This window comes from Massilia sp., assembly GCF_031995545.1.
Taxonomy (GTDB): domain Bacteria; phylum Pseudomonadota; class Gammaproteobacteria; order Burkholderiales; family Burkholderiaceae_D; genus Telluria.
Map to the genome: position 1 here is coordinate 57,672 of NZ_DAMAGA010000002.1, position 54,898 is coordinate 112,569.

At 66.0% G+C, this 54,898-nt stretch carries 57 protein-coding genes and 1 tRNA gene (1 of these 58 running past the window's edge); 18 read left to right on the top strand and 40 right to left on the bottom strand.

What is annotated here, in order from left to right; all coding sequences use genetic code 11:
- Nucleotides 1-182 precede the first annotated feature (182 nt).
- The 5 genes from ribA to RTQ83_RS02115 all read left to right on the top strand — a co-directional run bounded on the left by ribA (nt 183) and on the right by RTQ83_RS02115 (nt 4,873).
- Nucleotides 183-851 carry a GTP cyclohydrolase II gene (gene ribA, locus RTQ83_RS02095; RefSeq protein ID WP_312510933.1) on the top strand — a complete coding sequence of 223 codons (669 nt, stop codon included), beginning with the start codon at nt 183-185 and terminating at the stop codon, nt 849-851.
- 102 nt (nt 852-953) lie between these two features.
- Nucleotides 954-2,405 carry a serine protease gene (locus tag RTQ83_RS02100; RefSeq protein WP_312510935.1) on the top strand — a complete coding sequence of 484 codons (1,452 nt, stop codon included), beginning with the start codon at nt 954-956 and terminating at the stop codon, nt 2,403-2,405.
- A gap of 5 nt (nt 2,406-2,410) precedes the next feature.
- Nucleotides 2,411-3,439 carry an FHA domain-containing protein gene (locus RTQ83_RS02105; RefSeq protein WP_312510937.1) on the top strand — a complete coding sequence of 343 codons (1,029 nt, stop codon included), beginning with the start codon at nt 2,411-2,413 and terminating at the stop codon, nt 3,437-3,439.
- 110 nt (nt 3,440-3,549) lie between these two features.
- Nucleotides 3,550-4,374 carry an NYN domain-containing protein gene (locus tag RTQ83_RS02110; RefSeq protein WP_312510939.1) on the top strand — a complete coding sequence of 275 codons (825 nt, stop codon included), beginning with the start codon at nt 3,550-3,552 and terminating at the stop codon, nt 4,372-4,374.
- A 103-nt stretch (nt 4,375-4,477) separates the two neighbouring features.
- Complete coding sequence (locus tag RTQ83_RS02115) at nt 4,478-4,873, top strand: DNA-binding protein (RefSeq protein ID WP_312510941.1); 396 nt, start codon at nt 4,478-4,480, stop codon at nt 4,871-4,873.
- Here RTQ83_RS02115 and RTQ83_RS02120 read toward each other — a convergent pair.
- The 5 genes from RTQ83_RS02120 to RTQ83_RS02140 all read right to left on the bottom strand — a co-directional run bounded on the left by RTQ83_RS02120 (nt 4,870) and on the right by RTQ83_RS02140 (nt 11,126).
- Entirely contained in the window at nt 4,870-5,712 is an 843-nt protein-coding gene (locus RTQ83_RS02120) for an alpha/beta hydrolase (RefSeq protein WP_312510943.1), read from the bottom strand. The two genes, RTQ83_RS02115 and RTQ83_RS02120, sit on opposite strands and share 4 nt — an antisense overlap.
- Before the next feature lie 108 nt (nt 5,713-5,820).
- On the bottom strand, nt 5,821-6,582 hold the full coding sequence (locus RTQ83_RS02125; protein ID WP_312510945.1) for a LytTR family DNA-binding domain-containing protein: 762 nt from the start codon (nt 6,580-6,582) through the stop codon (nt 5,821-5,823).
- A complete protein-coding gene (locus tag RTQ83_RS02130) occupies nt 6,579-7,745 on the bottom strand; it encodes a histidine kinase (RefSeq protein WP_312510946.1) in 1,167 nt (388 codons plus the stop codon). Before RTQ83_RS02130 ends, RTQ83_RS02125 begins: the two co-directional genes overlap by 4 nt.
- 66 nt (nt 7,746-7,811) lie before the next feature.
- Nucleotides 7,812-8,198, bottom strand: a complete 387-nt coding sequence (locus RTQ83_RS02135) for a response regulator (RefSeq protein WP_312510947.1) — start codon at nt 8,196-8,198, stop codon at nt 7,812-7,814.
- A 60-nt stretch (nt 8,199-8,258) separates the two neighbouring features.
- Nucleotides 8,259-11,126: an ATP-binding protein gene (locus RTQ83_RS02140; RefSeq protein ID WP_312510948.1), complete on the bottom strand. Its 2,868-nt coding sequence runs from the start codon at nt 11,124-11,126 to the stop codon at nt 8,259-8,261.
- 162 nt (nt 11,127-11,288) lie between these two features.
- Between RTQ83_RS02140 and RTQ83_RS02145 the strand changes: the two genes are divergently transcribed.
- The 3 genes from RTQ83_RS02145 (at nt 11,289) to RTQ83_RS02155 (ending at nt 14,380) form a co-directional block, all read left to right on the top strand.
- Nucleotides 11,289-12,359, top strand: coding sequence for a histidine kinase (locus RTQ83_RS02145; protein WP_312510949.1), 1,071 nt, complete (start codon nt 11,289-11,291; stop codon nt 12,357-12,359).
- Nucleotides 12,347-13,081, top strand: a complete 735-nt coding sequence (locus RTQ83_RS02150) for a LytTR family DNA-binding domain-containing protein (protein ID WP_312510950.1) — start codon at nt 12,347-12,349, stop codon at nt 13,079-13,081. The genes RTQ83_RS02145 and RTQ83_RS02150 overlap by 13 nt, the downstream gene beginning before the upstream one ends.
- Nucleotides 13,082-13,162: 81 nt before the next feature.
- Nucleotides 13,163-14,380 carry an acyltransferase family protein gene (locus RTQ83_RS02155; RefSeq protein WP_312510951.1) on the top strand — a complete coding sequence of 406 codons (1,218 nt, stop codon included), beginning with the start codon at nt 13,163-13,165 and terminating at the stop codon, nt 14,378-14,380.
- Nucleotides 14,381-14,398: 18 nt separating this feature from the next.
- Here RTQ83_RS02155 and RTQ83_RS02160 read toward each other — a convergent pair whose 3' ends face one another.
- Nucleotides 14,399-14,959, bottom strand: a complete 561-nt coding sequence (locus RTQ83_RS02160) for a phasin family protein (protein ID WP_312510952.1) — start codon at nt 14,957-14,959, stop codon at nt 14,399-14,401.
- Between the two features lie 349 nt (nt 14,960-15,308).
- Between RTQ83_RS02160 and RTQ83_RS02165 the strand changes: the two genes are divergently transcribed.
- A complete protein-coding gene (locus RTQ83_RS02165; RefSeq protein WP_312510953.1) occupies nt 15,309-16,112 on the top strand; it encodes a hypothetical protein in 804 nt (267 codons plus the stop codon).
- Nucleotides 16,113-16,122: 10 nt separating this feature from the next.
- On the opposite strand, the gene RTQ83_RS02170 is transcribed toward RTQ83_RS02165, so the two are convergent.
- From RTQ83_RS02170 to RTQ83_RS02190, 5 genes are all read right to left on the bottom strand, one after another.
- Nucleotides 16,123-17,034: an ion transporter gene (locus RTQ83_RS02170; RefSeq protein WP_312510954.1), complete on the bottom strand. Its 912-nt coding sequence runs from the start codon at nt 17,032-17,034 to the stop codon at nt 16,123-16,125.
- Nucleotides 17,035-17,082: 48 nt separating this feature from the next.
- Nucleotides 17,083-17,637: an NAD(P)H-dependent oxidoreductase gene (locus RTQ83_RS02175; protein WP_312510955.1), complete on the bottom strand. Its 555-nt coding sequence runs from the start codon at nt 17,635-17,637 to the stop codon at nt 17,083-17,085.
- Between the two features lie 98 nt (nt 17,638-17,735).
- Nucleotides 17,736-18,044 (bottom strand): hypothetical protein, encoded by a 309-nt coding sequence (locus tag RTQ83_RS02180; RefSeq protein ID WP_312510956.1) that lies wholly within the window; start codon nt 18,042-18,044, stop codon nt 17,736-17,738.
- A 1-nt stretch (nt 18,045) separates the two neighbouring features.
- The gene (locus RTQ83_RS02185; protein ID WP_312510957.1) at nt 18,046-19,302 is read right to left on the bottom strand and encodes an MFS transporter; all 1,257 of its coding nucleotides are present in this window, start codon (nt 19,300-19,302) and stop codon (nt 18,046-18,048) included.
- A gap of 52 nt (nt 19,303-19,354) precedes the next feature.
- Nucleotides 19,355-19,771: a helix-turn-helix domain-containing protein gene (locus RTQ83_RS02190; protein WP_312510959.1), complete on the bottom strand. Its 417-nt coding sequence runs from the start codon at nt 19,769-19,771 to the stop codon at nt 19,355-19,357.
- Between the two features lie 140 nt (nt 19,772-19,911).
- Between RTQ83_RS02190 and RTQ83_RS02195 the strand changes: the two genes are divergently transcribed.
- Nucleotides 19,912-20,673: an SDR family oxidoreductase gene (locus RTQ83_RS02195; RefSeq protein WP_312510961.1), complete on the top strand. Its 762-nt coding sequence runs from the start codon at nt 19,912-19,914 to the stop codon at nt 20,671-20,673.
- Nucleotides 20,674-20,741: 68 nt separating this feature from the next.
- Here the strand turns inward: RTQ83_RS02195 and ispF are convergent, their stop codons facing one another.
- The 25 genes from ispF to RTQ83_RS02320 all read right to left on the bottom strand — a co-directional run bounded on the left by ispF (nt 20,742) and on the right by RTQ83_RS02320 (nt 43,167).
- Entirely contained in the window at nt 20,742-21,254 is a 513-nt protein-coding gene (gene ispF / locus RTQ83_RS02200) for a 2-C-methyl-D-erythritol 2,4-cyclodiphosphate synthase (protein WP_312510962.1), read from the bottom strand.
- A gap of 26 nt (nt 21,255-21,280) precedes the next feature.
- A complete protein-coding gene (gene ispD, locus RTQ83_RS02205) occupies nt 21,281-21,997 on the bottom strand; it encodes a 2-C-methyl-D-erythritol 4-phosphate cytidylyltransferase (protein ID WP_312510963.1) in 717 nt (238 codons plus the stop codon).
- A 44-nt stretch (nt 21,998-22,041) separates the two neighbouring features.
- The gene (locus RTQ83_RS02210) at nt 22,042-22,749 is read right to left on the bottom strand and encodes a hypothetical protein (RefSeq protein ID WP_312510964.1); all 708 of its coding nucleotides are present in this window, start codon (nt 22,747-22,749) and stop codon (nt 22,042-22,044) included.
- Entirely contained in the window at nt 22,734-23,291 is a 558-nt protein-coding gene (locus RTQ83_RS02215) for an NUDIX hydrolase (protein ID WP_312511244.1), read from the bottom strand. The genes RTQ83_RS02210 and RTQ83_RS02215 overlap by 16 nt, the downstream gene beginning before the upstream one ends.
- A gap of 90 nt (nt 23,292-23,381) precedes the next feature.
- Nucleotides 23,382-23,717, bottom strand: coding sequence for a DUF2818 family protein (locus RTQ83_RS02220; protein ID WP_312510966.1), 336 nt, complete (start codon nt 23,715-23,717; stop codon nt 23,382-23,384).
- 13 nt (nt 23,718-23,730) lie between these two features.
- Nucleotides 23,731-25,236, bottom strand: a complete 1,506-nt coding sequence (gene nuoN / locus RTQ83_RS02225; RefSeq protein WP_312510967.1) for an NADH-quinone oxidoreductase subunit NuoN — start codon at nt 25,234-25,236, stop codon at nt 23,731-23,733.
- Between the two features lie 15 nt (nt 25,237-25,251).
- On the bottom strand, nt 25,252-26,748 hold the full coding sequence (locus RTQ83_RS02230; protein WP_312510969.1) for an NADH-quinone oxidoreductase subunit M: 1,497 nt from the start codon (nt 26,746-26,748) through the stop codon (nt 25,252-25,254).
- A 21-nt stretch (nt 26,749-26,769) separates the two neighbouring features.
- A complete protein-coding gene (gene nuoL, locus RTQ83_RS02235) occupies nt 26,770-28,884 on the bottom strand; it encodes an NADH-quinone oxidoreductase subunit L (RefSeq protein WP_312510971.1) in 2,115 nt (704 codons plus the stop codon).
- A 40-nt stretch (nt 28,885-28,924) separates the two neighbouring features.
- Entirely contained in the window at nt 28,925-29,233 is a 309-nt protein-coding gene (gene nuoK, locus RTQ83_RS02240; RefSeq protein WP_170203380.1) for an NADH-quinone oxidoreductase subunit NuoK, read from the bottom strand.
- Entirely contained in the window at nt 29,230-29,922 is a 693-nt protein-coding gene (locus RTQ83_RS02245; protein WP_312510974.1) for an NADH-quinone oxidoreductase subunit J, read from the bottom strand. The genes nuoK and RTQ83_RS02245 overlap by 4 nt, the downstream gene beginning before the upstream one ends.
- An 18-nt stretch (nt 29,923-29,940) precedes the next feature.
- A complete protein-coding gene (nuoI, locus tag RTQ83_RS02250; RefSeq protein ID WP_312510975.1) occupies nt 29,941-30,429 on the bottom strand; it encodes an NADH-quinone oxidoreductase subunit NuoI in 489 nt (162 codons plus the stop codon).
- Between the two features lie 9 nt (nt 30,430-30,438).
- Entirely contained in the window at nt 30,439-31,530 is a 1,092-nt protein-coding gene (gene nuoH / locus RTQ83_RS02255; protein ID WP_312510976.1) for an NADH-quinone oxidoreductase subunit NuoH, read from the bottom strand.
- Nucleotides 31,530-33,872, bottom strand: a complete 2,343-nt coding sequence (gene nuoG, locus RTQ83_RS02260) for an NADH-quinone oxidoreductase subunit NuoG (RefSeq protein WP_312510977.1) — start codon at nt 33,870-33,872, stop codon at nt 31,530-31,532. Before nuoG ends, nuoH begins: the two co-directional genes overlap by 1 nt.
- Before the next feature lie 18 nt (nt 33,873-33,890).
- Nucleotides 33,891-35,186, bottom strand: coding sequence for an NADH-quinone oxidoreductase subunit NuoF (gene nuoF / locus RTQ83_RS02265; protein WP_312510978.1), 1,296 nt, complete (start codon nt 35,184-35,186; stop codon nt 33,891-33,893).
- Nucleotides 35,183-35,659, bottom strand: coding sequence for an NADH-quinone oxidoreductase subunit NuoE (nuoE, locus tag RTQ83_RS02270; RefSeq protein WP_312510979.1), 477 nt, complete (start codon nt 35,657-35,659; stop codon nt 35,183-35,185). The genes nuoF and nuoE overlap by 4 nt, the downstream gene beginning before the upstream one ends.
- Nucleotides 35,660-35,680: 21 nt before the next feature.
- Nucleotides 35,681-36,934 (bottom strand): NADH-quinone oxidoreductase subunit D, encoded by a 1,254-nt coding sequence (locus RTQ83_RS02275; protein ID WP_312510980.1) that lies wholly within the window; start codon nt 36,932-36,934, stop codon nt 35,681-35,683.
- Nucleotides 36,934-37,527 carry an NADH-quinone oxidoreductase subunit C gene (locus RTQ83_RS02280; RefSeq protein WP_312510982.1) on the bottom strand — a complete coding sequence of 198 codons (594 nt, stop codon included), beginning with the start codon at nt 37,525-37,527 and terminating at the stop codon, nt 36,934-36,936. Before RTQ83_RS02280 ends, RTQ83_RS02275 begins: the two co-directional genes overlap by 1 nt.
- 18 nt (nt 37,528-37,545) lie before the next feature.
- Nucleotides 37,546-38,022, bottom strand: coding sequence for a NuoB/complex I 20 kDa subunit family protein (locus RTQ83_RS02285; RefSeq protein WP_005666428.1), 477 nt, complete (start codon nt 38,020-38,022; stop codon nt 37,546-37,548).
- A gap of 3 nt (nt 38,023-38,025) precedes the next feature.
- Nucleotides 38,026-38,385 carry an NADH-quinone oxidoreductase subunit A gene (locus tag RTQ83_RS02290; protein ID WP_312510983.1) on the bottom strand — a complete coding sequence of 120 codons (360 nt, stop codon included), beginning with the start codon at nt 38,383-38,385 and terminating at the stop codon, nt 38,026-38,028.
- A 174-nt stretch (nt 38,386-38,559) separates the two neighbouring features.
- Nucleotides 38,560-38,644 (bottom strand) — tRNA-Leu (locus RTQ83_RS02295).
- A gap of 299 nt (nt 38,645-38,943) precedes the next feature.
- A complete protein-coding gene (secG, locus tag RTQ83_RS02300; RefSeq protein ID WP_312510985.1) occupies nt 38,944-39,396 on the bottom strand; it encodes a preprotein translocase subunit SecG in 453 nt (150 codons plus the stop codon).
- Nucleotides 39,397-39,581: 185 nt separating this feature from the next.
- Complete coding sequence (gene tpiA, locus RTQ83_RS02305) at nt 39,582-40,331, bottom strand: triose-phosphate isomerase (RefSeq protein WP_312510986.1); 750 nt, start codon at nt 40,329-40,331, stop codon at nt 39,582-39,584.
- Between the two features lie 151 nt (nt 40,332-40,482).
- Nucleotides 40,483-41,463 (bottom strand): NAD(P)H-quinone oxidoreductase, encoded by a 981-nt coding sequence (locus RTQ83_RS02310; protein ID WP_312510987.1) that lies wholly within the window; start codon nt 41,461-41,463, stop codon nt 40,483-40,485.
- 139 nt (nt 41,464-41,602) lie between these two features.
- Complete coding sequence (locus RTQ83_RS02315) at nt 41,603-42,547, bottom strand: MYG1 family protein (RefSeq protein WP_312510989.1); 945 nt, start codon at nt 42,545-42,547, stop codon at nt 41,603-41,605.
- A 125-nt stretch (nt 42,548-42,672) separates the two neighbouring features.
- The gene (locus tag RTQ83_RS02320; RefSeq protein WP_312510990.1) at nt 42,673-43,167 is read right to left on the bottom strand and encodes a hypothetical protein; all 495 of its coding nucleotides are present in this window, start codon (nt 43,165-43,167) and stop codon (nt 42,673-42,675) included.
- A gap of 286 nt (nt 43,168-43,453) precedes the next feature.
- On the opposite strand from RTQ83_RS02320, the gene RTQ83_RS02325 reads away from it, so the two are divergent.
- Complete coding sequence (locus tag RTQ83_RS02325) at nt 43,454-44,779, top strand: SGNH/GDSL hydrolase family protein (protein WP_312510991.1); 1,326 nt, start codon at nt 43,454-43,456, stop codon at nt 44,777-44,779.
- 18 nt (nt 44,780-44,797) lie between these two features.
- On the opposite strand, the gene RTQ83_RS02330 is transcribed toward RTQ83_RS02325, so the two are convergent.
- Both RTQ83_RS02330 and RTQ83_RS02335 read right to left on the bottom strand, forming a co-directional pair.
- Complete coding sequence (locus tag RTQ83_RS02330; protein ID WP_312510992.1) at nt 44,798-45,421, bottom strand: tetratricopeptide repeat protein; 624 nt, start codon at nt 45,419-45,421, stop codon at nt 44,798-44,800.
- A 58-nt stretch (nt 45,422-45,479) separates the two neighbouring features.
- Complete coding sequence (locus RTQ83_RS02335; protein ID WP_312510993.1) at nt 45,480-46,253, bottom strand: GIN domain-containing protein; 774 nt, start codon at nt 46,251-46,253, stop codon at nt 45,480-45,482.
- 389 nt (nt 46,254-46,642) lie between these two features.
- On the opposite strand from RTQ83_RS02335, the gene RTQ83_RS02340 reads away from it, so the two are divergent.
- On the top strand, nt 46,643-48,043 hold the full coding sequence (locus tag RTQ83_RS02340; RefSeq protein WP_312510995.1) for a pitrilysin family protein: 1,401 nt from the start codon (nt 46,643-46,645) through the stop codon (nt 48,041-48,043).
- Between the two features lie 14 nt (nt 48,044-48,057).
- Nucleotides 48,058-49,473 (top strand): pitrilysin family protein, encoded by a 1,416-nt coding sequence (locus tag RTQ83_RS02345; protein WP_312510996.1) that lies wholly within the window; start codon nt 48,058-48,060, stop codon nt 49,471-49,473.
- Nucleotides 49,474-49,524: 51 nt separating this feature from the next.
- Here the strand turns inward: RTQ83_RS02345 and RTQ83_RS02350 are convergent, their stop codons facing one another.
- Nucleotides 49,525-50,127 carry a TetR/AcrR family transcriptional regulator gene (locus RTQ83_RS02350; RefSeq protein ID WP_312510997.1) on the bottom strand — a complete coding sequence of 201 codons (603 nt, stop codon included), beginning with the start codon at nt 50,125-50,127 and terminating at the stop codon, nt 49,525-49,527.
- A gap of 152 nt (nt 50,128-50,279) precedes the next feature.
- Between RTQ83_RS02350 and RTQ83_RS02355 the strand changes: the two genes are divergently transcribed.
- Together RTQ83_RS02355 and RTQ83_RS02360 are read left to right on the top strand one after the other, a co-directional pair.
- Nucleotides 50,280-51,038, top strand: a complete 759-nt coding sequence (locus RTQ83_RS02355) for an SDR family NAD(P)-dependent oxidoreductase (protein WP_312510998.1) — start codon at nt 50,280-50,282, stop codon at nt 51,036-51,038.
- Nucleotides 51,039-51,111: 73 nt separating this feature from the next.
- Nucleotides 51,112-51,474 (top strand): nuclear transport factor 2 family protein, encoded by a 363-nt coding sequence (locus RTQ83_RS02360; RefSeq protein ID WP_312510999.1) that lies wholly within the window; start codon nt 51,112-51,114, stop codon nt 51,472-51,474.
- On the opposite strand, the gene RTQ83_RS02365 is transcribed toward RTQ83_RS02360, so the two are convergent.
- Nucleotides 51,471-52,295 carry a TOBE domain-containing protein gene (locus RTQ83_RS02365; protein ID WP_312511000.1) on the bottom strand — a complete coding sequence of 275 codons (825 nt, stop codon included), beginning with the start codon at nt 52,293-52,295 and terminating at the stop codon, nt 51,471-51,473. The genes RTQ83_RS02360 and RTQ83_RS02365 overlap by 4 nt on opposite strands.
- Nucleotides 52,296-52,388: 93 nt before the next feature.
- Here RTQ83_RS02365 and modA point away from each other — a divergent pair, with 93 nt between their 5' ends.
- The 3 genes in view from modA to modC are tightly spaced (at most 16 nt apart) and all read left to right on the top strand, a layout consistent with a single transcriptional unit that may run on beyond the window.
- Nucleotides 52,389-53,132 (top strand): molybdate ABC transporter substrate-binding protein, encoded by a 744-nt coding sequence (gene modA, locus RTQ83_RS02370; protein ID WP_312511001.1) that lies wholly within the window; start codon nt 52,389-52,391, stop codon nt 53,130-53,132.
- 16 nt (nt 53,133-53,148) lie between these two features.
- Complete coding sequence (gene modB, locus RTQ83_RS02375) at nt 53,149-53,835, top strand: molybdate ABC transporter permease subunit (protein ID WP_312511002.1); 687 nt, start codon at nt 53,149-53,151, stop codon at nt 53,833-53,835.
- Nucleotides 53,832-54,898, top strand: the 5' portion of a protein-coding gene (modC, locus tag RTQ83_RS02380) for a molybdenum ABC transporter ATP-binding protein (RefSeq protein WP_312511003.1). It continues 10 nt past the right edge of the window; the window shows 1,067 of its 1,077 coding nt (coding positions 1-1,067); it begins with the start codon at nt 53,832-53,834; its stop codon lies beyond the right edge, outside the window. The genes modB and modC overlap by 4 nt, the downstream gene beginning before the upstream one ends.

The following is a 54,898-nucleotide window of genomic DNA, read 5'->3' on the forward strand; positions in this document are numbered from 1 at the left end:
CATACGTGACAGCGTGACAATGCCGCGTCATTACGCCAGATTTGCCACGGTGGCGCCAAGCGATAAGGCGTGCCGGGCGGGCCAAAACCGGGCATTTCCCACGGCAATGTCCGATTTCCGGTAAACTTGCCGGTCTGGAGAACCATCCAGCTCGTCCTTCGCACCCGATTGGAAACACCGTCATGCAAGCCACCGCCACCGTCCCCGCCAACACCGCCATCCTGGAGTACGCCACCTCGTGCGCGCTGCCCACGCCCTGGGCCCAGTTCACCCTGCACGCCTGGGTCGAGCCGGCCACCGGCAAGGAGCACCTGGCGATGGCCCTGGGCGACCTGTCGGACGGCCAGCCGGTGCTGGCGCGCATCCACTCCGAATGCCTGACCGGCGACGTCATGTTCTCGCAGCGCTGCGACTGCGGCGCCCAGCTCGAAGGCGCGCTGCAGCGCATCGCCGAGGAAGGCCGCGGCATCCTGCTGTACCTGCGCCAGGAAGGACGCGGCATCGGCCTGCTCAACAAGATCCGCGCCTACCGCCTGCAGGAAGCCGGCGCCGACACGGTCGAAGCCAACCTGCAGCTTGGCTTCCATGCCGACGCCCGCAACTATGAGCTGTGCCGTCCGATGCTGGAACAGTTCGGCATCCAGTCGGTGCGCCTGATGACCAACAATCCGCGCAAGATCGACGCCCTGACCCGCCTCGGCATCGTCGTCAGCGAGCGCGTGCCGCTGCTGGTCAACCGCAACGCTTACAACGACAAGTACCTCAATACCAAGCAGGCCAAGCTGGGCCACATGATGGCGCCGGTGCCGACCCTGGAGCAGGACGAGAAGGCTGTCGTCAAGCAGGACTGACGCAGTCCGGCTGAAAGCAGGCCGCGGCGTGCGGCGCTAACGCGCGCACCGCCCATTAAACCGGTGGCAAGATAGCATCTTCAATTCTCCTATGAAGATTGCATGAAACGGGCCGTCATCGCACTGTTGCTGTCCTGCTTTGCCGCTGCCGCCTCCCCCCAGGCGAACGCACCGGCCGCGGCCGCGCGCACGGCCGCCGGCGCTGCCAATGCGAATGCGGCCAACGCCGCGCGCCCCGCCGTTTCACCGCCGCCGCAGATGCCGGCCGACACCCCGCCTGCCGCCACGCCCAACTCGCCGATCCCCGGCGAAGTCGAAACCCAGGACGCGCTGCCGCAGCCCTCGTCCGCCGCCCAGGACGTGTACGAATCGGCGCGCGGCGACCTGCTGCAGATCCGCATGCTGCTCAAGAACGGCCGCACCCAGTCCACCGTCGGCTCGGGCTTCCTGGTCGGCACCAGCAACCTGGCCCTGACCAACTACCACGTGGTGTCGCAGATGGCGCTCGACCCGGGCATCTACACGGCCGAGTACATCGATACCGACGGCAACACCGGCCCGGTCGAACTGATGGCGGTCGACGTGCTGCACGACCTGGCGGTGGTGCGCGTCAACCGCAACGGCAGCGGCTTCTTCAAGGTGCCCGAGCAGCCGGTCAAGCTGCGCCAGGGCCAGCCGCTGTACTCGCTGGGCAACCCGCTCGACCTCGGCTTCGCCATCTCGGAGGGGCCCTATAACGGCGTGCTCACGCGCAGCTTCTACGACCGCCTCATCTTCGGCGGGCCGATCAACTCCGGCATGTCCGGCGGCCCCAGCGTGACCGCCAGCGGCACCGTGGCCGGCATCAACGTGGCGCGCCGGCGCGACGGCGAATCGGTCAGCTTCCTGGTGCCGGTGGCGTATGCCCAGGACTTGCTGCGCAAGGTCGCCGCGCAGCCGGCGCCGCCCGACGACTTCAATCCGCTGATCGGCAAGCAGCTGCTGGCGCATCAGGGCGGCATGGTCGACAAGCTGCTGGAAGAACCGCTGACGCTCAAGGGTATGGGGCCCTACCTGGTGCCGGTGCGCGAGTCGGGCCAGGTACGCTGCTGGGGGCGTTCGAGCGTGCGGCGCGGCGCCGCCTTCGCCACCGACGCCATGAGCTGCGTGATGCAGTCGGCGGTGTTCGTGTCCGACTCGCAGCAGACCGGCAACGTGGCCATGACCCACCAGTACATCCGCTCCGGCAGCATGGAGCCGCTGCGCTTCGCGGCCCTGGCCAGCGACCTGTTCAAGGCCGAAAACCTGGGCAGCACCGGCGACCCGCGCCTGACCAAGCCGTTCTGCACGGAGCGCTTCGTGCACACCCGCACCCTGCCGCTGCGCGCCGTGACCTGCGTGCGCGCCTACCGCAACTTCGAGGGACTGTACAACTTCACGCTGCTCACGGCCAGCACCGACGCCGCGCAGGCCAGCCTGCAAAGCCGGCTCGACGTGTCCGGCGTCTCCTACGAAAACGGGATGCGCGTCACGCGCGCCTTCCTCGGCGCGTTCGGGCGCAGCGGGCGCAGGTAACGGGCATGAACGAACAGCTCAGCGGACCAATGAGCGGCCAGATCAGCGCACCGGCCGCGACGCCGGCCGGCATGCCATCGAGCCTGTCCACCGGCGGTCCGTGGACCATCGAAACGCTGGCGCGCAACGGCGAAGTGCTGCACCGTCAGCGCGTGCACACGCTGCCGATCCGCATGGGCCGCGCCTACGACAACGACTTCATCGTCGACGACGACTACGCCGCCCCGCACCACGCGCTGGTCGACGCCGGCCCGGACGGCAAGCTGCTGCTGCGCGACCTGGGCACGCGCAACGGCATCGTGCACGACAAGCGCCGCATCAAGGAACTGGCGATGGGCGGCGACACCGTGGTGCGCATGGGCCATACCACGCTGCGCATCCGCCCCGCCTCGCACCCGGTGCCGCCCGAACTGCGCGACCGCACCATGCACGGCTGGGAAGGCATGGTGCCGGGCCTGGCCGGGATCCTGCTCACCGCCCTGTGCGCGCTGCTGGCGGCCTGGCTCACGGACCGCAACAACATCGAGCTGCAGCGCTACGTGCAGTGGCCGGCCGCTGCCATCGGCGTCGGGCTGGTGTGGAGCGGCCTGTGGGCCTTCAGCAACCGCCTGTTCGGCCGCCGCGCGCGCCTCGGGCGCCATTACTTCATCTTCGGCTGCGGCCTGAGCGCGCTGCTGTGCGTGCGCCTGCTGGCCAGCGTCCTCGCCTACGCCTGGTCGCTCGAATGGGTGACCGGCTACGCCTCGCACGCGGCGGTGGTGACGGTGGCCGGCATGATCTACTTCCACCTGGCCACCGTCACCCCGCAGCTGCGCCGGCGCCTGCGCGTCGTGTGCGCGGTGCTGGCCGTGATCGCGTCGATCCTGGTACTGGCCGGGAACCAGCAGGAGCACGGCCAGATGGCGGACGAACTGTACATGCCGGTGCTGCTGCCGCCTGAACTACGCGCCAGCCCGGATGCGCCGGTGGCGGAGTACATCAACCAGGTCGGGGCGATGAAGAAGGAGATCGATGCCGAGCGTGGCGGACAGTAGGCACGATCAATGTTGACTTCATTACCGAGCGACGAACTCAACTGCTGGTTGCCAAGTCGAGTATTCACCTGTAATTTGGTAAATACATCCATTCTTGCGCCAAGGTAAACATGGGGACCTCATTGCCTTCAGAAAGTCGTGTTGCTGTCCTGGTCGACTGCGAAAATACGACGCCTGCGATTCTGGACTATGCGTTGCGCATGGTAGCGCAGTTCGGTCGCGTGGTTATACGGCGCGGGTATGGAAACCATAGTACATTGGGTAACCGCTGGCAGGACACGTTAGTACGGCAGGCTTTCACCCCGCATTTGCAATATCAATACGCGGCCGGAAAGAATACTGCCGATATCGCGCTGGCTCTTGACGCACTGGAAGCGATGTTTGACCAACGCGCCGATACGTTCTGCCTCGTCACCAGTGATTCCGACTTCGCCTACCTGTGCCGAAAACTACGTGAGCGCGGTGCGGTAGTGTGTGTAGTCGGTGAAACAAAGAGCCCGGCTGCTCTTCGCAATGCAAGCGATCACTTTTTCGAATGGGCGCCAGAAGCTGATCGCCTGACCGGACGTGAGCCGAACCGGCAAGCACCATCTCCCACCCCGAAACAAGGCCCTCGTAAAGAGTCCCCTACCCTGCGTCAGCCACCACCAGATTTTATTTCTGAAGCAATTTCACTCCTGACAAATGCCGCGCCCGAAGGTAAAGTAGCGCTCGGAAGTCTCGGGCTTTATTTGAAACGAACCGATCCTGGCTTTACTCCGGCAACGCATGGTTACGCCGGGTTACTCGACATGCTGAGAAGCTATACCGGTTTGCTGCTCAAGAAAGAAGATGGTGGACATTACACCGTCCGTTTGGAAACCGCGAACACGGGTTCCGGGACCGAAACCGCGAGAGGCCGAACTCGGTTGACGGAAAGCGCCGAAAACACATGAATTCGTAACTGGCCGCCAGTTCGTCTGCAAGGCAGCCGCGAACGTGGGCCACAACCGGCATTCTGATACGAACCGAGCCATTCCCGGTTACGCTCCCTGGTTCATGCGCACACTGCCCATCCGCCTGCGTCCACGACAAGACCTGCGCCAGGCGCTCGACGCGCTGGCGGCCGAACACGGTCTGGATGCCGCCTTCGTCCTGCAAGGCATCGGCAGCCTGAGCGTGGCCTGCATCCGCTTCGCCGGCGTGAGCGAGCCCACCGAATTGCGCGGCGACCTGGAGATTCTTACTCTGGCCGGCTCGCTGTCGCCCGACGGCGCCCACCTGCACATCAGCGTGGCTGACGCGCAGGGGCGCGTCATTGGCGGCCACGTGGCGCCGGGCTGCATCGTGCGCACCACCGCCGAGATACTGGTCGCAGTGCTGCCCGATGCGCGCTTCAGCCGCGAACCCGATCCGCAATCCGGCTGGGACGAGCTGGCCATCCGCCCTCGTTAGCGCGTCGCGCGCGCGACGACCGCATGGCTGCCCGGCGCCGCCATCACTTCGCGCACCGCCGCGGTCACGACCTCGGGCGAGGTCAAGGCCATCTGGTGGCTCGAATCGGCGACGATCGTCTTCGCCTTCGGGTACAGCGCGCGCACCTGGCGCCGCGTGTCCTCGTCCATCCGGAAGGCGCCGAAATCGACTGCGATCGCGGTCGACGAGGTCGGCTGGTTGACCAGGCGGACAATCGGCTTGTCGTCGATGCCGCCCAGCGCCAGCACCATCTCGCCGGTCTCGTCGATGTGCTCGATCTCGCGCCAGACGGTGCGTGAGAAAGCGATCCGGCCGGCCAGGCGGCTCAGGAACGGGAAGTCTTCGGTGCGCTTGACCATGCGCGGGTACAGCGCGTCGATCAGCACCACGCCCTTGACTTCGTCCGGATAGGCGCGCGCGAACAGCTGCATGTACAGTCCGCCCAGCGAATGCCCGACCAGCACGTAGGGCGGCCTGAGTCCCTTATGCCGTAGCACGGCGCGCAGTTCCTCGACGATGGTGCGGCCGTCGCGCGGCGTGCCGGCCTCTTCGCTGTTGCCGTAGCCGGGACGGTTGTAGGCGAACACGGTGGCGTCATGCGCCAGCTGCTGCGGCACCGCGCCCCAGCGCTCGATGGTGTTGCGCGAGCCGCCCTCGAACACGATCACTTCTTTCGATGCCGGATGGCGGATCGTCAGCGACTCCACTTGGCGTCCACCGATGGTGTCGAGCACCGGCGCGGGGCCGGCGGCCGGCGCAGGACCGACGACAAGGCAGGACAGCACGATGGCGGACAAGGGCATTGCGAATCTGGACATGGGCGTCTCCCTGGAAGAAAACGCCAGCATCGCAGCCGGAGTTGGCCGGCGCATCCGCGCTGCGACGAATCGACGGCACAGCCGACGGATGGCAAGCGAGCAGTCTGGCTACATCGCCTTGAACAGGTGAACGAAGGCGCGGCTGACCGGCAGCTCGCTATCGTGGCCGCGCAGGCGCAGGAACAGGCGGCTGGCGTCGTCGCGCCGGGTGCCGTCGAGCCAGGCCAGGTTGACGACCGTCGAGCGGTGCACCTGCCGGAACTGCTGCGGGTCGAGCTGGGCGGCGAGGTCGGTAATGGTGGTGCGGATCAGGTATTCGCCATGCACGCTGGCGACCACGGTGTACTTGTCGTCGGCCTGGAAAAAGCGCACGTCGGACACGTCGAGGTGGCGCGTGCGCTCGCCCTGCCCGGCCAGGATGTAGCGCAGGCGCGGCTGTGGCGGCGCCGCCATCAGCCGATTCAGGACCTGGGCCAGCGCCGCGTCGGGCCCCGCCGGCGCCTGCTGCGGCGCCTGCTGCGGCGCCCGCAGCCGCGCCACGGTGCGCGCCAGGCGCTCGCCGCTCACCGGTTTGAGCACGTAGTCGAGCGCCGCGTGCTCAAACGCCTGCAGCGCGAATTCGTCGAAGGCGGTGACGAACACCACGCGGGTGGCGCCCTCGATCCCCTGCGCCACTTCCAGCCCGGTCAGGCCCGGCATCTGGATGTCGAGAAAGGCCAAGTCAGGTTCCAACGCCGCGATACGCTCGGCCGCCTCGACGCCGTTGCGCGCGACATGGACGATCTCGAGTTCGGGCCACAAGGCCAGCAGCTGGTCGCGCAGGTACTGCGCGAGGTGCGGCTCGTCGTCCGCGATCAGGGCGCGCGTCATGCCGCCTTCACCTGAGTTGGCAGCGAGATGTCTTCGGCACGCCGGTAAGGCAGCGCCAGCACGGCCGCGGCGCCGCACCCGCCATCGCCGGCACGCAGGGTCAGGCTGGCCGCTTCGCCGAACTGGGTCTGCAGCCGCGCACGCAGGTTGGCCAGCGCCATGCCCGCGCCCGGACGCAGGCGGCGTCCCGGCGCCTCCAGGCCGGCGCCGTCGTCGGTCACGCTCACTTCGAGGCGGTCTCCGTGCACCGTGGCGCGCACGGTCACGCTGCCGCCGTCCAGCTGCGGCTCCAGTCCATGATGGATCGCGTTCTCAACCAGGGGTTGCAGCATCAGCGTCGGCACCAGGGCCGCGCGTGCCTCGTCACTGGCATCGATGCGAAAGCGCAGCCGTTCTTCCATCCGGATCTGCATCAGGGTCAGGTAGGTATGCGCCATTTCCAGCTCGGTCCCGAGGGTGCTGTCGCTGCGCCGCATCTGCGACAGGCCGGAACGCAAATAGGTCGAGAAGGTCTCGAGCATGCGTTTGGCGCGCGGCGGATCGTAATCCATCAGGCTCTGGACGTTGGCCAGGGTGTTGAACAGCAGGTGCGGCTCGATCTGGCCCTGCAGCAGGCGCAGGCGCGCATCGAGGGCGTCGCGTTCGAGCTGCTGGCGGCGCAGGCGCGCGCGCCACCAGGCCCAGTTGGCGCCCATCACGAACAGCAGGAACACGGCGAACTTGGTCAGCGCCGCCGGCATCGAATGGAACATGCCCCACAGGTCGAAGTCGAGCAGGATCGGCACGATCGTGAAGCCGATCGTCATGCCCAGGATGATGGCGCCCAGCGCCAGCGCGCTCAGGAGCATCCCGGCGCGCAGGTCGCGCACGTCGGCCATGCGCCCGACCAGCGACGGCGGCAGCCGCTGCCCGGCGACCCGCAGCACGGCGAACAGCGTATGCACGATGCACAGGCAGATGCCGATATTCGGCAGCAGCGAGATCCACCACCAGCCAGGCACGTTGACGCGGCCGAACACGGCCACCAGCGACATCAGGCCGAGCGCCAGCGCCACCGCCAGCAAGGTGGCGGCCAGCAGGCGCGCGGCCAGGGGCGCGCCAGGGTTGGGACGGAATTCCCACAGCGAGCGCCAGCCTTGCAGCAAGGTTGAGTGATCGAACATGCAGCGAGTGTACCGAGCCGCGCGGCGGCTGGCGAGTGCGGCGTTGCTTTCCCCGCCTCGACTACGTCAGATGAAGCCGTGCCGCCCCAGCGTCGCCTTCAGTTCGCGTTTGAAGCCGGCGTAGTCGACCGCTTTCTGGATATAGTCGAGCGCCCCGAGTGCATCGGCGCGGGCGCGGTCGGATGCCAGGCCAGAACCGGACAGGATGATCACCGGCGCCTGCGGCGCGGCCTCGGCGCGCAGGCGCGTCAGGAATTCGAAGCCGTCCACGCGCGGCATCTTGATGTCGAGCAGGAGCAGGTCGAAGCTGCCGGCGCCGACCATCCGGTAGGCCTCTTCGCCGTCGGCGGCCGTGGTGATGCCGACCCGGCCGCGACCGCAGCACTCTTCCAGCGCCAGCCGGGTCAGCATCAGGTCGATGCCCAGGTCATCGACCACCAGTATGTTCTTCATCGGCCGCATGCTAACAGATCGGGCAGCGGGCGCCGTTCGTTAGCGCGCCCTGCTCGTCCTCTACTCGATCTGGCTCAGCAGCCTGCTGACCGTGTCGGCCGCGATCGGCTTGGTGAAGTGGTGGTCGATCCCGGCCTGGCGCGAACGGGCCAGGTCTTCGTCCGAACCCCAGCCGGTGACCGCCACCAGCGTCATGCCGGCCAGTTCGGGCATCGCGCGCAGGCGCTCGGCCAGCTCGAAGCCGGTCATGCCCGGCATGCCGATGTCGAGGAAGCCGATGTCCGGCCTGAACTCCTGCGCGATCAACAGGGCGTCGCGGCCGTTGGTGGCGGTGCGTATCTCGTGCGCATTCAGCTGTAACAGCAGCGACAGGCTTTCGGCGGCGTCGGTGTTGTCGTCCACCACCAGGATGCGGAAGGTGCGGCGCTGCGTGGTGCGCCGTTCGGGCAGCGCCGGGTCGCCGGCGCCGGCTTCCTGCTGTACGCCCAGCGGCAGGCGCAAGGTGAAGGTGCTGCCCTGGCCGACGCCGGGGCTGGACGCGCTCACGCGCCCGCCATGCAGCAGTACCAGCTGGCGCACCAGCGACAGGCCGATGCCGAGACCGCCCTGGGCCAGGCCCATGTTGCGGCCGACCTGGTTGAACATCTCGAAGATCGACTGCTGGTGTTCCAGCGGGATGCCGACCCCGCTGTCGCTCACCGCGATCACGGCTTCGCGCCCTTCCTTGCGCACCGTGAGCGCGATGCGCCCGCCGGCCGGCGTGTACTTGGCGGCGTTGGTCAGGAGGTTGTTGATCACCTGGGCGATGCGGGTGGGGTCGATGTCGAGCAGCAGCGCTTCGTCCCACATCTGCAGGTCGAGCGTGTGGCGCGCACCCTGGATCACTGGCGTGCTGGTCTCGACCGCGCTGGCCACCACCCGGTTCAGGTCGACCAGCTGCTTGCGGATCTCGATCTTGCCGCTGGTGACGCGCGCGACGTCGAGCAGGTCGTCGATCAGGTGCGTCATCTGGCGCGTCTGGCGTTCCAGCATCTCGCGCACCCGCTCGATGGTCTCGGGGCTGTCGGCGCGCAGGCGCATGATCTCGAGGCCGGTGCGGATCGGCGCCATCGGGTTGCGCAGCTCGTGCGCCAGCACTGCCAGGAACTCGCTCTTGCGGCGGCTCGCCTCGGCGTCTTCCAGCGCCAGGCGGCGCAAGTTCTCTTCGTTCTGCTTGCGCTCGGTGGTGTCGCGGAAGATCAGCGCCACCAGGTGTGCGCCCGGCTCGCCCAGCGGCGAGGCATTGGTCTCGTACCAGCGGCCCAGCACGGCGGAATAGGCTTCGAACTGGTCCGACACGCCGCTGACGGCCACCGCGCCGATGCGCTCGATCCACGAGCGCTCCAGCCCGGGCACCATCTCGAGCGCGGTGCGTCCGCGCGCGTCGACCAGGCCGGACTGGCTTTCGAACATCGGATTGAGTTCGAGGTAGCGGAAATCGTTCGGTTGGCCATCGGCGTCGAACAGGATCTCGACGATGCAGAAACCGGCGTCCATGCGCTCGAACAGCTTGCGGTATTTTTCCTCGGACAGGCGCTGTTGCGCCTCGGCGCGCTTGACGCGGTCGATGTCGGTCACCACCGACACCTGGCCGGTGATGCGGCCGTCGGCGTCGCGGATCGGCACCGCGCCGATGTGGGTCCAGGTCTCGCGCCCGTCGTCGCCGCGGTACAGCGCCTCGATGCCGGGCACCACGCGCTCGCCGCGCAGGGCGCGCGCGCCGGGATAGTCGTGACGCGCTACCTGGCTGCCGTCCGGGTGGTACGAGGTCCAGCGCGCGAAGCGGCTGTCGTCGCGCGACGGCATGATCCCGGTCGGCAGGTAGCGCCGCATCTCCAGGTTCGACAGCACCAGCTTGCCGCTGGGATCGGCGACGCCGACGCCGACCGGCAGGCTGTCGAACACCGCCGACAGCCGCGCCTCGCTGTCGCGCAGCGCCTGATGCGCGCGCAGCGCGTCGAGCGCGGTCCAGGTGCGTTCGGCCACGTCCTGCAGCAGGCGCAGGTCGATGTCCTGCCAGTGGCGCGGCTGGGCCGCCTGCACGATCACCACCGTGGCCAGGCTGCCGGCCTTGAGCAGCGGCAGCGCCGGGAAGGCGCCGACGCCGTCCGCGCCGGCGGCGGCGTCGCCTACCGCGACCGGCGCGCCGGCGCGCAATGCGGCGGCCGCTGCGGCGCCCAGGTCATCCAGCCGCACCGCGGTGCCGGCGGCGCGCGCCTGGCCCGTGCGCACCCATTCGGCGCGCACCACTAAGCCGTCGTCGTCGGTCTCGCCGTGTTCGGCGTAGATCACGCGCTCTGCATCGAGTTCGGCGCCGATCATGGCGCTGGCCGCATCGATGATCTGGTGCGACGAGGCGACGCTGCGCAGGCGCTCGCCCAGCGCCAGCTGGAAGCGGCGCCAGCGGGTGTCGTTGACGCGTTCGGTGGTGTCGAAACCGTTGTGGAAAAAGCCGGCGACCGTGCCGTCGGCCAGCCGCAGCGGCGCATACGACACGCTGAACCAGTGCTGGCGCATGCCATCGCCGGTCGGGATCAGGGCCGGCGCGTCGTCCACGTGCTGCGGCGTGCCGGCCAGCGCGCCGGCTACGCGCGGACCGATGGTGGACCACAGCTCGGGCCAGACCGCGCCGAACGGCTGGCCGAGGGCGGCCGGATGGCGCGCGCCGAGCAGGGCGGCATAGGCGTCGTTGTACAGAATCACGGCCCCGTCGCCCCATCCCACCAGCGCCGGGTTGCGCGCCACCAGCATGATGTCGACCGCGGCGTGCAGTTCGCGCGGCCAGCTGTCCGGATGGCCGAGCGCGCTGCGCTCCCATGGGTGGGTGCGCAGCAGCGCACGCATGCCGCCGGTAGCGGAAACGGGTGAGTCTTGGCCGAGATCGTTCATCGCCCCATTGTCGCACGAACCAAGATTGACGATAGGCAATCTTGAACCCCGCGTGGCTTCGGGACGTCAAACAGGCAGCCACGCCGCGCCGGCAGTTGCACTTTGACAAGTCAATGCCGATGCGCGACTATCTGTTTCCCGTTATCAACGTGAAGCCATGCCATGTTCCCGCGTCCCAGCAAGATCGCCGCCAGCCTGGCCTGGATCCTGTTCTGGACCTTGATGGTGTTGGTCGCGGTGGAGGATTACCGGCGCGACGGCGGCACCGCCACCTGGCAGCCGGTGCTGTGGGAAACCTCGTCGGCCTGCGTCGCCACCGTCCTGTTCCTGATCCAGCGCCATTTCACGCGCCGCCACGACGCGCTGGTAAGCCAGCCGCTGCGCTGGTTTGCGCTGCAGGCGCGCTGGCTGCCGCTGTACTGGTTCGGCTTCATGCCGGCGGTGTTCGCGATCCGCCATGCGGTCTATGCGCTGCTTGGTGCCACCTATCGCCACGAGCCGTGGTCCGAGGTGTTCGTGTATGAGGCGCTGAAGATCTCGCTGTTCGCCGGCCTGTTCACCACCATCGGCTTCGGGCTGCTGTCGTATCGCGAACTGCTGGGCGCGCGGCTGCGCGCGGAACAGGCCAACGCCCTGCTGCGCGAAGCCCAGCTGGCGCGCCTGACCAGCCAGATGCAGCCGCATTTCCTGTTCAATGCGCTGAACACCATCTCGTCGCTGATGCACAGCGACGTGGCGCGCGCCGACGCCACCCTGGTGCGGCTGGCCGACGTGCTGCGCGCCACGCTGGCGCTGGGCGAGCGGCCGCAGGCGTGCCTGGGCGACGAGCTGCACCTGGCGCAGGCGTATGCGGCGGTGATGCTGGAGCGCTTCGACGGCCGCGTCAGCCTGGAATGGGAGATCGCACCGGAAGCGTTGCCGGTGGCGCTGCCGGCGCTCAGTCTGCAGCCGTTGCTGGAGAACGTGTTCAAGCACACGGTCGAGCGGCGCCGCGGTCCGGTGGCGATCCGCATCCGCGCCGTGCTGGACGACGGCGCGCTGGTGCTGCGGGTGGAGGACGATGCCGGCGTACTGGAGCAGCAGCAGCATGAGCACAATCGCGGCGCCGGCATCGCCCTGGCCAACCTGCGCACCCGGCTGGCGGCGCTGCACGGCGAGCATGCCGGCTTGAGCCTGGCCGCGCTGGCGCCCGCCGGCGTGCGTGCGGAGCTGCGGGTGCCATGCGCCTCCTGATCGTCGACGACGAGCGCCCCGCGCGCGACCGGCTGCGGCGCATGCTGGCATTGGAGCCGGGCATCGACGCGGTCGAGGAAGCGGCCGACGCGCTGCAGGCGCTGGCCTGCGTGCGCACGGCCGCGCCGGACGCGCTGTTGCTCGACATCGACATGCCGGAACTGTCCGGCATCGAACTGGCGGCCGCCCTGCCCTCGGCCTCCTCGACGCCGGCGCCGCTGGTGGTGTTCGTCACGGCGCACGACGACTACGCGCTGCGCGCCTTCGACGCCGAAGCGGTCGACTACCTGCTCAAGCCGTTCGACCAGGCGCGGCTGCGGCGCGCGCTCGAGCGGCTGCGCGTGCGCCTGAGCGAAGCGCGGCGCGTCCTGCCGCTCGATGCGGCGCCGCGCCAGCTGCTGGTGAGCGAACGCGGCGCGACCCGGGTGGTCGCGGTGGCGGACATCGAATGGTTGGAGACGGCAGACAACTACGTCGCCCTGCACACGGCGGCCGGCGCGCCGCTGCTGCGCCAGACCCTGGGCGCGCTGCTCGAGCAACTGGGCCAGGCCTTCGTGCGCTGCCACCGGCGCGCCGCGGTGCGGGTGGCTGCCATCGTACGCATCGAGCCGCTGGACAAGGGAGACAGCGAGCTGGTGCTGCATGGCGGGGCGCGGGTGCCGTGCAGCCGCCAGTACCGCAGCGCCGTGCTGCAGGCGCTCGAACCGGTTCGCCCCGGCTGAGACCCGGTTCGCCCCATCGCGCTGGCGCCAGTAGCCGCGGCGATAGATGCTTGGAGGCATCATCATTTCGGAGCACACACCATGCAAGCGCGCACGCAGGCCGGTCCGGCCGACCGCCTGTTCTTCCTCGACTGGGTCCGCATCCTCGCGTTCTTCGTCCTGATCGCCTACCACGTCGGCATGTATTACGTGAGCTGGGACTGGCACGTGAAGAGTCCGCACGCCGGCAAGGGGCCGGAACCTTTCATGCTGCTGTCGGCGCCGTGGCGGCTGACGCTGCTGTTCTTTGTCGCCGGCGCCGCCTCGCGCTTCATGCTGGAGAAGATGAGCACGCTCTCGTTCCTGGGCCGCCGCAGCATGCGCCTGCTGCTGCCGCTGATCTTCGGCATGCTGGTGATCGTGCCGCCCCAACCCTATCTGGAAGTGGTGGAAAAGCTCGGCTATGCCGGCAGTTACGGCGACTTCATGCGACTGTACCTGCGCGGCTACGACGGCTTCTGCCGCGAGGACTGCCTGAGCCTGCCAACCTGGAACCACCTGTGGTTCGTGGCCTACTTGTGGGTGTACACGCTGGTGCTGGGATTCGGCATGGCGCTGCTGGGCACGGCGCGCATCGCGCGGATCGGGCAAGGCGCGGCGCGGCTGCTGAGCGGCTGGAGGCTGATCGTGCTGCCGGCGCTGTTCCTGGCCCTGATGCACCAGCTGCTGGCCGAGCGCTTTCCCTCGACCCACGGCCTGTTCGACGACTGGCACAACCATGCCACCTACCTGCCGACGTTCCTGCTCGGTGCGCTGGTGGCGCGCTCCGGCACGCTGTGGCAGGCCGTGGAGGCGCGGCGCCGGAGCGCACTGGCGCTGGCACTGGCCGGGTGGATGGGGATCGTGCTGTGGTTTTCGCTCGACCACGACAAGCACAGCGCGGAAGAGATGGCAGTGATGGTGCCGCTGATCCGTCTGGTCTACGGCTTCTGCGCCTGGGGTGCGATCATGGCGGCCTGCGGTTTCGCACGGCGGTATCTGAATACCGACGGCCCGGCGCGGCGCTACCTGACCGATGCCGTGTTCCCTGTCTACATTGCGCACCAGACCCTGATCGTGGTGCTGGCGCATTCCTTCCAGCCACTGAGCCTGGCGCCGGGACTGGAAGCGCCGCTGCTGATGGCGCTGACGGCGGCCGGCAGCTTCGCCCTGTACGAAGCGGTGCGCCGCGTGGCCCTCGTCAGGCCCCTGTTCGGTCTGCGCTATGGCACCGACCGGCCGCATGCTGGCACACGCGGCCGGTCGGCGTCCACGCTCTAGTGGAAAGCTGCGGCGGGCTTAATGCGACGCCCCGGCCTGGCGGCCCTGCTGGCCGGACTGGCCGTGCTGGGCGGCAGTCTGGGACGACGACTGGCCCGAGCCGTTCGGCTGGCCGGACAGGCTGGTCTGGGCGGAGCCGTCGCCCGCGCGGCTATGGCTGGCACCATCCTGACGTGCGAACGGATCGGTCATGTTGCGCATCGCTTCCTGCTGGCTGCGGATGCCGCGCTCGGCTTCTTCGGCCGAAGTGCGCGCCACTTCGTCCACCAGCGCACGGGCGGTGCGGGTGGTGTTCTGCACATGCTGCTCGGTCACCCGGGCCAGCTCGACCTGAGCGTCGGACGCCAGGCGCGCGATGTGCTGCTGGTACGAACGCAGCTTCTCGGTGGCCGGCTGGGCGCGCGACGATGCCGCGCTCAGCACTTCGGACTGGCGGTCGGCGCTCAGCACCTGCTGGCTGGTGAGCGTGGTTTCCTCGAGCATGGTCTGGGCCAGCTGGATGTTCAGTTCGCACATCTGCTGGAACGAGCGGAACAGCGATTTCGACATGTCGTTGACGAAAGCGGTCTGGGCGTCCATGTGGGACCGCACGGCCGGCGTCACGGATTGCGGGAATGGGTACATGCAAAACCTCTCTGGTTTGGTTGGAGGGCGTGTCGACGGCATCCCCCGGCGCGGCGCCGCGCTCGTGGCGCGCACCCGGTCGGTGCATGCGCACGAGCGATCCCGGAGCATCTCTGTCCAGCTGCGGGCGTTTTTTCAGGCTTCTGCGCTGCGGCCGAAGCCGCCTGCGACACGAGCCTAGAAGGCTAAAGGCCCAAGCGTGCTCGACCTTTGATCTGGAACAAACGAATCCGCATGTATGCAACATGAGCTGGCGCGATCCTTGCATGGTAGAAAGCACCGTGAACCCGTCCGGGAGAAGGCGATGTTGGTGCAAAACGATGTACTCGAATATGTTAGTGCGCCCGAGCGCGCGATCCGCGTCCTGTGGATCGACGTCGAGCAGGCGCTGGCGTATGCCTATGAACTGCGCCGCCGCGCGGCGGTACCCTACCCGGTGCCGCTGCGCGCGCTGCGCGACGACGTGGCGTCCGGGCGCCTGCGCCGGCTGCTGGTCGACCCGTGCGCGGCGCCGGCCCCGCCCGACTGCATGCCGGCCGGCTACCTGGCACTGCAGGCCAAGGCCTGGTCGGCGGTGCGCACCCTGCACGCCGACCGGCGCGCCCTGTACGATCCGCGCCGGCGCGCGATGCTGCTGGCGAACTACGCCACGGCGCACGGCATCTCGAAGTCGAGCATCCTGCGCTACCTGCGCCGCTACTGGGAACGCGGCCAGACCCCGGACGCACTGCTGCCCGATTACGGCAACTCGGGCGCGCCGGGGCGCACCCGTGCGGTCACCGCCGGCATCAAGCGCGGCCGTCCGCGCAAGGATGCGGCAACGGGCCTGAACGCCGACGAACGGATCCGCGCCATCTTCCGCGTCGCCGCCGCGCGCTACGCAGCCAGCCACGACGACTTCTCGCGCCGCGCCGCCTATCGCCTGATGCTGGAGCAGTTTTTCCAGGGGATGGAGCCGAACGCGGTGCCGAGCTTCGGCCAGTTCAGCTACTGGCTGGAGCGCGACGCGTCGATCCCGGTGCCGGCCGGCGACAGCGCGGCCAGGCCGCGCCTCACCTCGGCATCGGCACTGGCGCGCTTCGCCCAGCAGGCCATCGGCGCGCCTTGAAAGTAGTCGCCTAGCCCTCCTGCGCGGCGTCGGCCGGCGCCAGCGCCGTGCCGCAATCCTTGCAGAAGTGGGCGCGCGGATCATGGCCGCCGCTGCCGCAGGCCGTGCAGCGGCGCGGCTCGCCGCGCGGGGCCTGGCGCGACAGCTTCTGCGAGGTCATCTCGGCGGTGACGATGCCGGTGGGCACCGCCAGGATGCCCCAGCCGAGCAGCATCATGAACGAGGCGATGCCCTTGCCCAGCGCCGTGTGCGGCGTCATGTCGCCGTAGCCGACGGTGGTGATGGTCACGGTGGCCCAGTACATCGCCATCGGGATGCTGGTGAAGCCGTTCTCAGGACCCTCGATCACGTACATCACCGTGCCCAGGATCAGCACCAGCATCAGCACCACCGACAGGAACACCATGATCTTGCGCCGGCTCGCCACCAGCGCCTGGCCCAGCTTGTGGTATTCCTCGATATACAGCGTGAGCTTGAAGATGCGGAACACGCGCAGCAGGCGCAGGATGCGCACGTCGAGGAACACCTGGCTGCCCGGCAGCAGCAGCGACAGGTAGGTCGGCAGCACCGACACCAGGTCGATCACGCCATAGAAGCTGGTGGCATAGCGCGCCGGGCGCCGGATGCACACCAGGCGCGCGATGTATTCGACCGTGAACAGCAGCGTGAAGGTCCATTCCAGCGCCGTCATCACCGACGCATAGCGGGCGCCGATCTCGGGCACGCTGTCGAGCACCACCACCAGGATGCTGAGCAGGATCAGGCACACCAGGGTGATGTCGAAACGGCGTCCGGCCGGGGTGTCGGTGCCGAAGATGACGTCGAACATGCGCGCGCGCCAGCCGCCGGCCGGGCGGCCCAGCAACGCCGGCAGGTCGCGCGGCGACGTCGGCACGACCTTCGAATCGGTGGAACGAATCATTGCGCGGGCATCCCCGCCATCATGCGCGCAGGCAGTACGGAGTCTGCCTTACGCCGCATGCTGGTCGACCCAGGCGCCATAGGCGGCCATGAACTTCTGGAAGAAGGCGCGCGTCGATTCGTCGGTCAATTGGTGGCCGTCGTACTTGGAGGCGACGCCGCCGATGTAGGCTTCCGGCGCCGGCATGGTCGGCATGTTCAGGAACGGCAGCATCTGGCGCAGGTGGTGGTTGGCGCCGAAGCCGCCCAGCGCGCCCGGCGAGACGCTGACGATGGCGGCCGGCTTGTCGGCGAACACCGCCTTGCCGTAGGGGCGCGAACCGACGTCGATCGCGTTCTTCAGGCAGCCCGGCACCGAGCGGTTGTATTCCGGCGTGCAGAACAGGATGCCGTCGGCCTTGCGGATGGCGTCGCGGAAGGCGGTGAAGGATGCCGGCGGGGGATCGGTCTCATCGTCCTCGTTATACAGCGGCAGGTCGCGGATCTCGACGATCTCGAGCTGCATGCCCGCGGGCGCGACGGCGATCAGGCTGTTGGCGACGCGGCGGGTGAACGAATCCTTGCGCAGGCTGCCGACCAGGACGGCGATCTGTTTGGTAGTCATGATGGTTCCTTGTATGAGGTCGTTGATGGCCGATGATAACCATTTTTGCAAGCTTGCGTTTTTGCTTTCACTGCCGGCTGGCTTGGAGACTGATGCGCTTACAGGCGCAGGCGGCGATAGGCTTGCAGGAAGCGTTTGGCGGCGGCGGCGCTCAGCACCCGGACCGGATCGCCGTGCCAGGCATACAGGAACGGCTCGCCGCCGAGGCGGTCGGTGAGCTTGGCCGACAGCAGGAAGCGCGTGCCGGGCGGATAGACTGCGGGGTCGAGCAGGCGGCGCGAGCATTGCACGCGCATGCCGGTACTGACCGCCTGGCCGCCCATCGGCCGCATGCGCAGGCGCCCGCTGCGCGGATCGATCACGGATTCGACCGCGACATCGCGGTAGGCCCAGGTGTCGCGCGCCATCTCAGCCGCCCGCCGGCGCCATGGCCGGCGCGCGCACGACCGGCTTCTCGCGGATCGGCAGGTTGACCAGGGCCGCGGCCACGGCCAGCGCCATGTCGGCGTACCACATCCAGCTGTAGTCGCCGGTATGCACCACCGCCAGCCCGCCCAGCCAGGCGCCGAAGAAGCCGCCGATCTGGTGCGACAGCAGCGTCAGGCCGAACAGCGTGGCCAGGTAGCGCACGCCGAACAGTTTCCCGACCAGGCCGGCGGTCGGCGGCACCGTGGCCAGCCAGGTGAAGCCGAGCGCACCGGCGGTGAGATAGAAGGTCCAGGCGGTCTTGGGCGCGAGCAGGTACAGGGCGATGATCACGGCGCGGCTGGCGTAGATCCACACCAGCAGCGACTTCATGCGGTAGCGCGAGGCCAGCGCACCGGCGCTCAGGCTGCCCGCGATGTTGAACAGGCCGATCAGCGCCAGCGAGGTGGCCGAGACGCTGGCCGGCAGGCTGCACAGCGCGACTTCGCCCGGCAGGTGGGTGACCAGGAAGGCGATATGGAAACCGCACGTGAAGAAGCCCAGGTGCAGGCAGATGTAGCTGCGGTCGCGCAGCGCCTGGCGCAGTTGCTGGCCGAGGGTGATGGTAGGTGCGGGAGCTGCCGCGCTCGCGATGGCCGCCGGCGCAGGCTGCACCGCGCGCTTGCCACGCAGTGGCCAGGCCAGCGGAATGGTGAGCAAGGTGGTCGCGGCCATGGTCAGCATGGCCCAGATCCAGCCGACGCCGGCGATGATCGCCCCCATCAGCGGCGCGAACACGAACTGGCCGAACGAGCCGCCGGCATTGATGAAGCCGGACGCGAAAGCGCGCCGTTCGGGCGGCAGGCGCTGCGCGGTGGCGCCGATCAGGATCGAGAAACTGCCGGCGCCGGCGCCCGCTGCCGACAGGATGCCCATCGCCAGCAGCAGGCCAATCTGGGAATCGACGAACGGCGTGGCGGCGGTGCCCGCCGCCAGCATGACACCGCCCAGCGCGATCACCCTGGCCGGCCCGTATTTGTCGGCCACCGCGCCGAATACCGGCTGCGCCGCGCCCCACATCAATTGCGCCACCGCCATCACGAAGCTGATGCTGGCCACGCCCAGGCCGGTCGCGGTATTGATCGGCGACAGGAACAGGCCGGTAGTCAGGCGCGCGCCCATCGTGATCATCATGATCGCGCTGGCGGCCAGGATCAGTAGCCAGATGGACCGGTTGTCAGTGGCGGTGGCGTTACTCATCAGGCAATTATAAGACGTTTGCGATGGCGTGACCGATGCCGCGATCGCGGTCCTACAGCGTGTCTTCCCGCCGCGAACGGCGCGCGCGCAACTCCGGCTCATGGCGCTCGGCCCACAGCCACAGGCTGCAGAACGCGGCGCACAGGCTGGTCCCCATCTCGGTCAGCTGGTACTCCACGCGCGGCGGCACTTCCGCGTGCACGGTGCGCAGCACCAGGCCGTCCGCTTCCAGCTGGCGCAGCGTCTTGGTCAGCATGCGCTGGCTGATCGAGCCGACCAGTTCGCCCACGCGGGTGAAGCGCTGCACGCCATGCTGGTGCAGTACTTCCAGCACGCACATCGTCCACTTGTCGGCGACGCGGTCGAGCACGTCCAGCACCAGCACGTCGAGCTCGGGACCCGGCGCGCGCGCAATGCCATCCTGTTGTGGCGGCTCGAATACCACGCGCCGTTTTTCCGCTTTTGCCATAGTCGATCCAATCCTTACCGATGTGTTTGTACAGCACAAAAAAGTGCCTACTTCCTGATTGAGAGTATTGGCGCTAGGCTAGCACGAATCCGACGCGGATCAAGGCCTCGGGTCACTGTTAAACAACCACGAAAGCCCCCATGAAAACCACTGACAACACCATTCTCATCACCGGCGGCGGTTCCGGCATCGGCCGCGCGCTGGCCGAAGCCTTCCACACACGCGGCAACCGGGTCATCATCGCCGGCCGGCGCCAGGCTGCGCTGGATGAAGTCTCCGCAGCCCATCCCGGCATGGCGACGGCCGTGCTGGACGTCACGGATGCGCAGGACATCGACCGCTTCGTTCGCCGGATCGAGCGCGAGCATCCGGCCCTGAACGTGGTCATCAACAATGCCGGCATCATGCGCGCCGAAGACTGGACCGCGCGAACCGTGGACACGGCGACGGCGCAGGCGACCATCGCGACCAACCTGCTGGCGCCGATCCTCCTGAGCGCGGGCCTGCTGCCCCAGCTGCGCAAGCAGGCGCGGTCGGCCGTGATCAACGTCTCGTCCGGCCTGGCCTTCCTGCCGCTGGCCATCACGCCGACCTACAGCGCGACCAAGGCCGCGATCCATTCGTTCAGCGAATCGCTGCGGCATCAATTGAGGAATACGAATGTCGAGGTGATCGAGATCGCCCCGCCTTATGTGCAGACCGAACTGATGGGCGCGCAGCAGGCCAGCGATCCGCACGCCATGCCGCTGGGCGACTTCATCGACGAGGTGATGCGGATTCTGGAAACCGTGCCGGAGGCGGTCGAGGTACTGGTGCAGCGCGTGCACCGGCAGCGCTTCGCGGCGGAACAGGGACAGGCCGGCTACCGCGAGCTGTTCGCCCAGGTCAACGGCGCGCGCTGACCGGCAGCTGACCGGCGAGATGCGGCATCGCCGGCGGACGCAGGCTGCCGGCGATGCCGCCGGTGTTCTTACTCGGCGGCGCGGATCAGCAGCGCGGTGGCGTGCGCCGCCATGCCCTCTTCGCGGCCCAGATAGCCCAGCTTCTCGTTGGTCTTGGCCTTGATGTTGACCTGCTGCGGCGACACACCCAAGTCTTCGGCGATGCGCGACACCATCTGCGGGATGTGCGGCGCCATCTTCGGCTGCTGGGCGATGATGGTGGCGTCGATGTTGCCGATGGTGTAACCCGAGTTCAGCACGCGGTGCGCGACTTCGCGCAGCAGCGTACGCGAATCGGCGCCGGCGAACATCGGGTCGGTGTCCGGGAAGTGCTTGCCGATGTCGCCCAGCGCGGCCGCGCCCAGCAGCGAATCGATGATCGCGTGCAGCAGCACATCGGCGTCCGAGTGGCCGAGCAGGCCGAGGCGGTGCGGGATGGTGACGCCGCCGACGATCAGCTTACGGCCTTCGACCAGGCGGTGGTTGTCGTAGCCGGTGCCGATGCGAAACGGTGGGGTGGGATTGTAGGATGCGAGTGCCATGGTGTGGTTCGGTTGTGGTTATCGTTTCAAGGCCGGGCGGCCGCGGCCAGGTACATCTCGGCGATGCGGATGTCGGACGGCAGCGTGACCTTCAGGTTGCGGGGATGTCCTTCGACTAACTTGGGGGCCAGGCCGAGGGCTTCAACCGCACTGGCGTCATCGGTAATCGCGGCAGGATCGGTGGCGGCATCGAGCGCGCGACCAAGCAATTGATAGCGGAACATTTGCGGCGTTTGCGCCAGCCACAGGCCGTCGCGCGGGACGGTGCTCACCTCATCCTGCGCACTGCGCTTGACGGTGTCGACCACCGGCAGCGCCAGCAGGCCGCCGACCGGATGCGCGCCGGTCTCATTGATCAGGCGTTCGATCAACTGCGCATCCAGTCCTGGACGGGCGGCGTCGTGCACCAGCACCCAGTCGTTCAGATCGATCGTGCCGTGCAGCGCACGCAAGCCGTTGCGGATCGATTCCATGCGGGTGGCGCCGCCACAGCGCAGCACGGTCACGCGCACACCCTCTTCTTTCGCATCGAGCAGCACGCCATCGATAAAGGGATCGTCGGCACTGACCACTACGTAGGTGTGGGCGATCAATGGGCTGGAGAGAAACGCATCGACGGTGTGTCGCAGCATCGGCTTGGCGCCGATGCGCAGGTATTGCTTGGGGCTGGCGGCAGCCATGCGCGCACCGACCCCGGCGGCCGGGATCAAGGCAAGGTAACGCGGACTGCAACTCGCAGCCATGTCTTGAGGTGAAGTGTTCTGGTGTTCGGTCATTCAGTGACGTATCAGTTGCGGCGCTTAGGCTGAAGCAAAGACTGTACCTCACCTCCGCACACCTTGCCCAGTCGCGCGTACTCCTGCGGCGTGTCGATCGCGGCCTGCAGCACCTCGACCCTTGCCATTTCACGCTTGATATAGGGCATCCAGCTGCGGTCGATCTCGCGCTGCAGCGACGCCTGGGCCTGGCCGATCGGCGCATACAGCGGCTTGCCGGCGAAGCGCTTGGCGAGCGCAGCGCGCACCCGCGCTTCAGCCTGCGGCAGAAAGTCCTGGTAGGTCTTGAGGTGCCGCATCTCGTGCGCCATCACCTCGCGGTACGCGCAGGTCCCGGGCGGGAATTCGCGGCTGACATAGACCACGATCGGCAGGTAGGTCAGCGAGACGTCGATGCGCGGCGTGATGCATTCGTAGCCGCTGGTGCGGTCCTGCAGCATTCGGCCGCCGGCCTTGATGTCGATCCGGGCGTCGGTATGGGTCAGGCCCAGCACCCATTCGTTGGCGCGGGCCTGGCCTTTCAGGCGCGTCAGGTCATAGAAGGAACGGGTGGTGTCGACCCGGTAGCCCTGCTGCTGGGCCGACAGCACCGAGATCGACTGGCCGATGGTGTCTTCGCACTTTGTTTGGAACGGCGTGCGCTGTTGCGCGGCGGCCGGCCAGGCTGCGCCCAGGAGGCCGGCAGCCAGCACGGCGATCCTGATCAGGCGGGCGTCCACGTCCCGGACAGGATCTTCTCGAGCCAGAAGGCGCCGATGATGGTCTTGACGTCGGTGATCTCGCCGCGGCGCACCATCTCCAGCAGCTCGGGCACGGTGACGGTGAACAGTTCCAGGAACTCGCCGTCGTCGAGCTTCTGTTCGCCGGCGACCAGGTCTTCGGCCAGGAACAGTTCCAGGTGCTCGTCCGAATAGGCGATCGCGTTGTGGATGGTGCAGACGAAGCGCCAGCGGCCGGCCGTGTAGCCGGTTTCTTCTTTCAGCTCGCGCTTGGCGCAGGCCAGGTGCTCCTCGCCCGGATCGATCTTCCCGGCCGGGAATTCGATGAAGACTTGCGAGTTCGGATAGCGAAACTGGCGCTCGAGCAGCACGCGGCCGTCGGGTAGCAGCGGCAGGATGACAACGGCGCCGGGGTGGCGGAAAAATTCGCGGTGGCTGATCTTGCCGTCAGGGAGCGCAATGCGGTCGCGTTCGACCTTCAGGAAGTGGCCATCGTAAACGACGCCGCCGTCGAGGCGGGTTTCTTTGAGTTCCGACACTATGTGCTCCAGGCAGAGTTGAACGGGTTGGTGGGCGAGCGTGGTGTGGACGCGTTGGCGGCTCCGCCGCCGACGCGTTCAACGCCCCAATGCTCAGCCGCGCCGCTTGCGCAAATAGCGCAGCACAAACCCCGGAAACGCCAGCACCAGGAACAGACACCCGGTTACCGCATAGAACTCCCAGGTCTGCACATACACCGAACCGATACGCGATTCGAGCAGCCGCGCGACGAAGCCGACGAGGAAGTATAAGACAATCAGTTCGAGCAGGCGCAACGGGAAGCGCTTGGTGCGCTCCCCTGCCCCCGATGCTGCTCCCTTGCCGGCCGGCAGGGGAAACAGACCGAGAATCCGCTCACTGAAGAAAGGAAGGTTGGCCGCGGCCGCCGCGAGGGCGACCACCAGCCAGGCAGCGATGGAATTGTCCAAACTCAGTTGCCACTCAGTTTGCCAGGGTTGCCTGCATCGTGGCGTAGCAGATCGCCAGCAGACCACCCGGGATGATGCCCAGCACCACGATCGCGACGCCATTGAGCGACATGATGACGCGCATGTCGGTCGGGGTCGAGATGGCGCTTGCATCGACTGCCTCGTCGAACCAGATGGTCTTGACGATACGCAGGTAGTAGAACGCGCCGATCAGCGAGAACATCACGGCCACGACCGCCAGCCACACCATGCCTGCGTTGGCGACGGCCTGCAGCACGGCGTACTTGGCGATGAAGCCGACCATCGGCGGCACGCCGGCCAGCGAGAACATCAGGATGGTGGCGACGATCGCGAACCATGGGCTGCGCTTGCCGAGACCCTTGAAGTCGCTGATCAGCTCGGCTTCATGGCCGGCGCGCGCCAGCATCATGATCAGGCCGAAGGTGCCGACGGTGGTGATCACGTACACGATGGTGTAGTACATCGCGGCGCTGTAGGCGGCGGCAGCGTTGGTGGTGTCGCCATCGACATTACCCACGACCATGGCCAGCAGCACGAAGCCCATCTGGGCGATGGTCGAGTAGGCCAGCATGCGCTTGATGTTGGTCTGGGCGATCGCGGTGATGTTGCCGAAGGCCAGCGACAGCACGGCCAGCACCATCATCATCTGTTGCCAGTCGAAAGCCATCGACGGCAGGCCTTCGGCCAGCACGCGGATGACCATGGCGAACGTCGCGATCTTCGGCGCGCCACCCAGCAGCAAGGTGACGGCGGTCGGGGCGCCCTGCACCACGTCCGGTACCCACATGTGGAACGGCACCACGCCCAGCTTGAAGGCCAGACCCGCGACCACGAACACCAGGCCGAACACCAGGATGGTGCGGTTGGCGCCTTCTGCGGTCGCAGCGGCGTTGATGGCGTTGATGTCCAGGGTGCCGGTGGCGCCATAGATCATCGAGATGCCGTACAGCAGGAAGCCGGAAGCCAGTGCGCCCAGGATGAAGTACTTCATCGCCGCTTCGGTCGAGACCGCGTGGTCGCGGCGCAGGGCCACGAGTGCGTACAGCGACAGCGACATCAGTTCCAGACCCAGGTACAGCGACAGCATGCTGTTACCCGAGATCATGATCATCTGGCCCAGCATCGAGAACAGCGCGAGCACGTAGAACTCGCCGCCCAGGTTGCCCGACATCATGCCGCGCTCGCCGGCGTACTGGCGCGAGTAGACGATGGTCATGGCGGTGGCCAGGTAGGTGAACAGCTTGAGCAGGTTCGACATCGGGTCCGACACGTACATGTGGTTGAACGTGTAGACCGTGCTGCCGGCGCTGAAGTCGACGAACGAGAACGCGGCGCAGCCGCCGATGGCCAGCAGCGACAGGCCATAGGTCAGGTTGCGCTTGCCCTCTTTCAGGAACATGTCGATCAGCAGGATCGCGGAGGCCGCGATCAGCAGGAAGATTTCGGCGTACACCGGCACCAGATTGGTATCGGTGGCCGCGAGCAATGTGGAGTTCATTTCATTCATGGCAGTTTATTGAGGCACTTTGCTGACTGCGACGTGTTGCAGGAGGTCGGTGACCGACACCTGCAGCGTTTCGGCGATCGGCGCCGGGTACAGGCCCATCAGCAGCGTGGCGATCGCCAGCACCGACAGGATCGCGAACTCGCGGCCGTTCAGGTCGGTCAGTTCGGCGACGTGCTTGTTGGCGACCGGTCCGAAGATGACGCGCTTGACCATCCACAGCGAGTAGGCGGCGCCCAGGATCAGCGCGGTGCCCGACGCCACGCCGGTCCAGAAGTTGAACTCGACGGCGCCCAGGATGACCATGAATTCGCCGATGAAGCCCGAGGTCGCCGGCAGGCCGGCATTGGCCATCGAGAACAGCACGGCAAAGGCGGCGAACTTCGGCATGGTGTTGACCACGCCGCCGTAGGCGGCGATTTCACGCGAGTGAACGCGGTCGTACAGCACGCCGATACACAGGAACATCGCGCCCGACACGAAGCCGTGCGAGATCGACTGCATCAGGCCGCCCTGCACGCCCAGGTCGTTGAACATGAAGAAGCCCAGGGTAACAAAACCCATGTGCGCGATCGACGAATAGGCGACCAGTTTCTTCATGTCCTTCTGGACCAGGGCCACCAGGCCGATGTAGATGACGGCAATCAAGGAAAGCACGATGACCACCGGGGCGAGGTACTGGCTGGCGTCCGGTGCGATCGGCAGCGAGAAACGCAGGAAGCCGTAGGCACCCAGCTTCAGCATGATCGCGGCCAGCACCACCGAACCGCCGGTCGGCGCTTCCACGTGGGCATCCGGCAGCCAGGTGTGCACCGGCCACATCGGCACCTTGACGGCGAAGGCCATGAAGAAGGCGATGAAGATCAGGATCTGCTCTTTCATCGTCAGCGGCAGGCGGTGCCAGTCCAGGATGTTGAACGAACCCGACTGGTTGTACAGGTAGACGATCGCGACCAGGGTCAGCAGCGAGCCGAAGAAGGTGTACAGGAAGAACTTGAATGCCGCGTACACACGGTTCGGGCCGCCGAACACGCCGATGATGATGAACATCGGGATCAGGGTGGCTTCGAAGAAGAAGTAGAACAGCAGGCCGTCGAGGGCGACGAACACGCCGATCATCAGGCCCGACAGGATGAGGAACGAGCCCATGTACTGGGCCACGCGCTCTTCGATCACCTGCCACGCCGCCGCCACCACGATGATGGTGATGAAAGCGGTCAGCGGCACGAACCACAGCGACAGACCGTCCACGCCGAGGCGGTAGAAGATGTTGAAGCGTTCGATCCAGGCTGCCTGTTCAAAGAACTGCATGCCGTGGGCGGCGTTGTCGAAATTCGTGATCAGCGGGATGGTCGGCAGCAGGCTGACGACCGCGCCGACCAGCGACAGGATGCGGACCATGCCGGCGTTCTTGTCGCGGCCGATAGCCAGGACCAGCACGCCGAACAGGATCGGGAGCCAGATCGCCAGGCTCAGGTACGGTGGAAATGTAGATAACTGCGTCATTTTTTTTGTCTCTGCCTCTGATTAACCGCGCCAGAACGGGAAGAAGTACAGCATGGCGGCCAGCACGCCGGCGATCATCACGAACGCGTAGTGGTAGATGTAGCCGGTCTGCGCGGTCTTGGTGACGCGCGAGAACCATTCCACCACCTTGGCGCTGCCGTTGACGACCAGGCCGTCGATCAGGCCGCGGTCGCCCACGTTCCACAGGCCCTTGCCGACGCCGAGTGCGCCGCCGGCAAAGACTTTCTGGTTGAACGCATCCATGTAGTACTTGTTGTCCAGCAGGGTGTGCAGCGGCTTGAGCTTGGCGTAGAACCAGGCCGGCACGCGCGGGTTGACCATGTAGCAGTAGTACGCAGCAACCACGCCTGCCAGTGCCAGCCAGAACGGTGCGGTCTGCAGGCCGTGCAGCGCCATGGCGCCGGCGCCGTGGAACATCTCGCCCAGTTCGGCCATCGCCGGGTGGCTCGGGTTGACGGTAATGACGCCGTCGAAGAAGTTACCGTGCAGCATAGGACCGATGGCCAGGAAACCGACGATGACCGACGGGATCGCCAGCAGCACCAGCGGCAGGGTCACGACCCATGGCGACTCGTGCGGCTTCTGGCCCGGAGCCAGACCATGGTGGTGATGGTCGTCGTGCGCGTCTTCTTCATGGTGCGCATCCGAATCGTGCTTGGCGTGCGGATCCGAGTGATCGTGAGCAGCAGCGGCCGGAGCATGGTGCGCATCGTGATGGTCGTGTGCATGCGCCTTGCCAAAGCGCTCTTCACCGTGGAACACCAGGAAGTACATGCGGAACGAGTAGAACGCCGTGACGAACACGCCGGCCAGCACTGCGAAGTTGGCGAAGCCCGAACCCGGCAGGTTACTTGCGTGCACCGCCTCGATGATCGAATCCTTCGAGTAGAAGCCCGAGAACAACGGCGTACCGATCAGGGCCAGCGAACCGATCAAGGACGTGATCCAGGTGATCGGCATGTACTTGCGCAGGCCGCCCATGTTGCGCATGTCCTGGTCATGGTGCATGCCGATGATGACCGAACCGGCGCCCAGGAACAGCAGTGCCTTGAAGAACGCGTGGGTCATCAGGTGGAACGCTGCCACCGAGTAGGCCGAGACGCCCAGCGCCACGGTCATGTAGCCCAGCTGCGACAGGGTCGAGTAAGCGACGACGCGCTTGATGTCGTTCTGGATGATGCCCAGGAAGCCCATGAACAGCGCGGTGATCGAACCGATGACGATGATGAAGGAGAGCGCGCCATCCGACAGCTCGAACAGCGGCGACATGCGCGACACCATGAAGATGCCGGCGGTAACCATGGTCGCGGCGTGGATCAGTGCCGAGATCGGGGTCGGGCCTTCCATCGAGTCCGGCAGCCAGACGTGCAGCGGGAACTGCGCCGACTTGCCCATCGCGCCGATGAACAGGCAGATGCAGGCGGCGGTCAGCAGTGGCCAGTCGGTACCCGGCACAAACATGGTCGAGAGCTTGTCGGCTTGCGCGAACACGTCGGTGTACTGCATCGAACCGGATGCGGCCAGCAGCAGGCCGATACCCAGGATGAAGCCGAAGTCGCCGACGCGGTTGACCAGGAACGCCTTCATGTTGGCGAAGATCGCGGTCGGACGGGTGTACCAGAAGCCGATCAGCAGGTACGAGACCAGGCCCACCGCTTCCCAGCCGAAGAACAGCTGCAGGAAGTTGTTGGACATGACCAGCATCAGCATCGCGAACGTGAACAGCGAGATGTACGAGAAGAAGCGGTTGTAGCCGTCGTCTTCCGCCATGTAGCCGATCGTGTAGATGTGCACCATCAGCGACACCGAGGTGACAACGCACATCATCATCGCGGTCAGGGTGTCGATCTGGAAGCCGACCGCCATTTTCAGCGTGCCGATCGTCATCCAGGTGTAGATGTCTTGATTCAGCTTGAAGCCGTCCAGGGTGGCCATCAGGGTCATGACCGAGATGACCAGGGCGATCGCCACGCCCAGGATGGTCGCCGTATGCGACACCTTGCGGCCGACCACGTTGCCCAGGAACTTGGTGCCCAGCAGGCCGGCGATCGCCGAGCCCGCCAGCGGCGCCAGCGGCACCGCCAGTAAGAGTGAGGTTGAAATTTGCCCCGCCATTGTTGAACCTTATTCGTTATAAGTTATCGAGCGAGACCAATCAGCCTTTGAGGCTGTCGAGGTCTTCCACGTTGATCGTGTCCAGGTTACGGAACAGGACCACCAGGATCGCCAGGCCGATTGCCGATTCGGCGGCGGCGACGGTCAGGATGAAGAACACGAAGATCTGCCCCGCCGCGTCGCCCAGGTAATGGGAGAACGCGACGAAGTTCAGGTTCACCGCCAGCAGCATCAGTTCGATGGCCATCAGCAGGATGATGATGTTCTTCCGGTTCAGGAAGATGCCGACCACCGAGATCGCGAACAGGATCGCGCCGAGGATCAGGTAGTGTGCGAGCGATACGGTCATTTCTGCTCCTTCGGTTCTGCTGCCGGTGCTGCTGCGGCCGAGGCTGCTGCCGCCGCTGCAGCTGCCTTCTCGACGTTCGCTGCGTCGATGGCGCGCTGGTTGACCGTTTCGACCTTGACGATCTTCAGGCGGTCGTTACGCTTGACACGAACCGCGAGGCCCGGGTCGATGGCTTTGCTGTCCTTGCGCTTGCGCAGGGTCAGGGCGACGGCGGCGATGATCGCCACCAGCAGCACCACGGCGGCGATCTCGAAGCCGTAGATGTACTTGGTATAGATCTGCAGGCCCAGTTCCTTGGTGCCGCCGATGTTCAGCGCGGCCGCTTCCGGCGTCTGCGCGAAGTTGGCGTAGCCGTTCCACAGCACGGCGCCCATCTCGACCACGATCAGGATGCCGATACCGGCGGCCAGCGGCAGGTAGCCCCAGAAGCCTTCGCGCATGCGGTCGATATTAATGTCGAGCATCATGACGACGAACAGGAACAGCACCATGACGGCGCCGACATACACCAGCACCAGCACGATGGCGAGGAATTCGGCCTTCAGCAGCAGCCAGATACCGGCGGCGTTGAAGAAGGCCAGCACCAGGAACAGCGCGGCGTGGACCGGGTTCTTGGCGGTGATGACGCGCAGGCTGGCCAGCACCATCACGGCCGCGAACACGTAGAACAAAATGTTTGTGAAAGTCATTTCCCGAGCCTGTAGTTATTAGCGGTACTTCGCATCCGCCTCGCGGGCGGCGGCGATGTCGGCTTCGTAGCGGTCGCCCACGGCGAGCAGCATCTCTTTGGTGTAGTAGAGATCGCCGCGTTTTTCACCGTGGTATTCCAGCACGTGGGTTTCGACGATCGAGTCGACCGGGCACGATTCTTCGCAGAAGCCGCAGAAGATGCACTTGGTCAGATCGATGTCGTAGCGCGTGGTACGGCGGGTGCCGTCGTCGCGCTGCGCCGATTCGATCGTGATCGCCATCGCCGGGCACACCGCTTCGCACAGCTTGCAGGCGATGCAGCGCTCTTCCCCGTTGGGGTAGCGGCGCAGCGCGTGCAGGCCGCGGAAGCGGTTCGACATCGGCGTCTTTTCTTCCGGGTATTGCACCGTGATCTTGCGCGACAGCGCATATTTCCCGGTCAGGGCCAGGCCCTTGAACAGCTCGGTCAGCATCAGGCTGCCGAGGATATCTTTCATTCGTGACATGTCTCTTCCTTACTTCCAGATATTCCACGGCGTCTGCATCCAGACGGCGATCAGCACCAGCCAGATCAGGGTCAGCGGGATGAACACTTTCCAGCCCAGGCGCATGATCTGGTCATAGCGGTAGCGCGGGAACGTGCCGCGGATCCAGATGAACAGCGAGACGATGCAGAAGGTTTTCAGGAACAGCCAGAAGAAGCCGATGAAGCCGCCGATCGTGCCGCCCACTTCCAGGAACGAGAACGGTGCCGACCAGCCGCCCAGGAACAGCAGCGAGGCGATGCACGCGATCAGGATCATGTTGCCGTACTCGGCCAGCATGAACATTGCGTACGACATGCCCGAGTACTCGACCATGTGACCGGCCACGATCTCGGATTCGCCTTCGACGACGTCGAACGGGTGGCGGTTGCACTCGGCCAGGCCGGAGATGATGTAGATGATGAACAGCGGCAGCAGCGGCAGCCAGTTCCACGACATGAAGTTCACGCCCCAGTCGGCGAACATGCCGATCTGCTGGGCGCCGACGATCGCCGAGAAGTTCAGGCTGCCAGACACCATCAGCACCACGACCAGCACGAAGCCCATCGGGATTTCGTACGAGATCATCTGCGCCGAGGCACGCATCGCGCCCATGAACGAGTACTTCGAGTTGGACGCCCAGCCGGCGATGATGATGCCGTAGACTTCCATCGAAGTGATCGCCAGCAGCAGCAGCACGCCGGCATTCACGTCGGCCAGCGCGAACTGCGGGCCGAACGGGATCACCGACCAGGCGGCCAGCGCCGGCATGATGGTCATGACCGGACCGATCACGAACAGGCTGCGGTTGGCTTTCGCCGGGATCACGATTTCCTTGATCAGGAGCTTCAGGCCGTCGGCCATCGGCTGTAGCAGGCCGCCGGGACCGACGCGGTTCGGACCGACGCGGATCTGGATCCAGCCGATCAGCTTGCGCTCCCACAGGGTGAGGTAAGCGATGAAGATCATCAGCGGTGCCAGCACCGCGACCACCTTCAGGACGGTCCAGGCCAGCGGCCAGACCGGGCCCAGCAGGTCAGCCCCGCCGGCGGTGAAACTATCGATAAGACCGGGCGTTGCCATTACTTGCCCTCCCCTGCTTTTTCAACTTGGATGGAACCGAACATCGCGCCCAGCGTGGCCACGGCCGGGTGGCCGGCAGCGACGCGCACCGCGTTCGACGGCAGGTGCGGATCGACATTCGCGACCAGGATCGCCGAGCCGGAGCCCTGCGTGACCTTGACGCTGTCGCCGCTCACGACGCCGATCTGTTCGGCGACCGCTTTCGACAGCGTGACCAGCGGCGCATTGGCGTCGGCGGTGCGCTGCAGCGGCTCGGAACGGCGCGCCAGGGCGTCGGTGAAGTACACCGGCACGTCGGTCACGCGCTCGAGCTGGCCGGCCGGGGCATAGCTGCCGACGGTCGGGGCCAGTTGCGCCACGTTGTTCAGTTTGCTCGAGAGGTCGGTATTGCCCTTGCCGAAGGCTTCGTCGCGGATCGATTCCGACGTCTCGTAGTCGAAGCCTTGCAGGCCCAGCAGGTTGCCCAGCACGCGTAGCACTTTCCAGGCCGGACGCGCGTCGCCCAGCGGACGCACGGTGCCGTTGAAGCTCTGTGCGCGGCCTTCGCAATTCACGAAAGTGCCGGCGGTTTCCGAGAACGGCGCGATCGGCAGCAGCACGTCGGCGTAGTCCATGCCGTGCTTGAAGGCCGACATCGCCACCACCATTTCGGCTTGCGCCAGTGCAGCGGTCGCCTGCTGCGGGTTGGCCGCATCCAGTTCCGGTTCCGCGTTGAGCAGCACGTAGGCTTTCTTCGGCGAAGCGAACAGGGATTCCTTCTTGCCCGAGGTCGCGCCCACCAGGTGGCCGCCGACGCTGTTCGCCGCTTCCACCAGGTAGCCGAACTTGCAGCCGGTCTGTTCTGCGATCCATTGCGCCGCGGCGTGGATCTGCGAGGCTTGCGGGTGTTGCGCGGCGGCGTTACCGAGCAGCACGGCGCCCGGCAGGTCGACGTCGCCGACCACCACCAGCGAGGCGGCGATCGAGGTCGCGACGGCGCTGGCTTCGATGTTTTCGAAACCGGCCGGGACGGCGATGCTCTTGGCGGCGGCCACGGCCACCACGATTTCCGACAGCGCCACCAGCCAGTCGGCCGGCGCAGCGATCAGCTTGTGGGCGATCGGCATCAGCAGTTCGTCGTCGCTCGCGGCGAGCAGCGACAGGCGCGCGCCGGCCTTGGTGGCGCCGCGCAGGCGGGTCGCGACCAGCGGGTGATCCTTGCGCAGGAACGAGCCGATGACGAAGGCACGCTTGAGCTTGCTGATGTCGGCGATCGGCATGCCGAGCCAAGGGGTAACGCTACCATCCAGCGCGAAATCGCTCTGGCGCAGGCGGAAGTCGACGTTCTCTGAACCGAAGCCGCGGAAGGCCTTGTTCAGCAGGTACAGTTCTTCCACGGTCGAGTGGGCGGTGGCGACGGCCGCCAGGCTGTCGGCGCCATGTTCGTGGCGGATATTGCGCAGGCCGTGGGCGACGTACTCGAGGGCGGTCGACCACTCGGTCTCGATCCACTTGTTGTCCTGCTTGATCATCGGCTTGGTCAAGCGGTCGGCATTGTCCAGCGCTTCGTACGAGAAACGCTCTTTATCCGACAGCCAGCACTCGTTGACCGCTTCGTTTTCGAGCGGCAGCACGCGCATGACTTTGCCGCCCTTGACCTGGACGATCAGGTTCGCGCCCAGCGAATCGTGCGGCGAGACCGACTTGCGGCGCTGCAGTTCCCACGGACGTGCGGAATAACGGAAAGGCTTGCTGGTCAGCGCGCCGACCGGGCACAGGTCGATCATGTTGCCCGACACTTCCGAGTCGACGGTCTTGCCGACGAAGGTTGTGATTTCGGAGTGTTCGCCACGGCCCAGCATGCCGAATTCCATGACGCCGGCCACTTCCTGGCCGAAACGCACGCAACGGGTGCACTGGATGCAACGCGACATCTCTTCCATCGAGATCAGCGGACCCGCTTCTTTCGGGGCCACCACGCGCTTTTCTTCTTCGTAGCGCGAGCCGCTCTTGCCGTAGCCGACCGCCAGATCCTGCAGCTGGCATTCGCCGCCCTGGTCGCAGATCGGGCAATCCAGCGGGTGGTTAATCAGCAGGAATTCCATCACGGATTTCTGCGCCTGCACCGCCTTGTCGCTGTGGCTGCGCACGATCATGCCCGGCGAGACCGGGGTGGCACACGCCGGCAGCGGCTTCGGTGCTTTTTCCACTTCGACCAGGCACATGCGGCAGTTCGCGGCGATCGACAATTTCTTGTGATAGCAGAAGTGCGGAATGTACGTGCCGAGCTTGTTTGCGGCGTCCATCACCATGGAACCCGGTGGGACTTCGACTTTCTTGCCGTCTAATTCGATTTCAACCATTTCGATACCTGACCTGGCTTAAAGGTAACTCGGCACGAGGCAGTGCTTGTGCTCGATGTGATATTCAAATTCTTCGCGGAAGTTCTTGATCATGGCCTGGACCGGCATCGCGGCGGCATCACCCAGGGCGCAGATGGTGCGGCCCTTGATGTTGTCGGCGATGTTGTTCAGCAGATCCATGTCTTCCGGACGACCCTTGCCGTTCTCGATACGGTGCACCATGCGGTACATCCAGCCGGTGCCTTCACGGCACGGCGTGCACTGGCCACACGATTCTTCGTAGTAGAAGTACGACAGGCGCAGCAGCGACTTGACCATGCAGCGCGTCTCGTCCATCACGATCACGGCGCCCGAGCCCAGCATCGAGCCGGCCTTGGCGATCGAATCGTAGTCGAGGTCGGTCTGCATCATGACGTCGCCACGCACCACCGGTGCCGACGAACCGCCAGGAATCACGGCCTTGATCTTCTTGCCGCCGCGCATGCCGCCGGCCAGCTCCATCAGGGTCGCGAATGGCGTACCGAGCGGGACTTCGTAGTTGCCCGGACGCTCGACGTCGCCCGAGATCGAGAAGATCTTGGTGCCGCCGTTGTTCGGCTTGCCGAGCGCCATGTAGTTCTCTGGGCCGATGTTCAGCAGGAACGGCACCGCAGCGAAGGTCTCGGTGTTGTTGATGGTGGTCGGCTTGCCGTACAGGCCGAACGAGGCCGGGAACGGCGGCTTGAAGCGCGGCTGGCCCTTCTTGCCTTCGAGCGACTCGAGCAGCGCGGTTTCTTCGCCGCAGATGTAGGCGCCGTAACCGTGGTGCGCGTGCAGCTGGAACGAGAAGTCCGAACCCAGGATGCGCTCGCCCAGGAAGCCGGCGGCGCGCGCCTCTTCCAACGCTTCTTCGAAGCGCAGGTACTCTTGGAATATCTCGCCGTGGATGTAGTTGTAGCCCACGGTGATGCCCATCGCGTAGGCGCCGATGGCCATGCCTTCGATCAGCGCGTGCGGGTTGTAGCGGATGATGTCGCGGTCCTTGAACGTACCCGGCTCGCCTTCGTCGGTATTGCAGACGAGGTATTTCTGGCCCGGGAACTGGCGCGGCATGAAACTCCACTTGAGGCCGGTCGGGAAACCGGCGCCGCCACGGCCGCGCAGGCCCGAGGCCTTCAGGTCGGCGATGATCTGTTCCGGCGAAATCTTTTCTTCGATGATGCGGCGCAGGGCCGAGTAGCCGCCGCGGGCGACGTAGTCGGACAAATGCCAGTTCTCGCCGTTCAGATCCTTCAGGATCAGCGGCTTGATGTGACGGTCGTGCAGGCTGGTCATTTATTCAGCTCCTCGAGCAGGGCGTCGATCTTCTCGTCGCTCATGAACGAACACATGCGGTGGTTATTCACCAGCATCACCGGCGCGTCGCCGCAGGCGCCCATGCACTCGCCTTCCAGCAGCGTGAATTTGCCGTCGGCGGTGGTGTCGCGGTAGTCGATGCCGAGCGCGTCCTTGATGCGCTGGCCGGCGCGTTCGCCGCCCGACAGTGCGCATGGCAGGTTGGTGCACACGGTGATCTTGTGCTGGCCGACCGGCTTGATGTTGAACATGTTGTAGAAGGTCGCCACTTCCTGCACGGCGATCGCCGGCATGCCGATGTAGTCGGCAATCTCTTGCATGGTTTCAGGCGACAGCCAGCCCAGTTCGACCTGGGCGTGGGCCAGCGAAGCCATCACGGCCGACTGGCGTTGATCGGCCGGGTACTTGGCCAGCTCGCGATCGATTTTTTGATAGCACTGCGGGGATAACATAGTTTTCTCTCTGCCCTTCTGTTACCGGTCGATACTGCCGAACACGATGTCCTGGGTACCGATGATGGCGACCGCATCAGCGATCATGTGGCCACGCGCCATTTCGTCCAGGCTTTGCAGGTGGACGTAGTCCGGGGTGCGCAGCTTCAGGCGGTATGGCTTGTTGGCGCCGTCCGAGACGATGTACACGCCGAACTCGCCCTTCGGATGCTCGATCGCGGCGTAGGCTTCGCCTTCCGGCACGTGGAAGCCTTCGGTGAACAGCTTGAAGTGGTGGATCAGCGATTCCATGTTGGACTTCATGTCCATCCGGTTCGGCGGCGCGATCTTGTTGTTGTCGACCATCACCGGACCCGGGTTGGCGCGCAGCCAGGCCAGGCACTGCTTGATGATGCGGTTCGACTGGCGCAGCTCTTCCACGCGCACCAGGTAGCGGTCGTAGGAGTCGCCGTTGGTGCCGACCGGAATGTCGAACTCGACCTTGTCATAGGCCGCGTACGGCTGCTTCTTGCGCAGGTCCCAGGCCACGCCCGAACCGCGCAGCATGGCGCCGGTGAAGCCCATCGCCTTCGCGTCTTCCGGGCTGACCACACCGATGCCGACGGTACGCTGCTTCCAGATACGGTTATCGGTCAGCAGGGTTTCGTATTCGTCGACGTAGCCGTCGAAACGCTTGGTAAACGCGTCCAGGAAGTCGATGACCGAACCCTGGCGGTGTTCGTTCAGCTCGGCGATCGCCTTGGCGCTGCGGATCGGCGACTGCTTGTGCTGCGGCATGGTGTCCGGCAGGTCGCGGTACACGCCGCCCGGGCGGTAGTAGGCCGCGTGCATACGCGCGCCCGACACCGCTTCATAGACGTCGAACAGGTCTTCGCGGTCGCGGAAGCAGTACAGGAACGGGCCCATGGCGCCGATGTCGAGCGCGTGCGCGCCGAGCCACATCAGGTGGTTCAGGATGCGGGTGATCTCGTCGAACATGGTGCGGATGTACTGGGCGCGGATCGGCGCTTCGATGCCGAGCAGCTTTTCGATCGCCAGCACGTAGCCGTGCTCGTTGCACATCATCGACACGTAGTCCAGGCGGTCCATGTACGGCACCGACTGCAGGTAGGTGCGGGTCTCGGCCAGCTTCTCGGTGCCGCGGTGCAGCAGGCCGATGTGCGGGTCGGCGCGCTGGATCACCTCGCCGTCCAGCTCCAGCACCAGGCGCAGCACGCCGTGCGCTGCCGGGTGCTGCGGACCAAAGTTCAGGGTGTAATTCTTAAGCTCAGCCATTATTTCGTCCCGTAGGTTTCTTCGCGGATCACGCGCGGGATGTTCTCGCGCGGTTCGATCGTGACCGGTTGGTAGATCACGCGCTTCTGCTCGGGGTCGTAGCGCATCTCGACGTAGCCCGACACCGGGAAGTCCTTGCGGAACGGGTGGCCGATGAAGCCGTAGTCGGTCAGGATGCGGCGCAGGTCGCCGTGGCCGTCGAACAGGATGCCGAACAGGTCGAACGCTTCGCGCTCGAACCAGTTGGCGGCGCGCCAGATCGGGGTGATCGATTCGACCAGCGGCATGTCGTCGTCCGGGCAGAACACGCGCACGCGCACGCGCCAGTTATGTTCCAGGGACAGCAGGTGAGTCACCACCGCGAAGCGCGGGCCGTCCCAGGTGCCTTCGCCGTACTGGGAGTAGTCGACGCCGCACAGGTCGATCATTTCTTCGAAGCGCAACGTCGGGTCGTCGCGCAGGGTGGTCATCGACTGGATGTAGTCGGCGGCCTTGACCACCACCGTCAGTTCGCCCAGCGCCGCAGTAATGGCAGCGCCCTCGCCCAACGCTTTGCGCAGGGCGAGTTCAAGGTTCTCGAGTTTTGTCGTCATGGAGTAGACCGATTCTTTTTAGCGCGCGATGGTATTGGTGCGCTTGATCTTGTTTTGCAGCTGCATGATGCCGTACAGCAGTGCTTCGGCGGTCGGCGGGCAGCCCGGGACGTAGACGTCGACCGGCACGATGCGGTCGCACCCGCGCACCACCGAGTAGGAGTAGTGGTAGTAGCCACCGCCGTTGGCGCAGGAACCCATCGAGATCACCCAGCGCGGCTCGGCCATCTGGTCGTACACCTTGCGCAGGGCCGGGGCCATCTTGTTGCACAGGGTGCCGGCCACGATCATCACGTCGGACTGGCGTGGCGACGGGCGGAACACGATACCGAAACGGTCCATGTCGTAGCGGGCCGCGCCCACGTGCATCATCTCGACCGCGCAGCAGGCCAGGCCGAACGTCATCGGGAACATCGACCCGGTGCGCGCCCAGTTGATCAGCTTGTCGGCTGTGGTGGTGATGAAACCTTCGTTTAAAACGCCTTCAATTGCCATGGCTTATTCCCAATCAAGGGCACCTTTCTTCCAGATGTACCAGAAGCCCACGACGAATTCGGCGATGAACACCATCATCGTGATGAAACCGGTCCAGCCCAGTTCGCGCATCGAGACGCCCCATGGGAAGAAGAATGCCGTTTCCAGATCAAACAAAATAAACAGGATCGCGACCAGGTAGTACCGGACGTCGAACTTCATGCGCGCGTCTTCGAAGGCTTCGAAGCCGCATTCATACGGGGACAACTTGGCAGAGTCGGGGCGGTACGGGCCGAGCAGGCGGCCGAGCACCTGGGGTGCGACGCCGACACCGACGCCGACCAGAATGAAGAGCAGGACGGGGAGATAATTTTCGAGGTTCACGATGATGCCTATTTGAACGATCGGTTAGAAAACACACCGCATGGGATGCGGCGCCGAATCGCGCGAACCTGGCAAAGGTTGCCACCAGGATCGTACGAACAATCCTCGTAAAAAAGCCAGCTCAGGCAGGAGATGGAACTCATGCGCCCTTGCTGGCTTTCTTTCATCAATTCTTGGTGCCGACGGCGAGACTCGAACTCGCACAGCTTGCGCCACTACCCCCTCAAGATAGCGTGTCTACCAATTTCACCACGTCGGCTGGAGACCAGTATTTTACCCTGTCTTAGCACTACTTTTCAATGCTCAAATTGCGATATCACAAGGATATTTTAGTGCGAACCCACTTTGGATAATAGTAGCGGTCAATTATCGCGCCCTACTCCATTAAAGCCATTAATTACTTACGGCTTCATGACCGTCCGATAGCCGATTTATTGCAGTGCATCAAATTCCTGAAAAAACTGGAATTAAGGAAATCGGGTTCTGAAATGACAAACGCGCCGGTTGGGCGCGTTTGTTCGGGGTTACTGCCGAGGCGTCACCGGGACGCCGGCATGCTTAGTTGGTGGCTGGCGCGGCCGGTGCCGGAGCTGCCGGTGCCGGCGCTTGTGCCGGAGTAGCTGGAATCGCGGCGGCCGGTGCGGCGTTGTTGCCCGGCAGGGTCGGCACGTCGGCCGGCGCGGTCTGGGCCGGGGTGGTGGCCGGGATGCCGGTGGCCGGGGCCTGGCTCGACGGCACGGTGATGCGGCCCATCACGCCTTCGTCGGCGCCGCCGACCCGGGTGTTGCCGATGTAGGCCAGCGCCAGGGTCGAGCCGAAGAAGATCGCGGCTGCCAGTGCGGTGGCTTTCGACATGAAGTTCGAGGAGCCGGTGGCGCCGAACAGGCTGCCCGAAGCGCCGGAACCGAAAGCCGCGCCCATGTCGGCGCCCTTACCGTGCTGCATCAGCACCAGACCGATAATGGCCAGGGCCGAAATAACCTGCACGACGATAATCAGATTGTGGATCATTGCAATTCCATTCCAAGGTTACACTGCGTTTTTAAATTTCTTGTTTTCGAAAGCTTCGAAAATTACTGCATTCTTATTCATGGCGCTTTTCAGGACGTTTTGAAAACCCGTTCTCGCAACGTCTTATGCACTCTTATTGCTGACTGTTTACTTCACGCAGGGCCTTGTTTAGTCCTTGCGCCGTTTTAAACGGTTGCCCGGATAATCCCGAGAAAATCTTCCGCCTTCAAAGCCGCGCCGCCGATCAGGCCGCCGTCGATGTCCGCTTGCGCCATCAGGTCGCGAGCATTTTCCGGCTTCATGCTGCCGCCGTAAAGGATTTGTACCTTTTCAGCGCTTTCCGCGTTGCAATCACGCAGCTGTCGGCGCAGGCCGGCGTGCACTTCCTGGGCCATCGCCGGGGTCGCGGTCTTGCCGGTGCCGATCGCCCATACCGGCTCGTACGACAGCACCATCTTGCCGACGCCTTCCGGCCCCAGCAGCGCCAGCACCGCGCCCAGCTGGGCGCCGACCACGGCGGCGGTCTCGCCTGCCTCGCGCTGGGCCAGCGTTTCGCCGACGCACACGATCGGGGTCAGGCCGGCGTCGAGCGCGGCCTTGGCCTTGCGCGCCACCAGTTCATTCGATTCGCCATGGTAGGCGCGGCGCTCGGAATGGCCGACGATCACGTAGCGGCAGGCGAAGTCGCGCAGCATCCCGGCGCACACTTCGCCAGTGAAGGCGCCGCACGGCTCGGTGGCCACGTCCTGCGCGCCCCACGCGACCGGGCTGCCCGCCAGCAGCTGTTCGCACTGGAACAGATACGGTGCCGGCACGCATACGGCACAATCCGCGCCTTTGCCGTCCAGGCCCGCGAGAATGCCTTGCAACAGCGCGGCGTTGGCGGCGCGGCTGCCGTTCATTTTCCAGTTACCTACGACGAGTTTGGAACGCATACTACCCCATGATGAATAACCCGCTATTCTAGCGGTCGATAATCTGACGGTCAAACAATGGCTGAGCCAACCCGTGGCCGAACCTGCATCGGGTTCTGCGACGGATTGCCCGGCCCTGCCGACCGCTACCTGTATTGGTGTCCGGCGTGGCCTAGACCACTTGCAGCACGATCTTGCCGACGTGCGTGCTCGATTCCATCAGCGCATGCGCCTCGGCCGCCTGCTCCAGCGGGAAGCTGCGGTGGATCACGGGCTTGAGCTTGCCGTGGCCGAACAGCGGCCACACCTGCTCGCGCAGCTGGCGCGCGATCGCCGCCTTGAATGCCACCGGACGCGGGCGCAGGGTCGAACCGGTGATCGTCAGGCGCCGGCGCAGCACCTGGCCCATGTCGAGATTCGCCTTGGCGCCGCCCAGCAGCGCGATGATCACCAAGCGGCCGTCGTCGGCCAGGCAATCGACTTCGCGCGCCACGTAGTCGCCGGCGACCATGTCCAGAATGACATCGACACCTTTTTTGCCGGTAAGTTCCTTGACCACGGCCACGAAGTCTTCATCGCGGTAGTTGATGCCACGTTCGGCGCCCAGCGCCTCGACCGCGCGGCACTTGTCGGCGCTGCCGGCGGTGGCGAACACGCGGTGGCCGAGCGCAGTGGCGAGCTGCACCGCAGTGACACCGATGCCCGAGCTGCCGCCCTGCACCAGCAGGGTCTCGCTGCCGGACAGGCGCGCGCGGTCGAACACATTGCTCCACACCGTGAAATAAGTTTCGGGCAGGGTCGCCGCCTCGAGCGGGCTCAAACCCTCGGGCAGCGGCAGGCATTGCTCCAGGGGTGCGGCGCAGTATTCGGCATAGCCGCCGCCCTGCACCAGCGCGCACACCATGTCGCCGCGCTGGAATCCGCTGTCGCCCAGATCGCCATCGACGATCTCGCCGGCCACTTCCAGGCCCGGCAGGTCGGAGGCGCCCGGCGGCACCGGATAGTGGCCCATCCGCTGCAGCACGTCGGGACGGTTGATGCCGGCCGCGTGGACGCGGATCAGGACTTCGCCCGCTTTCAGGGCCGGTTGTGGCCGTTCGCACAGTTGCAGGACGTCCGGTTTGCCCGGCTGGGTAATTTCGATGGCGCGCATGCGATGCTCCCGTATGTTGGCAAGTATGTTGGTAAATTACCAAAACCGCAATTGTACGGGAGTCGCGCCAACCGTGCGCCGGCCGGCTTCGTTTGTGCGCCACGCTTTCCGGCAGCTTTCAGCCGTTTACTGACGCCGCTCAGGCCTCGGCTTCGGCCAGCGCCTGGCGCGCCATGGTGCGGATACCGTCCAGCGAACGGGCGGCGGCAATGAAACGTCCGGTGTGGCAGAACACCGCGTCCGGCACCCCGGTCACGGCCGCCAGGTCGGCGTCGCGCAGGCCGGCCCAGCTGGCCGGCAGGTCGGCGCGCGCATCGAAGCTCTCGGCATCAACCGGCACCGTGTGCAGGATGTAGCGGTTCTCGAGGATGCTGTAGCTGATCACGAACAGCACCTTCGGCATTTCCTTGCGCACCACACTGCTCCACGGCAGTGCGGCATTCTTCAGGAACAGCACCCGGCCGCCTTCCAGCGATTCGGCCGAACGCACCTGGCTCACAGCCAGAATGGCGCCCACGCGGTAGCGCACCGCATTGCTCATGATGTCGGTGAGGAATTCCAGTGCGCGCATGAACTGGCTCATGCGGAACGCCTCGACCGCCTCGCCATAGCCCAGGCGCTGCTCGTCCAGCCAGCCCGGATTGAAGCCCGATACGGTGGCCGACAAGCCGTAGCTGCCGGGCGCGCTGCGCGCCACGCCGACATCGGACAGGTCCAGGTACTGCACCACGTCGGCATCGATCGCGTAGGCGATCTGCTGGGCGGTGTCGTCGGCGATCTGCTGGCCGGTATGGCGCTCGGCCAGCACGGCGACGCAGCGCGCGCCGTATTCCTTCCATACCAGGCCGGCGCTGGCGTAGGGCACGCCGGTGGTGCGCGCGCCGCCGAATTCCTTCTGGTGGTGGTCGAAGCGGCCGCTGGCCGGGTCCCAGATGCCGCCGACGTCGATGGCGAAATCGGCGGCTTCGATACGGGCCGCTTCGCGTGTGCGGACGATGTCCGCCTCGGGGAACAGCACCTTCAGGACGGCGCAGGCCCACGCGTCATCCGCGTGGAATTTGCCGCCGTGAGTGGCAATCAACATACAGGCTCCAAATGGCCCGGCCACATAAACAATGCCCGGGCGAACGATACAAATGCAAAGATCCAGAGGCGAAGCCTACCACGCCGGGGCGCCCGGTGCCCCGCCTGGCTGCGCAGCCGGCTGCATCAGGGCGTTCGCACGCCCTCGCGCGTCGCGCGCTCGGCCGGGGAGGCATTCAGGGTACGCGACAGCACCTTGTGCCGGTGCTCGAAGAACTTCTTGACGAACCAGCCGACCACCGGGGCGGCAACGCGCGGCGAAAATTCCAGATTGTCGGTAACGCAGGTGCCGTCGCCGGACGGCGTCACCACGCGCTCATGGCGCCAGAAGCGCATCGACAGCAGCGGCGACTGTTCGACGAAACGGTGGCCCGGTTCGATCTCGGTGAAAGTGAGCTTCGACATGTCGATCGGGAACAGGCCCAGCAGCAGAAACTGGCAGCGGCACAGCGGTTTGCGCAGCGTGGTCTCCTTGCCGATATGGGTCATATCCTTGGGGAAAGTGATTTTCAGGATGGGCCACATCTCGGCCTTGAGGCCACGGATCGAGGTCGACCATGACCAGGCGTCCTGCAGCGAGGCCGGGACCCGGGTTGCAAATGAGAGTCGAACTGTTTCCATGTCAGCCTCCATGCGGTTTGTACATTTCCATACTGAACGCTCGTTCGACGCCTTTCAGTTCGCTAGTTCGCACTACGGCGTCTCGGTGGTGAAGTTGTTGAGGATCTGGTGTTTTAAGCCAACAATCATTGTAAATACGAGATTTTTCTAAACGGAATCGCAACCCGACGGCAATTCGATGCCGCGCAAGAAACGCGTCGATCGCCATCTATTCCGGGTAGAGCGCCGGGGCTAGATTGTCTAAACGAGCTCATGCGCACAGCATGGCCGCTTCGAAAGCCGCCCCATGACCACCCTCTCCTACCTGCGCGACGCCGCCGCCCGGCTGGCGTCCGAACTCACCCTCTCGATGCGGCGCCTGTCGCCGGCGCGCCGCCGCCTGCTGCTGGGCAGTGCCATGCTGGCGGCGGCCATCGCCCTGCCGCCGGCGCCGGCATCGGCCCAGCACTGGGACAGCGCGCGCTGGCAAGGCGCCTGGGGCACGGCGCCGGCCGGATCGCCGCTTGACGCCGGCCTGCAGACTTTCAGCAACCAGACCGTGCGCCTGATCGTGCGCCTGAACGCCGGCGGCAACCGGGTGCGCATCCGTCTGTCGAACGAAATGGGGAGTACGCCGCTGACGATCGGGGCGGCTGCCATCGGCCTGCGCGCTGCCGGTTCCGACGTCGCGCCGGGGACCATGCGCGCACTGACCTTCGGCGGACGCGCCGGCGTCACCATCCCGCCCGGCGCGCCGGCGCTATCCGATCCGTTCGACCTGAACCTGGCGCCGTTGTCCGATGTCGCGGTCAGCTTGTATCTGCCGGTAACGACCCGGGCGGGCACGCTGCACGGCACCGCGCTGCAGTCCGGCTATGTGTCCCCGGCGGGCGACTTCACCAACGCCAGCGCGATCAAGGTCGAGCGCACGATCACGGTGTGGCCGTTCCTGAGCGCGGTCGACGTCGATGCCGGCGGGCCGGCGATCGTGGCGCTGGGCGATTCGATCACCGACGGCACGCGCAGTACGATCGATGCCAACAGCCGCTGGACCGACGTGCTGGCGCGGCGGCTGCAGGGCACACGTGAATCGCGCGGCGACACCCGCAACGGACAGCAGGCGCGCCCGAGCGTGATCAACCGCGGCATCAGCGGCAACCGGCTATTGAGCAACAGCCCCAACCCGCTGGCCGGCCGCAGCGCGCAGGGACGGTTCGAGCGCGACGTGCTGGCCACCAGCGGCGTGCGCCATTTGGTGGTGCTCATCGGAATCAACGATATCGGCAACAGTTCGGCGGCGAGTCCGGTGACGGCAGACGACCTGATCGCCGGCTACCGCCAGCTGATCGCGCGTGCCCGTGCCCAGCGCATCGCCGTGATCGGCGCCACGCTGCTGCCGTTCGAGGGGGCGGCGTATTACTCGCCGGAGAAAGAGGCGTTGCGCCAGGCGGTCAACGCCTGGATCCGCGACGGCGGCGAGTTCGACGCCGTGATCGACTTCGACCGCGCCACGCGCGACCCGGCGCGCCCGAGCCGCCTGCTGCCGACGTATGACAGCGGCGACCACCTGCATCCGGGTGACCTCGGGTACCAGGCGATGGGCAATGCGGTGCCGCTGGAGGTCTTTCGATAACGCGATACGACCGGCGCCTCAGCCCTCGCTACCGGTACGCGACGCCGTCGGCAGCGCCGTCCCCGGCTTCCAGGTCCGCGACAAGGCCTGTGCCTCTTCGATCTGCTCCTGCGTCATGCGCTTGGCGATGGCGGCGCGCTGGTCGACCGCATTGCGGTTGCCGCCCGCCGCCGCCAGGTTCCACAGCATATAGGCCAGCACCGAATCCTGCGGCAGACCGGCCACGTGGTACCGGTACATCAGGCCCAGCGCGTGCTGGGCTTCTGCATGGCCCTGCTCGGCCGCCTTGCGGAACCACGTCACGGCGTGCTTCTGGTCCTGCGGCACCGCGTTGCCGGTGTAGTACATGGCGCCGACCACGTACTGCGCATCGGACTTGCCCTGCAGCGCCGCCTTGTGGTGCCAGGCGAAAGCCTGCTTGTAGTCGCGCGTGACGCCGCGGCCCATGTAGTACATCAGCCCCATCAGATGCTGGGCGTCCGCATTGCCGGCCTTGGCCAATGGCGTGATCTCTTTCAGCGCCAGCGCGTAGTTGCGGGCGTTATAGGCGCTCGCCCCTTCCGCGAACCCGGCCAGGGCGCCCGGCTGCAGGCCGAATTGCAGGACAATCGCAAGCGCGATCGCTAGGAATGGTTTTTTCATGTCTCGTGCACGGAAATCAACAACCCCGTCATCTCAGGTCGCTCATCGAGCGCCGCCATCACTTCCAGTTGACCTTGCCCAGGCCGTCGAGCACCACCTTGCGGTTGGCCGGCTTGCCGAACACCGTCACCGACCCCATCCCGGACAGCATCAGGTTGGCGCTGTTCTGGGCATTCACCGTGGCATTGCCCAGGCCCGACAGCTCCAGCGCCACGGTCTCGACCGCGCACTGGCGCGCGTCCAGGCTGCCCAGGCCGTTAAGCACGGCGCGCAGCGACTTGCTGCGCCCGCTCAGCGTGACGAAGCCGGCCCCCTGCAGGCTCAGTTCGATCGCTTCGCTGTTCACGCCATGCACCTTCAGGCTGCCGACGCCGCCCAGGCTGGCCGAGATCATGCGGTAGTCCGACGATACGTTCATCGATCCGGCGCCGTCGAGGTTGATGGCCAGCTTGTCGCCGGCGAAGCCGCTGACCTCGGTGGAACCGACGCTTTCGGACGACACTTCCTGCAGGTCCGGCAGCACCAGTTCGGCGCGCAAGCCTTCGCTGCGGCCGAAGTTGAAGGTCGACGAGCGCACTTCGGTATCGATGTTCAGGGTGTCGCCGCGCTGCTGGGTGGTGGTCTTGCCGAGCAGGCGCGGGTCGCCGCTCAGCACCAGCATCGGGCTGCTGCCGCGGCGGATGCGCAGGTCGACCACGCCGTCGAGCTTGACGCGCACCACGCGCGCGTCGATCGGACGGGTTTCGGTGACCGTGTCGGGCGCCGCCTGTGCGCCGGTGGCGACCGCGCCCAGGAAGGCAGCCGCCGCACTCAGCTTGATCATGTGATTCATCGGTTTCCTCCGAATTATTCTTGTCGTGTGCCGGCGCCTGAAGCGGCCATCGGCCGCACTACACTACCAGCAACACGGGTGGCGCTCCACCAAAATTATTTCATCCAGACAATTTGGCTGGAATGGCATGCCAGAACTATATCGCCGTCCCGTGCATGACCCCAGCGGCATGCGACGAACTGCAGGAAACGCTGCCTGGGCCGTCACCGGCACAGCCGGATCGCAGCGCCGTGCAGCGCGCATGACAGCACGCATGACAAGCCTATGTCACGCGTATGCATATCAAAAAGATTACTTGTTGGCATGGCGCTGCGCTAAGATAACCGCGCCGGTGGCCCTAAGCCATCGCCCTCCTATTCCAGAATTCAAATCAAGAGGACACCATGCGCATGCGCCAACTCCCTGCCCTGCTGGCGGGGCTTTCCCTGTCGGCGTCGGCCTTCGCCGCCACCCCGTCCGACCAGTGGACCCTGCCGGTCAACGTCAAGAAACTCGACAATGGCCTGACCGTCATCGTCTCGGAAGACCGCAGCTCGCCCACGGTCGGCGTGTCGGTGGTCTATCACGTCGGCATGCGCCTCGAGCCGAAGAACCGCACCGGCTTCGCCCACCTGTTCGAGCACCTGATGTTCCAGGGCACGCCGCACGCACCGAAAGGCGTGTTCGACACCACCATCACCTCGGGCGGCGGCTGGAACAACGGCTCGACCCGCGCCGATTTCACCAACTACATCGAGACCGCGCCGTCCACCGCGCTGGAGCCGATCCTGTGGCTGGAAGCGGACCGCATGAAGACCCTCGACTTCAATCCGGCCACGCTGAAGAACCAGCAGGACGTGGTCAAGGAAGAGATCCGCGTCAACGTCAAGAACCAGCCGTACGGCGGCTTCATGTGGATCGACATCGGCCAGCACGCCTTCCAGAAGTGGGAAAACAACCACGACGGTTACGGCAGCTTCGAAGACCTGGAAAATGCCAGCCTGGACGACGTGCGCGCCTTCCACCGCGACTACTACGGCCCGAATAACGCGGTGCTGGCGATCGCCGGCGACATCACGCCGCAGCAGGGCTTCGCGCTGGCGCAGAAATATTTCGGTTCCATCCCGGCGCGTCCGACGCCGAAACCGACCGACTTCTCCGAACCGCTGAACACGGTCGAAAAACGCGTCCAGCAAAGCGACGCCCACGCCCAGGTGCCGGCGATCGCCGCGGCCTGGAAAGTGCCCGAGCGCGGCAGCCGCGACCAGGCGCCGGTGGCGGTGCTGGCCGAGCTGCTCGGCGGCGGCGACGCGTCGCTGTTCTACCAGGGCCTGGTCAAGGGGCGCGAGATCGCGCTCAATGTCGACACCATGTTCGGCCTGACCAGTCCATGGGAATACAACGGCCCGACGCTGATGACGGTGTTCGCGCTGTACAAGCCGGACAGCAGCGCCGACGCCGTGCTGAAAGCCATGGACGAAGAGATCGCCAAGATCGCGCAGAACGGCGTCGACGACGCCACGCTCAAGCGCGTCAAGACCCGCATGCTGGCCGACTGGAACAACAAGCTGGAAAGCTTCGTCAACCGCGCCGATACCATGGCGCGCATGCAGACCCTGTGGGGCGACGCCAACGTGGTCAACAAGATCCCGGGCTGGATCGAAGGCGTCACCTCCGCCGACATCCAGCGCGTGGTGAAGACCTATGTGGTGCCGACCAACCGCACCGTGATCGACCGCAAGCCGGCCGCCATGCTCGCCGCCGAAAAAGGCGCGGCCAACACCAATGCGCCAGCCGGCGCGACCAAATAACAAGGAGCGCATCGATGAAAAAACTGATGCTCGCAACGGCCATCTCCCTGGCCCTGGCCCCGCTGGCGGTGCACGCCGCCGCCGATGTGAAAACCCCGGCCGGCATGCCCGCCTTCGGCAAGGAAGCGACGATCCCGGCACCGAAGATCGTCAAGCAGACCTTGTCCAACGGCCTCACCGTGTGGGTGGTGCCGCGCCAGGGGCTGCCGCGCGTGGACTACGTGCTGGCCCTGCGCGGCGCCGGCTTCGCCGCCGACAGCCCGGCGCAGGCCGGCTTCGCGGCGATGCTGGCCGGGATGCTCAATGAAGGCACCGCCAGGCGCGATTCGCGCGCCATCGCCGAAGCGGCCCAGGGAATGGGCGGCGAAGTCGCGGCCAGCCCGGCGGCGGACGGGATCGTGATCTCGGCCAATGCCCTCGCCTCGCACGCGTCCGGCATGATGGAACTGCTGGCCGAAGTCGCACGCCAGCCGTCGTTCCCGGAAAACGAAGTCACCCTGGCCAAGGCCAACGCACTGCAGGCGCTGCGCGTCTCGGAAACCCAGCCGACCTTCCGCGCCGAGCGCGCGATCAAGGCCGCCGTGTATGCCGACCACCCGTACGGCCGCACCGATCCGACCGTGGCCTCGATCAACGCCGTCGATGCCAAGCTGCTGCGCGGCGAGCATGCCAAGCGCTTCCGCCCCGACCGCGCGCTGCTGGTGGTCACCGGCCGCATCAGCGAGGCGGAAGCCATGAAGCTGGCGCAAGCCTCCTTCGGCGACTGGAAGGCCAGCGGCCCGGCCCTGCCCGACACGCCGGCGGCAAGCATCGACGCCAAGCCGGCGCGCATCGTGCTCAAGCGCGAAGGCAGCGTGCAGTCGACGCTGCGCCTGGGCAGCCCCGGCATCGCCGCCAGCGCGCAAGACCAGATCCCGCTGCGCCTGGCCAGCACCATCCTCGGCGGCGGCTTCTCGAGCCGCGTCAACACCAACCTGCGCGAGGAAAAGGGCTATACCTACGGCGCCTCGGCCGGCGCACGCATGAGCCGCGCGGGCGGCATGATGGTGGGCGGCGCGGACGTGCGCAACGAAGTCACCGGCGCCGCGCTGAAGGAATACTTCGGCGAATACCAGCGTATCGGCAGCGAGCTGGTGACCGCCAAAGAGATGGAGATGAACAAGCGCTATGTGGCGGGCGGCTACCTGCTCAGCAACCAGCTGCAGCGCTCGGTCGCGGCGACGCTGGCCAGCAACTGGCTGGTCGGCTTGCCGCCGGAATTCCTCGGCCAGTATGTGCCGCTGATCCAGAAGGTGACGCCGGAACAGGTGCGCACCGTGGCGAAGAAGTACTTCGCGCCGGAGCGGCAGTCGATCGTGGTGGTGGGCGATCCATCCAAGCTCGATGAGCAGCTCAAGCCGTATGGCGAGTTCACGGTGGTCGACAAGTAATCGCGCTCGCCTTCGTGAGACGGCCCCGCCTGCGTGCGGGGCTTTTTTTTGCTAGTCGTCGATGACGGCAACGGCGCCCGGCCAGGTCGACAATGCCTGCTCGATGACTGCCTCCAGCATCGCGCGGCTGAAGCCGGCCTTGGCCTGCACCGCCATGCCATGCATGATGGCCAGCACGAAGGCCGCCAGCACCGCCGGCCTGGCGCTTGGCGGCAAATCCCCTTCAGCCTGGGCGCGCTCGAAGCGTGCGCGCAGCAGCGCCTCGCCATCGGCCCGGAAATCGATCAGCGCCTGGCGCACCGGCTCGGCTTCGTCCGACCCGGCCATCACGCCATTGATGCCGAGACAGCCTGCATGCCCCGGATCGCGGGTATTCAATTCAGCTGCGCCGTACAGAACGTGCGCGGCCACCTCGCGCGAAGTCGGCAGCGCCAGCGCATGCGGGATGAAGTCGAGATAGCGCTCCTGGTAGCGCGCCAGCGCCTGGCGGAACAGCGCTTCCTTGTTGCCGAAGGCGGCGTACAGGGCGGGCCGCTCGACGCCGGCGGCCTCGGTCAGGTCGACGTACGAGGTGCCTTCATAGCCCTTGCGCCAGAACACGCACAGCACGGCATCGAGCGCCTGCTCCACATCGAATTTGCGATGGCGTCCCATCAGTTCAACCGAACCTTTCCATAACACTCATTACGAAAAATCTTGACAGCATGCCTTCAGATTATATACTGGTCGTTATCGTAATGGTCGTTACGAAATAACCGGGCGCCCGTCGAGGACGCTTTGCTCCATCCCATTGAAAGGATTTTTCCATGTCGCAAACACTGAAGGGTAAGGTCGCCCTCGTCACTGGCGGCTCGCGCGGCCTGGGCGCCGCCACCGCCGAAGCGCTGGCCGAACTCGGCGCCGACGTCGCGATCAGCTATGTCGCCTCCGGCGACAAGGCCGAGGCCGTGGTCGAGAAGCTGAAAGGCAAAGGCGTACGCGCGCTGGCGATCCGCAGCGACCAGGCCGACATGGCGGCAGCCAGGCCGCTGGTGGAACAGGTGCTGGCCCACTTCGGCCGCCTCGACATCCTGGTCAACAATGCGGCGATCGCGGTGCAGGGCAAGACGGTCGACGATCCCGAACTCGACACCGTCAACCTCGACCGCCAGTGGCAGATCAATGTCATGGGCTCGGTCGCCGTCACGCGCGCCGCAGCGCCGGTGCTGGCGGACGGCGGGCGCATCATCTTCATCGGTTCCCAGCTGGGCACCCGCGTGTCCTGGCCCGGCGCCGCCGATTATGCCGGCAGCAAGGCGGCACTGATCGGCTACGCCTACGGCGTGGCGCGCGACCTGGGCCGGCGCAACATCACCGCCAACGTGGTCCAGCCGGGCATCATGCCGACCGATATGAAGACCGAGGTGCTGGGCGACAGCGTGCCCGACGCCCTGCTCGACACGCATGCGATCCGCCGCATTGCCACGCTCGAGGAAGTCGCGGCCACGGTGTGCTTCCTGGCCGGTCCGGCCGCCGGCTATATCACCGGTAGCGTGATCGACGTGGCGGGCGGCATCGGCATCTAGATTGCAGGCGCCGCGCCGCCTTGCGTTAGACTGTTCCGCGGATAACTGTCACTTCGACCGATGGAGGAACACTATGTCTGAACTGAACAAGTCGGTACTGCAAAAGGCGAACGCGGCGATCAGCACTGGCGACACCGAAGGCTTCCTGGCGTACTGCACCGACGATATCGTCTGGTCGATGGTGGGCGCCGAAACCTTGCGCGGCAAGGAGGCGGTGCGCGCCTCGATGGCCAAGGAGTATCCGGGGCCGCCCAAGTTCACGGTGCATACCCTGATCGCGGAGGGCGACCATGTGGTGGCGCTGGGCGACATCACGACGCCGGGCGAAAACGGCCGCCTGGTGACGCACGCCTACTCGGATGTCTGGCGCTTGCGCGACGGCAAGCTGGCCGAACTGCGCGCCTTCGTCATCGCCAGGGGCACCGACGAACTCTAGTCGGGCACGCCCAGGATCACGCTCGATGCCTTGAACAGCGCGGTCGCGGCAGTGCCCTCTTCCAGCCCGAGCGAGGCGGCGCTGTCGTTGGTGATCGTGGCGGCCACGCTGGCGCCGCCCGCCAGCGCGATCACCACTTCCGAGTTCACTGCCCCGCGCATCAGGCGCGTAACCGTGCCTTGCAGCTGGTTGCGCGCCGACAGCCGCGCGCCCGTGCTATCCGTCATCACAATCACCGACGACGACTTGATCAGCGCAAACGCCTGGCGTCCGGGCGCCAGCCCGAGGCTCTCGGAACTTTCGCGGGTGACGATGGCCACGATCTGCTGGCCGCCGGCGATATCGAGCAGCACTTCATCGTTGACGGCGCCGCGCTCTACCTGCGTCACGGTGCCGAAGAACTGGTTGCGTGCACTGGTCCTCATCTTGAACCTCGTAAAAAGGGCGACATCGTCGGCCAGGCCGGTGGCCATCGACGCGGCCTGGCGATTGAGCCGTTCGAGAAAATCATTGTGCACCTGTTCGATCATCCTGAAATTGGCCACCAGCTGGCTGCCGCGCGCGGTCAGGCGCGTGCCGCCGCCGCCCTTGCCGCCGGTGACGCGTTCGACCAGCGCCTCGCCGGCCAGGTTGTTCATGGTATCGATCGCATCCCATGCCGCCTTGTAGCTCAGGCCGACGGCCTTGGCCGCACCGGTGATCGAACCCAGCTCCGCGATCGCCGCCAGCAGTTCGACCCGATTCGTGCCGCCCAGGTTCTCGCCGCCGACGCTCATCCATAGCTTTCCCTCAAGGACAATGCCTTGCTGTTCCTTGTCCATCGTTCTGTGTTGCCTCTCGGTCAAAGATTCGTTATATACTCAACGCTATAGCGCTCGTATCTCAACCCGAGCATATCCTTTTTTGGAGAAAACATGAAACGCCTTGCCAGCCTGCTTGCCATCCTCGCCTGTTCCGGTGCCGCCAACGCCGGTGAAGTCCAGGTCGCGGTCGCCGCCAACTTCGCGGGTCCGATGGAAAAGCTGGCCGCCGAATTCCAGAAAGACACCGGCCACAAGGCGGTGGTCGCGACCGGCGCCACCGGCAAGTTCTACGCCCAGATCAGGAACGGCGCGCCGTTCGAGGTGCTGCTGGCGGCCGACGACGAAACCCCGGCCAGGCTCGAAAAAGAAGGCCAGGTCGTGGCCGGTTCGCGCTTCACCTACGCGGTCGGCCGGCTGGTGCTGTGGTCGGCCAAGGATAACTACGTCGACGCCGCCGGCAACGTGCTGAAAACCGGCGACTTCAAGCACCTGTCGATCGCCAATCCGAAAACGGCGCCGTACGGCGCGGCCGCGATCTCGACCCTCGAGCGCCTGGGCCTGCGCGACAAGCTGCAGCCGCGCTTCGTGCAGGGCGAGAATATCGCCCAGGCCTGGCAGTTCGCCAGCACCGGCAACGCCGAACTGGGCTTCGTGGCCCAGTCCCAGGTCTGGCGCGACGGCAAGTTCACCTCGGGTTCGGGCTGGATCGTCCCGGCCAGCATGCACGACCCGATCCGCCAGGATGCGGCCCTGCTGAACAAGGGCGGCAACAACCCGGCGGCCCAGGCGCTGCTGCAATACCTGCGCAGCGACAAGGCCAAGGCCCTGATCCGCACGTTCGGCTACGAAGTATGAGCGGGATGATGCGTTGATGCCGCTGGATTCGACCGACCTGGCCGCGATCTGGCTGACCCTGAAACTGGCCTCGACCGTCACCCTGCTGCTGCTGCTGCTCGGCACCCCGCTCGCGTGGTGGCTGACCCGCACCCGTTCGCCGATGAAGCGGGTGGTCGGCGCACTGGTGGCGCTGCCGCTGGTGCTGCCGCCGACCGTGATCGGCTTCTACATGCTGCTCCTGATGGGCACCAACGGCCCGCTCGGCCAGCTCACCGCCGCGCTGGGTCTCGGCACGCTGGCCTTCACCTTCACCGGCCTGGTGATCGCCTCGGTGGTGTACTCGCTGCCGTTCGTGGTGCAGCCGCTGCAGAACGCCTTCGAGGCGGTCGGCCAGCGTCCGCTGGAAGTCGCGGCCACGCTGCGCGCCGGTCCCTGGGACACCTTCTGGTCGGTGGTGGTGCCGCTGGCGCGCCCCGGCTTCGTCACCGGCGCCATCCTCGGCTTCGCGCACACGGTGGGCGAATTCGGCGTGGTGCTGATGATCGGGGGGAACATCCCGGACAAGACGCGCGTGGTGTCGACCCAGATCTACGACCACGTGGAAGCGATGGAGTATGCCCAGGCCCACTGGCTGGCCGGCGGCATGCTGGCGTTCAGCTTCGTGGTGCTGCTGTTGCTGTACACCCTGTATCCGCAGTCGATGCGGGGAGCAAATAGATGAACGATATCCGCACCCGCGTGCGCATCGCACGCGACACATTCACGCTCGACGTCGACCTGACGCTGCCGGGCCGCGGCGTCAGCGCCCTGTTCGGCCATTCGGGTTCGGGCAAGACCACGCTGCTGCGCGTGCTGGCTGGCCTCGAGCGCGCGCCGGGCGCCTTTGTCGCGATCGGCGACGAAGCCTGGCAGGACGATGCGCGCAAGCTGTTCGTGCCGACCCACCGGCGCGGCATCGGCTACGTATTCCAGGAGCCGAGCCTGTTCGAGCACCTCGACGTGCGCGCCAACCTGGAGTTCGGGCGCAAGCGCCTGGCAGCCTCCGAACGCCGCTTCGAACTGGCGCCGGTGACCGAGCTGCTCGGCATCGGGCACCTGCTCGACCAGCGCCCGGCCACGCTCTCGGGCGGCGAGCGCCAGCGCGCGGCGATCGCGCGCACCCTGCTGTCGTCGCCGCGCCTGCTGTTGATGGACGAACCGCTGGCCGCGCTCGACCTCAAGCGCAAGCTCGAGATCCTGCCCTACCTGGAACGCATGCACGACGAACTGGCGCTGCCGGTGGTCTACGTCAGCCACTCGGCCGACGAAGTGGCGCGCCTGGCCGACCACCTGGTGGTGCTGGATGCCGGCCGGGTCCAGGCCAGCGGGCCGCTGGCGGCGACGCTGGCGCGGATCGACATCGCGGGCAGCTTCGAGGACGATGCCGGTGTGATGATCGAAACCGTGGTCGGCGGGCACGATGCCGATGGGCTGACCCATCTGGCATTCGCGGGCGGAACGCTGCTGGTGGGTCGGCGCGAAGCGGCGGTGGGAGGCCGCATCCGCTGCCGCATCCACGCGCGCGACGTCAGCCTGGCGCTGGAGCAGCCGCGCGGCAGCAGCATCACCAACATCCTGCCGGCGACGGTGGAAGCGGTGGGCCCGGGCGGCGCGCCGGGGCAGGTACTGGTGCGGATGCGGATCGGCGAGACGGCGCTGCTGGCACGGATCACCGAGCGCTCGCGGCGCGAGCTCGATATCGTGCCGGGACGCGCGGTGTGGGCGCAGGTCAAAGCGGTCGCACT

What these genes read in the sequence shown, in the direction of transcription:
- nuoG (WP_312510977.1), bottom strand. Translation starts at nt 33,872, where the DNA reads ATGGTTGAAATCGAATTAGACGGCAAGAAAGTCGAAGTCCCACCGGGT.
- RTQ83_RS02140 (WP_312510948.1), bottom strand. Translation starts at nt 11,126, where the DNA reads ATGAACGATCTCGGCCAAGACTCACCCGTTTCCGCTACCGGCGGCATG.
- RTQ83_RS02185 (WP_312510957.1), bottom strand. Translation starts at nt 19,302, where the DNA reads ATGAGTAACGCCACCGCCACTGACAACCGGTCCATCTGGCTACTGATC.
- ribA (WP_312510933.1), top strand. Translation starts at nt 183, where the DNA reads ATGCAAGCCACCGCCACCGTCCCCGCCAACACCGCCATCCTGGAGTAC.
- nuoF (WP_312510978.1), bottom strand. Translation starts at nt 35,186, where the DNA reads ATGACCAGCCTGCACGACCGTCACATCAAGCCGCTGATCCTGAAGGAT.
- RTQ83_RS02245 (WP_312510974.1), bottom strand. Translation starts at nt 29,922, where the DNA reads ATGACTTTCACAAACATTTTGTTCTACGTGTTCGCGGCCGTGATGGTG.
- RTQ83_RS02180 (WP_312510956.1), bottom strand. Translation starts at nt 18,044, where the DNA reads ATGGCGCGCGACACCTGGGCCTACCGCGATGTCGCGGTCGAATCCGTG.
- RTQ83_RS02350 (WP_312510997.1), bottom strand. Translation starts at nt 50,127, where the DNA reads ATGGGACGCCATCGCAAATTCGATGTGGAGCAGGCGCTCGATGCCGTG.
- RTQ83_RS02120 (WP_312510943.1), bottom strand. Translation starts at nt 5,712, where the DNA reads ATGTCCAGATTCGCAATGCCCTTGTCCGCCATCGTGCTGTCCTGCCTT.
- nuoH (WP_312510976.1), bottom strand. Translation starts at nt 31,530, where the DNA reads ATGGCAACGCCCGGTCTTATCGATAGTTTCACCGCCGGCGGGGCTGAC.
- nuoI (WP_312510975.1), bottom strand. Translation starts at nt 30,429, where the DNA reads ATGTCACGAATGAAAGATATCCTCGGCAGCCTGATGCTGACCGAGCTG.
- RTQ83_RS02175 (WP_312510955.1), bottom strand. Translation starts at nt 17,637, where the DNA reads ATGACTACCAAACAGATCGCCGTCCTGGTCGGCAGCCTGCGCAAGGAT.
- nuoN (WP_312510967.1), bottom strand. Translation starts at nt 25,236, where the DNA reads ATGAACTCCACATTGCTCGCGGCCACCGATACCAATCTGGTGCCGGTG.
- secG (WP_312510985.1), bottom strand. Translation starts at nt 39,396, where the DNA reads ATGATCCACAATCTGATTATCGTCGTGCAGGTTATTTCGGCCCTGGCC.
- modB (WP_312511002.1), top strand. Translation starts at nt 53,149, where the DNA reads ATGCCGCTGGATTCGACCGACCTGGCCGCGATCTGGCTGACCCTGAAA.
- RTQ83_RS02280 (WP_312510982.1), bottom strand. Translation starts at nt 37,527, where the DNA reads ATGACGACAAAACTCGAGAACCTTGAACTCGCCCTGCGCAAAGCGTTG.
- RTQ83_RS02365 (WP_312511000.1), bottom strand. Translation starts at nt 52,295, where the DNA reads ATGGACAAGGAACAGCAAGGCATTGTCCTTGAGGGAAAGCTATGGATG.
- RTQ83_RS02110 (WP_312510939.1), top strand. Translation starts at nt 3,550, where the DNA reads ATGGGGACCTCATTGCCTTCAGAAAGTCGTGTTGCTGTCCTGGTCGAC.
- RTQ83_RS02125 (WP_312510945.1), bottom strand. Translation starts at nt 6,582, where the DNA reads ATGACGCGCGCCCTGATCGCGGACGACGAGCCGCACCTCGCGCAGTAC.
- RTQ83_RS02340 (WP_312510995.1), top strand. Translation starts at nt 46,643, where the DNA reads ATGCGCCAACTCCCTGCCCTGCTGGCGGGGCTTTCCCTGTCGGCGTCG.
- RTQ83_RS02165 (WP_312510953.1), top strand. Translation starts at nt 15,309, where the DNA reads ATGTTGGTGCAAAACGATGTACTCGAATATGTTAGTGCGCCCGAGCGC.
- RTQ83_RS02130 (WP_312510946.1), bottom strand. Translation starts at nt 7,745, where the DNA reads ATGTTCGATCACTCAACCTTGCTGCAAGGCTGGCGCTCGCTGTGGGAA.
- RTQ83_RS02320 (WP_312510990.1), bottom strand. Translation starts at nt 43,167, where the DNA reads ATGGAAACAGTTCGACTCTCATTTGCAACCCGGGTCCCGGCCTCGCTG.
- RTQ83_RS02170 (WP_312510954.1), bottom strand. Translation starts at nt 17,034, where the DNA reads ATGATTCGTTCCACCGATTCGAAGGTCGTGCCGACGTCGCCGCGCGAC.
- ispF (WP_312510962.1), bottom strand. Translation starts at nt 21,254, where the DNA reads ATGGCACTCGCATCCTACAATCCCACCCCACCGTTTCGCATCGGCACC.
- RTQ83_RS02115 (WP_312510941.1), top strand. Translation starts at nt 4,478, where the DNA reads ATGCGCACACTGCCCATCCGCCTGCGTCCACGACAAGACCTGCGCCAG.
- RTQ83_RS02355 (WP_312510998.1), top strand. Translation starts at nt 50,280, where the DNA reads ATGTCGCAAACACTGAAGGGTAAGGTCGCCCTCGTCACTGGCGGCTCG.
- RTQ83_RS02155 (WP_312510951.1), top strand. Translation starts at nt 13,163, where the DNA reads ATGCAAGCGCGCACGCAGGCCGGTCCGGCCGACCGCCTGTTCTTCCTC.
- RTQ83_RS02325 (WP_312510991.1), top strand. Translation starts at nt 43,454, where the DNA reads ATGACCACCCTCTCCTACCTGCGCGACGCCGCCGCCCGGCTGGCGTCC.
- tpiA (WP_312510986.1), bottom strand. Translation starts at nt 40,331, where the DNA reads ATGCGTTCCAAACTCGTCGTAGGTAACTGGAAAATGAACGGCAGCCGC.
- RTQ83_RS02230 (WP_312510969.1), bottom strand. Translation starts at nt 26,748, where the DNA reads ATGACGCAGTTATCTACATTTCCACCGTACCTGAGCCTGGCGATCTGG.
- RTQ83_RS02100 (WP_312510935.1), top strand. Translation starts at nt 954, where the DNA reads ATGAAACGGGCCGTCATCGCACTGTTGCTGTCCTGCTTTGCCGCTGCC.
- modA (WP_312511001.1), top strand. Translation starts at nt 52,389, where the DNA reads ATGAAACGCCTTGCCAGCCTGCTTGCCATCCTCGCCTGTTCCGGTGCC.
- nuoE (WP_312510979.1), bottom strand. Translation starts at nt 35,659, where the DNA reads ATGTTATCCCCGCAGTGCTATCAAAAAATCGATCGCGAGCTGGCCAAG.
- nuoK (WP_170203380.1), bottom strand. Translation starts at nt 29,233, where the DNA reads ATGACCGTATCGCTCGCACACTACCTGATCCTCGGCGCGATCCTGTTC.
- RTQ83_RS02160 (WP_312510952.1), bottom strand. Translation starts at nt 14,959, where the DNA reads ATGGACGCCCAGACCGCTTTCGTCAACGACATGTCGAAATCGCTGTTC.
- RTQ83_RS02360 (WP_312510999.1), top strand. Translation starts at nt 51,112, where the DNA reads ATGTCTGAACTGAACAAGTCGGTACTGCAAAAGGCGAACGCGGCGATC.
- ispD (WP_312510963.1), bottom strand. Translation starts at nt 21,997, where the DNA reads ATGGCTGCGAGTTGCAGTCCGCGTTACCTTGCCTTGATCCCGGCCGCC.
- RTQ83_RS02330 (WP_312510992.1), bottom strand. Translation starts at nt 45,421, where the DNA reads ATGAAAAAACCATTCCTAGCGATCGCGCTTGCGATTGTCCTGCAATTC.
- RTQ83_RS02195 (WP_312510961.1), top strand. Translation starts at nt 19,912, where the DNA reads ATGAAAACCACTGACAACACCATTCTCATCACCGGCGGCGGTTCCGGC.
- RTQ83_RS02135 (WP_312510947.1), bottom strand. Translation starts at nt 8,198, where the DNA reads ATGAAGAACATACTGGTGGTCGATGACCTGGGCATCGACCTGATGCTG.
- RTQ83_RS02315 (WP_312510989.1), bottom strand. Translation starts at nt 42,547, where the DNA reads ATGTTGATTGCCACTCACGGCGGCAAATTCCACGCGGATGACGCGTGG.
- RTQ83_RS02150 (WP_312510950.1), top strand. Translation starts at nt 12,347, where the DNA reads ATGCGCCTCCTGATCGTCGACGACGAGCGCCCCGCGCGCGACCGGCTG.
- RTQ83_RS02335 (WP_312510993.1), bottom strand. Translation starts at nt 46,253, where the DNA reads ATGAATCACATGATCAAGCTGAGTGCGGCGGCTGCCTTCCTGGGCGCG.
- RTQ83_RS02310 (WP_312510987.1), bottom strand. Translation starts at nt 41,463, where the DNA reads ATGCGCGCCATCGAAATTACCCAGCCGGGCAAACCGGACGTCCTGCAA.
- RTQ83_RS02105 (WP_312510937.1), top strand. Translation starts at nt 2,411, where the DNA reads ATGAACGAACAGCTCAGCGGACCAATGAGCGGCCAGATCAGCGCACCG.
- RTQ83_RS02285 (WP_005666428.1), bottom strand. Translation starts at nt 38,022, where the DNA reads ATGGCAATTGAAGGCGTTTTAAACGAAGGTTTCATCACCACCACAGCC.
- RTQ83_RS02275 (WP_312510980.1), bottom strand. Translation starts at nt 36,934, where the DNA reads ATGGCTGAGCTTAAGAATTACACCCTGAACTTTGGTCCGCAGCACCCG.
- nuoL (WP_312510971.1), bottom strand. Translation starts at nt 28,884, where the DNA reads ATGGCGGGGCAAATTTCAACCTCACTCTTACTGGCGGTGCCGCTGGCG.
- RTQ83_RS02145 (WP_312510949.1), top strand. Translation starts at nt 11,289, where the DNA reads ATGTTCCCGCGTCCCAGCAAGATCGCCGCCAGCCTGGCCTGGATCCTG.
- RTQ83_RS02190 (WP_312510959.1), bottom strand. Translation starts at nt 19,771, where the DNA reads ATGGCAAAAGCGGAAAAACGGCGCGTGGTATTCGAGCCGCCACAACAG.
- RTQ83_RS02345 (WP_312510996.1), top strand. Translation starts at nt 48,058, where the DNA reads ATGAAAAAACTGATGCTCGCAACGGCCATCTCCCTGGCCCTGGCCCCG.